Below are 57,671 nucleotides of genomic sequence, written 5' to 3' on the forward strand. Positions count from 1 at the left end.
ACGGGCCGCAACTACCTGGCGTTCGTGCACGTGGTATCGACGCTGTTGCTACTCGCCTAAATGTCAACGCGGCCTAGTCGGCTCGTTGCGATCCAGAGGGTGCCTGGATGACGGGGTGACTCGTAGATGTGGCGAATGTCAGTCGGACGACCCTCCGTAAGAGAAAAAGCATCGAGTTGGTTGGTTGTCCGGTCCCAACGGTAGAGCGAGGTGCTGCGTCCGCCGATCCACAGGTGCCCGCGTCCGTCCTCGTGCAGAGTAAAGATTAGGTTGGGGAGTCCTTCAATGTCGGCAGAGCGGCGGCGCTGGGTGACACGGTCGTAGACATGCAGTCCGTCGCGAGCAAGACTCAACAGGATCACGTCCGGGTTCGATGTAGGCTCGTGAAGCGTAAGCACGGCAGGGGCACGCTCTCTCAGCATCGCATCGCTTGGGTCTGGAGCGAAGCGCGGAGGCACAAGCCGCGCCTTGTTTAAGCCCAGCACCGTTCCCACCCACAACAAGCCCTCTCCATCCTCGTGGACAGCGAGAACGTCGTTGTGGGTGAGCGTGCTGCTGTACGTGCTCACATCGCCAGTTTTGGTGTCGAGCGCAATCACGCCACCCCGTCGGGTACCTGCCCAGAGGACATGGGGCCAGAGCGAGGACGCGGACAGCGAGGAGATCGCGCCCCTACGACCGTCGATGTCAGGGTGCTCAAACTGTCGAAGGCGTCCCGTCTCTGGATCAGCGCTGAAGAGGGTTCCGTTGCGAGTGGCAATCCAGATCTGTCCGGCAACCTCAGTGATGGCAGAAATCGCTGTGCGATAGACGAGAGAGGAGCGGTCTTCGCTCAGGGCTACCGTTTCGCCCGTGCGAGCGTCAAGCAAGGCTAGCCCTTGGTTGGTTCCCACCCAAAGGAGGTCGGGCCATGCACTACCGAGCGCGAGAGCAGTAACGTGACGGGCAGGCAAGGCAGCCGATACTGAGTCGAAGCGATTCGCATCGGGCCGAAGCCGACTCAGGCCAGCGCTGCGCGTCCCGACCCAGAGCGTGCCGGAGGCATCGGAAAGCAGTGCCGTCACGGTATCCGACGCGAGGCCATGTGAGGCATGCGTGTACGGACTGAGTTGGCGCGTGTCCGGCGCATAGCGCCGCAGCCCCTGGCTTGCCGTAGCCACCCACACCCCGCCTAGTACTGCTGTATCTAGCACAACCTCGCGGGCTGTCATGGCACGAGGTTCTCCCTCTACGGAGAGGGAAAACGAGTGGAAGCGCGCCCCGTCAAAGCGGTTGAGGCCCTTCTGCGTGCCGACCCATAGGAAACCCCGTGCGTCACGAGCCGCGCTGTAGACGATGTAGTCGTCCAGCCCGGCATCAAGGGCAAAGTGCTCGAAGATGAGTGGCTCCCTAGGCTGTCCCTGGGTCGCCGAGGCTCCAAGCACCAGCAGGCCGACAGCAATGGCTGCTGCGGCCTGCACGCGCGCGAGGTAAATGCGATTTGCCCCCTTCAAGCGGTGTGTGGCTTGTCTGACCTTGGGTCGAATTAGTCAGTATCGAAGCCGCCCTCAGGATAGCAGGTCATCATTGGTTTGACTATGCCCTGAGCGGAGACAGTACCCTGAGGCGACGAAGCTTTGGAAGGAATGGTCCCGACATTCAACGTATAAACGCATTCGTCTCCTGTCGCTTTGCTGTCGTACGATAGGTGTGTCCAATTCGACCCTTTGCCCTTGTTTGGGACTATGCAAAGCTTCCTTGGAAGCTTGAAGTCTGATATGCCGAGATTGTCTTTCGCATAGGTTTCAATCAGGGCTTTTAGGGCATCTGATGTGGTCGCTTCTAGAAAAGCCTTTCTTTTATTACCTACATTATATACGACAATATGGTCTACAGATGTAAGAAGAGTGTCGATAGGAATAGCGCCATCGGGAACACGAGATGATGTCGTTAGGTCAAGCCTATCGCTGAGTTTGGATAAACCGGGTCCTCTTAGCTTATGGGAGAGCCCTTCTGGAACAAAAAGGGTGTCTTTTGAGACAAAAGACTCGCCCCTTGCAAATGGCTTCCCGTGTCCTGACTCTTTGTAGGTGCAAATTTTTAGGCTCCATTCTTTATCCCACTTGTGCCTCTTTTTAGGTTTCTTCCTGTCAAGCTCCTCAGTGGCGCGAACAATTAGCTTTATGAGAACATCAGAGTCCTTGTACAGGGCGTTCTTTACCTTGTTGGCGACATCGGCAATCTCGGCTTTGTTCTTGAGAGCTTGTCCTTTGCCTGAAGGCTTTGTTATGTATTGAATAAACTTATTGTGAGGCTTGGTACGTAATGCTACAGAACCTGGAGGGCAAGGAACACCTTTGCCAAAGAGTGCGGCCATATCGCCGAAGTAGAACCATTCATAATCCCAGGATTGTGCCATCGTGTTGCCTCATGAGGTTGGGTGAGTAGGACGAGGCACCGATGTGCCCCGCTAACTACCTGGCAACATAGGAGTGAGGCCCCATACGCCGTCTCACGTAATCACACCATTTTTCAGCGCGTAACGCAGCGGTCCTGCGCTCACTCGTACCGCAGCGCCTTGATTGGGTCGGCGGCGGCGGTGCGGTAGGCCTGCGTCGCGACGGTGACGAGCGCGAGCGTGAGCGCGGCGGCTCCGGCCCCCAGAAAGACCAGCGGGCCCAACTCGATGCGGTAGGCGAACTCGGCGAGCCAGCGCTGCATGAGCCACCACGCGACGGGGGCAGCAACGGCGAACGCGACGGCGACGAGTACCACGAAGTCGCGGCTGAGGAGCGCCACTAGGCCGGGCACGCTCGCGCCGAGCACCTTGCGTACGCCGATCTCCTTCGTCCGCTGCGCCGATGCATAGGCCGACAGCCCGAGCAGTCCCAGGCATGCCACGAAGATGGCCAGCCCCGCAAACACGGCGAAGAGTGTCCCGAGCCGGGCCTCGTCGGCGTAGTGCCGCCCGAAGTCGTCGTCGAGGAAGACGTAGTCGAACTCATAGCCGGGGGCGAACGCGGCCCAGGTGTCGGCGAGGTGGTCCATCGCCCCAGTGACATCGCCCGGAGCGAGGCGGAAGGCAATGGCCTGGTACCAGTCCGGCGACAGGTTGATCACGACCGGCTCGATGGCGTGGTGCAGCGAGGCGTAGTGGAAGTCCTCCACAACGCCCACGACGGTGCCCGGCTCGCGGTCCCAGGCGCGGAACATCGTCCCGACGGGCGATTCGCCCGCGTCTAGGTCATAGCCCATGACGCGCGCCGCGGCCTCGTTGAGGATGTAGGCGTCCGTCTCGTCCGAGGCAATGTCTGCGGAGAAGTCGCGGCCGTCGGTGAGTGTGAGGCCGAACGTCTCCAGGTAGGTCGGGTCGCCGAAGATGGTCGACATCGCGTCGCCGACGAGTTCGTCCGGGGTCGAGCCCTGCCAGCGGTAGCCGCGCGAGGTGCCTACGCGCCCCGGCAGCCCTCCGGCGCGCGTCATCGTCTGCACCCGTTGGTCGGCGAGGATGGCCTGCTCGAACGCCTCGTATTGCGTCCACACGGTCTGGGCGCCCGACGCGAAGACGACCTGTTCCTGGTCGAACCCGAGCGACTGGTTCTGGAGGTAGTCGAGCTGCATCCACACCGTCCCCGTCGCGACGAGGAGGAACACCGTCACGGCGAACTGGGCCACGATGAGCGACTTGCGCAGCGCCGTCGCCGAGCGCCCCCGGGCGACTTCGCCCTTGAGCACGCGCGCCGGGCGGAACGCCGAGAGGTAGAACGCGGGGTAGCTGCCCGCGAGGATGCCCGTCAGGAGCCCGATGCCCACGAGGAGCGCCACGATGTTCGGCGAAAACGTGAGGTCGATGTCGCCGCCGACGAGGTTGGCGAAGTGCGGGCGCGCGATGCTCGCGAGCACCAGCGCGAGCGCGAGCGCGAGCGCGCTCTGCACGATGGACTCGCCGAGGAACTGGCCGATGAGCTGCCCGCGTCCGGCCCCAATCGACTTGCGCACGCCGACTTCCTTGGCGCGCTTCGTGGCGCGCGCCGTGGCAAGGTTCATGAAGTTGATGCACGCGATGAGCAGAATCAGCCCCGCGATGATCGAGAACGCCCACACGTAGCGCTGGTCGCGGACGGGCGCGCGGCCGTAGGTCTTCGTCTCGAAGTGAATCGAGGTGACCGGCTCGAGGTCGGCGAGGTAGCCGCTGTCCTCTTCCCCGTCGTAGGTGAACTGCTCATCGAACACGACCTGCATGCGGGCTTCGGCGTCGGCCTCGGTCACGCCCTCGGCGAGCACGACGTACGACTGGTAGTTCCAGTTCGTGAGGTCGTCCATCATGTCGGGCCGGAACAGCACGAAGGTGATCGGGACGAGGTAGTCGAAGCGGAGGTGCTGGTTGGTGGGCAGGTCGCGCAGCACGCCTGTCACCGTCAGGTCGGCCTGGTCGTCGTAGCGGATCGTCCGCCCAACCGGGTTCTCGTCGCCAAACCAGGACGCGGCGGCCGTCTCGGTGAGGAGCACGCTCTGCGGGTCGTCCAGCGCCGTGGCGGGGTCGCCGTGGATGAGCGGGAGGTCGAACGTGGTGAGGATTGCGGCGTCGGCCGTCGCAAAGCCGTTGACGCTGCGGCTCTGGCCGTCCACGGTGAGGTAGGGCGACCGGAAGTCGAGCCGGATGTAGTCGGCGATGTCAGCGGGCATCGCGTCCATGAGGAGCGTCTTGACCCCCGCGGCGATGTTGGCCGAGCGCGTCTCGGGGTCGTCCCCGAGCCAACTCTCTTGTTCTGTCACCCCGTAGGTGACGCGGTAGGTCTGGTCTGCGAGCGGGTGCTGCTGGTCGAACGATAGCTCGTGCTGCACGAAGAGCACGAGGAGGAAGCACGCCGCGAGGCCGATCGCGAGGCCGCCGACGTTGAGCGCCGTAGTGCCGCCCTGGCGGCTCAGGCTGCGGACGGCGACGAGAACGTAGTTCTTGATCATGGGTCCGTTGTCATGGGTCGGTCGTGGGTGGAAGCCCGGGGCTGTTGCCACATGTGGAGCTGATCTCCAGCCGATGACAAGGGACTAAGGACACCGCAACGCGGTCGAAAAAAGCTGCGCACCGACGGTGTGCGGCACTGCACGAGCCCCAGGGCAGGCCGCGCACCGCCAGCGCGCAAAGGGTGTGAGGGGAGCGCTACTGCTCCGCCGTCCAGACGGAGAGGAAGCCGCGTTCCACCGCGTGGGTGGTCCCGTGGAGCTGCCCGTCGACAAGGCGGGCCGCGTGGAGGTAGCGCGTCGAGTTGTCGCGTGTCACGAAGGCGACGTGGAGCACGTCCCAGTCGGCGTTGTAGCGCGCGACCTGGACGGGCGCGCCGTAGAAGAGCGCGTCAAAGGTGCCGTCATCGTGTACGGCGGTTACCCGGAAGGGCTGGGTGTAGGCTGGCGCGTCGGGCGTCGGGCGGAGGTCGACGGTCCACGTGCCGACGAGCGCCGACGGGTCGACGGGGGCGGGACCAGGAGCGCTGCCGAGCCAGAGAGGAAGGGCGAAGAGAAGGGCAGTAGCACGAAGCGTCGAAGCGAAGCGCATGACAGGGCAAGGTAGAGGTGAAGGGGCAGGGCGACAGCCGGGGCCGCCCCGCCCGAGACAGGGAAGGCGCTAGCGCGGGAGCGCGTACTCCTTCTGGATGAAGTTCTCCGAGACCACCTGGCCGTCGAAGAGGTAGATCACGCGGTGGGCATACTCCGCGTCCGAGGGCGAGTGGGTCACCATCACGATGGTCGCGCCCGCCTCGTTCATCTCGCTGAGCAGCTTCATCACCTCGTCGCCGTTGGTCGAGTCGAGGTTACCCGTGGGCTCGTCCGCGAGGATGAGCTTGGGGTTGGCGACGACGGCGCGCGAAATCGCGACGCGCTGCTGCTGGCCGCCCGAGAGCTGCTGCGGGAAGTGGTTGCGCCGGTGCGCCATCGCCACGCGGTCGAGCGCGGCCTCGGTGCGCTCCTTGCGCTCCTTGCTGTCCAGCCCGAGGTAGAGCAGCGGCAGCTCGACGTTTTCGAAGACCGTCAGCTCGTCGATCAGGTTGAAGCTCTGGAAGACGAAGCCGAGGGTGCCCTTGCGCAGTTCGGCGCGCTGGCGCTCCGAATAGCCCGAGACGTCCTCGCCGTCGAACACGTAGTGCCCGCCTGACGGCGTGTCGAGCATGCCGAGGATGTTGAGGAGCGTCGACTTGCCGCAGCCGGACGGCCCCATGATGGCGATGAACTCGCCACGCTGGATCTCGACGCTGATGGAGTTGAGCGCCGTCGTCTCGACCTCGTCGGTCGTGTAGACTTTGCTCATGTCTTGGGTGCGAATCATGGTGTTGGGTGGGGCTGTGTTTCAGTGAAGAGTGGGGCGGTGAGGCTGTGTTGCGGTGAGGCGGTAGGGCAGTGACCACTGCTGCACCGCGACACCACTGCACGGCGTCACTCCAAGTTGAGCTTCTCGGCTTCGCCGAAGGTATCGTAGCCAGAGGTGACCACGCGGTCGCCGGGCTGGAGGCCGTCGAGGACCTCGAAGAACTGCGGGTTCTGGCGGCCGAGGCGGATCGTGCGCTTCTCGGCGATGCCGCCGTCCTCGGAGACGGCGAAGATCCAGTTGCCGCCGGTCGTCTGGTAGAAGCCGCCGCGCGGGACGAGCAGTGCCTCCTCCGAGTCGCCGAGTTCGAGGCGGATGCGGAGGCTCTGGCCGCGCCGGATGCGCGGCGTCTCGCCGACGAAGAGCATGTCCACCTCGAAGCGGCCGTTGGAGACCTCCGGATAGACCCGGTTCACGTCGAGGGTGTACGTCTCGCCGCTCACGTCCACCGTGCCGCGCTGGCCGCGCGCGACCCGCGCGATCCAGAACTCGTCGATGGGCACGCGCACTTTGTAGCCGTCGAGTTGGTCCACCTGTCCGATGCGGGATCCCTGGTTCATGAGTTCGCCTATTTCGACATCCATCGCGGAAAGTTGCCCCGTGATGGGTGCGCGGACCGTGAGGTTCTCGGCGTTGCGGCGCACGAGCGCGAGGTTGGCGCGCAGGCGGCCCAGCGATTCCTGGATCTGGCCGAGCTGGATGGCCCGCGCCAGCGAGTCCTGGCGGTAGCTCTCGCGGGTGAGCTCCTGCAGCCGGCGCTGGTAGTCGAGTTCGTCGCGGATGCGCTCGTACTCCTGCCGCGCGATGGCCTGCCGGTCGAACAGCTCTTCGTTACGGCCGTGCTCGCGCTGGAGCCGCGTGATCTGGTAGTTTGTCTCAACGAGCTGCTGCTGCAGCCGCAGCGCGTTCTGGTCGAGGGCAAGGCGCGTGTTGCGGAAGTTGTTGACCTGCTCTTCGAGCGCGGCCTCGGAGTTAGCCATGTTCAACTCCATCTGGTCGTTCGAGAGGCGCAGCAGCGGCTGGCCGGCCGTCACCATCGCGCCCTCCTCGACGTAGCGCTCCTCGACCTGCCCACCGACGACGGCGTCGAGATAGACCGTCTTGATCGGCTGGGCGGCGCCGGTCACGGAGACATACTCCTGGAACGTGCCGCGGTCGATGGTGGCGACGGTGATCTTGTCGCGCTCAACGTTGAGGGTACGGCGGGTGTCCTGGAAAAAGAGCCCCCAGACGACGAGGGCGAGGAGCGCGAGGCCGCCGACGACCATCGCAATGCGTTTGGGGGTAAGGCGGCGCTTCTTCGCGCGGCGGTCCATCCCTTCGCCGCCGCCAGAGCTTCCACTCTGGATGGGCCGCGTCAGGACGCTGGTTGGGTTGCTTGGGGCTTCCATGGGGCTGGGGCTGGGCTCGTTCGACCCGAGCGGCGGTGCTCGCGCCGTGCCGTTTCCCATGTCAACCGATGTGCCAGCGTGCCAAACCCCGCAAAGCGCGCGGAAATCGCCGAAACGAACCGGCCAGACTGTGCGTTTCCGCACACCGCGCCGGGCGACCGCGCACATTGCCTGGCCGCTCCCCCCGTTTTGGTTGACAGTCGCTATGCTCCCATGTCAACCAAAACTGTCCCCCTCAGACATGAGGGGGACAGCTTGACCGCCGTCGCAGGCGTGTCAAGCGGGGGGAGCCGCCCCACTTCATACTCGCCCAGTCTCGAACTCTCACTCCTGCATGGAACCCACCGCCCGCACCGGCAGCGTCCTCGTCGTGGACGACAACGAAGACGTGCTCACCGCCATCCGGCTGCTCCTTAAGCCGCACGTTGAGACGATCCACACGGCCACGCGGCCCGATGCGCTGCCGACGCTGCTCCGTGAGGAGCGCTACGACGTGGTGCTGCTCGACATGAACTTTACCAAGGACGCCTCCTCGGGGAAGGAAGGGCTGACCTGGCTCGGGCACGTCCAGAAGCTCGACCCCGAGGCCGTCGTCATCCTCATCACGGCCTACGGCGACGTGAGCCTAGCCGTCGAGGCGATGAAGGGCGGCGCGACCGACTTCGTGACGAAGCCCTGGCAAAACGAGAAGCTCGTCGCGACGGTCAAGAACGGCATCCAGCTGCGCCGCACGAAGGCGGAAGTCGCCACGCTGCGCGACCGGCAGGTCCACCTCACGCGCGACCTCGACCGGCCCTACCAGGACATCGTCGGCGAGAGCGACCCCATGCAGGCCGTCTTCGCGACCATCGACAAGGTGGCGGCGACGGACGCGAACGTGCTCATCCTCGGCGAGAACGGGACGGGCAAGGAACTCGTCGCGCGGGCCATCCACCGCCGCTCCCGCCGTGCCGACGAGATCTTCGTGGCCGTCGACCTCGGCGCGCTCACGGAGAGCCTCTTCGAGAGCGAACTGTTTGGCTATACGAAGGGCGCCTTCACGGGGGCCAACGCCGACCGTGCAGGCCGCTTCGAGGTGGCCTCGGGCGGGACGCTCTTCCTCGACGAGATCGGCAACATCGGCGCGGCACAGCAGGCGAAGCTGCTCACCGTGCTCCAGCGCCGCGAGGTGACGCGCGTCGGGGCGCCCACGCCCGTCGCGGTGGACGTGCGCCTCGTCTCGGCGACGAACGCGCCGCTCTACGAACGGGTCAGCGAAGGCGCGTTCCGGCAGGACCTCCTCTACCGCATCAACACGGTCGAGATCGTGCTCCCGCCGCTGCGCGAGCGCGGGGACGACATCGACCTCCTCGCCGAGCACTTCCTCAAGCTCTACGCGCAGAAGTACGACAAGCCCGTGCGCGACATCGCGGCCAGCGCCCGCAACAAGCTGCGCGGCTACCGCTGGCCCGGCAACGTCCGCGAACTCCAGCACACGATGGAGCGCGCCGTCATCCTTGCCGACGGCTCCACCGTCAAGCCCGACGTGCTCGACTTCACCGCGCCGCCCGACCTGAGCAAGGACCGCCTCGCGCTCGACAGCCTGGACCTCGAAGAGATCGAGCGCACGGTGATCCGCAAGGCGCTCTCAAAGCACGGTGGCAACATCTCCCGCGCCGCCGACGACCTAGGGTTGACCAGGAAATCCTTGTATCGTCGAATCGAGAAGTACGGACTGTAACCGTACGGGCACGGCGGCACCCCAACATCAACCAGGGCTCCCGCGCCGCCGCCGGTCTCGGCCTCACCCGCAGATCACTCTACCGGCGGATCGAGAAGTATGGGCTCTAAGGACTAGTCCTTGGCCTTCTTCCCGAGTTCGTCGGTAATGACATGAAGCCCTCCAGCGAGACCTCCAGCCATTCCCAACACAAGAGCGTCTAGTAACCAGGTAGCTCGCGTCCAATACCAGAGGGCCAAGCCTCCAGCCAGAAAGGCTATGTTGGCAGCCACGATTGCTACTACTTGACTCCGCTCGGTTCGGAAGAGAGGACCGGGCGGACGCGGCACCCACTTGTTGACGAGCGTGAACGAGGCAATAGTCGCAACCACTGTCCCGAAGAGAAACCGTACGCCATACGCCAGTGATTCGGCATTCGCTTGTGTGCCTTCTATCGCTGCTATGATCTGCACAGTGCTTAGAACCGTACCAATCAGTAGCAGCCCAGCCGTCCCGAGTAGCAGCAGCCTACGAGGACGTAGTCGGCCGGTCTCCGTGTGATTGCGGTGCCTCCAAGCCAGCAGTGCAACCACGAGGGCGCCAAGACCTGGTGCCAGGAAACCGTAGGGCTGTGCGATGAAGTCTAGAATCAAAATCAGAGGGGGGCCGTGGACGATGCTTGTCAAGCTAACCCTGACCTTGCAACCTTGTCATCCTGGTTGCGGGGCCTGAAAGGCGAGGTAGGGAGAGCGTGCTAGCGCATCGGCTCCCCCCGTTTTGGTTGACAGTCGCTCTGCTCCCATGTCAACCAAAACTGTCCCCCTCACGCGTGAGGGGGACAGCTTGACCGCCGTTTCAGGCGCGTCAAGCGGGGGGAGCCGACCGAAGCGCTGTGGGAAGCGGCTTGGCTCTCCATCATCTGGTTGCCTCAGCGCATCAGGACCATGCGCTTGGTGGCGCGGAAGGAGCCGGCCTGCAGGCGGTAGAGGTAGACGCCGCTCGCGAACGCCCGCGCGTCCCAGCGGACCTCGTGGAAGCCCGGGGCCTGCTCGCCGTCGAAGAGGACGGCCACGCGGCGACCGGCGATGTCGTAGACCTCCAGCGTGACATGCTCCGTTGTGGGCAGGTCGTAGCGGATGGTCGTGGTCGGGTTGAACGGGTTGGGATAGTTGCCCCCGAGCGCGAACTCGGTGGGCAGCGTCGGGTCGCCCTCGGCGGACACGTCGGAGACGACCGTCGTGACGGCGTCCGGCTCGGTGGGCGCGGCCTCGCGGTTGCCCGCGGGATCCTGTGCGACGGCGAAGAACGCGTACGTGCTGCCGACCTCGCCGGTGTAGGACGCGCCTACGGCGTCAGTCCGCAGCCACACGTCGTACGGCCCGCCGTCGACCGAGACGAAGACGGTATAGGACTGCACGCCCGCCGCGTCGTCGGCGCCCGTCCACGAGACGGGGAACGTCGCCCGCGTCTGCTCATCGGCGAGGTCTTCCACGGTGCTCGTCGGGGCCTGCGAGTCGAGCGTGTTCGACCACAGCGGCGTATCGATGGGCTCGTTGAGGTCGAAGAAGATGCGCGCCTCGTTGGTAACCACGCTGCCGGACGGGAGGTCGTCCTTCGTCGCGACACGGAAGAAGACGCCGCCGTCGCCCTCAGGCGGCGTGTTGTTGGGCGGCAGGAAGCCCGCGAAGGGGTCCTCGGGCAGCGCGCCCGTCGCCGGGTCGAGGCCCGTGAACCGCCAGGTCGCGATGCCGGTCGCGCGGTCGAGCACGGCGTCGACCTGCACGAGCAGGCTGTTGGCCGGGCGCAGGTCAAGCGTCGTCGTGAACGCCGAGAGGCCCGGCGGCGGCGTGTAGCTCCATTCCCCGAAGTAGACCGTGCCCATCGTGAACGTGTCGAGGTCGAAGCGCGACGTATCGAGGGTGTCCACAACGATCACTTCGAGCGCGGGGGCGGTCGCCTCGGGCTTGTTCTCGAAGCGGATCTGATAATTGAACGGGTCGCGGCCGTTCACATAGCGCGCGTCGCCGGCGCCGGACGGCCCCAGCTTGTCGTTCGGGTCAATGGACGCTACGATTCGCGCGTCGTGACTGACGCCGAAGAAGCGGTCCATCACAGGCCCGCAGTTGGCTGCGACCGACGCGACGCCGGCACCGCCCGTGAGCAGCACCTTCATCGTCTTGAGGATCGCCTTGCCCGCCTTGAGCGCCGGGATAAATTCGGCCCCGCAATCGAGGAGGAGCCCGCCGATCGATACCAGCAGCTGCGACATGTAGGCCAGGCGCTGGTCCTCCGTGGACGCCATCGCGCCGCTGATGCTGTCCAAGAAGATCTTGCCGAGGAAGACTTCCGCGCTGCGAATGCACCCGACGCCGGGGATGAAGTCGAGGACGATGTCGGCCGCCGAGCTGAGGATTGCGTAGACGCAGTTGACCGTGTCCGACGTGCCACCGCTTTGGAGCGCGGACGCGAAAGCCTGCGCATACTCCGGCGCGAGGCGTGCGGCGGCGGCTTCGCTCGGGAAGCTGAGTAGCATCGGGTCGGCCGTCCACGCGCTCAGTTGCGGCGTGATCGCGAGGAAGTCGAGCGTGACCGTCTCGCCCGGCGGCACGAGCGGCAGGACGAGCGGATAAATCAGCTGGTCGAGCGTGTCGAGCACGGTCTCGTACTCCTCCCACGAGCCGAAGTCGGTGAAGCCCGGCGGCGCGTTGAGGTCGCCGAGGTCGAAGAGCGGTTCGAGCGCGGCGTCGATGCGCGGGTCCTTCTGGAGCGAGATGTAGAGCGGGACCAGCACGGCGTCGGCGTTGCCGCGGTTGGTGACGCTCACGCTGTAGCGCGCCAGCCGCCCCGGCCGCACCGCAGGCGGGCCGCCCACGTCCACCCACAGGTCGGGCGCGACGGCGTCTTCGATGGTGAACGCCGCCGCGAGCGTTTCGGACGGCCCGCTGCCGCTCGTCACGACCACATCCCACGTGCCTGTCGGCGCGCCGGTGAGGTCGAACGACCCCGCTACCTGATCGGCACCGGTCTCGACGTACTGCGGCGCGAGCACGGTGCCGCCGTTGCGCAGTTCGATGGACGCGCCCTCGGCGAAGCCCTGGCCTACGGCGCGGACGAACGCCGTGCCCTCGCTGCCCGCCGTGGTCGGGGTGACGTAGAACACGTCGAAGGCGTCGGACGGCGAGCCGTCGGCGATGGTGACGGTGCCGCGCGAGGTCGATCCTAGCGTGTAGGAGGCGTCGGGCAGGAGGGTGACGATGACCGTCTCGCCGTCGTCGGCGTTGGCGTCGTTGCGCGGGAAGATCAGGAGGTCGACGGAGCGCGCGCCAGCCGGGATCGTGACCGTGGAGCGGGTCGTGCTCGTGACGTAGTCGGCGAACGGCGTTGCGGTGCCGCCCAGCGAGAACGGGACGACGACCGGCGTGGCGAGCGCGAAGTTGGTGCGGAGCGTGACGACGCCTGGCACGCGGCCGTCCTCGGCAGCCTCTGGCGTGGTCACGTCGAGCGCGATCGTGAGCGGCCCGGGCGCGATGGTGAGCGGGCCGCCCGTGGCGCGTCCGCCGCGGGGGTCTTCGGCTACGACGTCGTAGGTGCCGAGTTGGCCGCCCGCGCTGAGGTCGGCGACGACCTCGACGAGGTCGGGGCCCATGCTGCGGATGCCGAGCGGAATCTCCGGCGCACCCACCGGGTCTGCGCAGCCGTTGCAGACAAGTCGGAACGTCGCGTCGGGCGCGAATCCGCTGCCGGAGAGCGTCAGCGTGCGCGGAGCGCCGGTCTCCACGACGGGCGTTTCGAGCGTGAGCGATGGCCCGAGCGTCGGGACGCCCATCACGGTCGTGAGCAGGAAGCCCTGATCGAAGTCGCCGACGCTGGGGTAGAGCGTGACGCCGTTCTCCGGAGCCACGAGGCCGTCGAACTGGGCGAAGGTGCCCTCGATCTGGCCGAGGATCGGCGTGAACGTGTCGCCCGGCTGCGGGGCGAAGCCGTCGATGAACGCCACGTTGAGCGTGCCGTCGAGCGAGGCGGTGGCGGTGCCGAGCACGTCATACTCCGTCTGCGCGGTCGTCCCGCCGAGTTCGATCGCGAGCGTGCCGTCGCCGTTGGGATAGGTCCCCGCTACCTGGAGCCGCCCCGGCGACAGGCCCGGCGCGACCGTGCCCGCGTTCTCGAACGTGCCGTTGAACAGGCTCAGCGTCCCCACGCCGCGCAGCGTGCCTGCCTCGGTGTTCTCGAATACGTCCGTGATGGTCAGCGAGCCGTCCTCGATATCGAAGGGGCCTTCGTTCACGAACGGGACCGCGAGTTCGAAGAAGAAGCGGCTCGTCTTGCGCGCATCGCTGCGGTTGACCACGCGGCCGGTACCGTTGATGGCGCGCGTCGAGGCGCTTAGGATCAGCGTGCCGTCGTTGACGATCTCGGCGTTCTGCAACGTGAGGCCCTCGGTGACATCGACCGTGCCCGTGTTCGCCAGCGTCCACCCGTCGAGGGTGCTTCGCAGTTCTACAAAGCCGCCCTCCGCGACGGACAGCATGCCGGTGCCTGTGAGCGTCGTCTGAAAGCCTGTTTCCAGCGTGCCGTGCACGGTGAGCGCGTCGCCTCCGTTGAACGTAGCGCCGCTGCTGAGTTCGAAGGTGAGCCCGGCCGGAATCTCCAAGTCGGGCGCGTCGAGCGTGGTGGTGCCGTTGACCTCGATGGTGCCGGTACCGCCGAGCGTGACGGTGGTGAACGTGTGGGTCGCGCCGTTCTGGAAGCGCAGCAGCTTGTCATCGGCGACGGTGAGCGTCGCGCCCGTGTGTGTGCTTGGCGCTTCGATGAGGATGTTGTCCTCCTCGACGACGAGCGCCCCCGTGTTGGTTAGCGGAACCTGGATCGGGACGCTGCCGCGGTTGACCTTGCGGAGCGTGCCGCTGTTACGCAGTTCGCCATCGCCCGCGATGCTGCGTCCGCCACCGCCGCCCTCGTGGATCAACTCCCCGCGGTTGTCGAGGACGGTGCCGTCTTCGATCGTGAGCCGCTCCGTGATACGCAGCAGACCGTTGTTTAGCACAGTCGGCGCGGCGAGGGTGCCCTGCACGCTCAGCTCGCCTGCCGCTGCGACCTCAACGGGGCCGTCGCTGCGGAAGACGGTGGCCGTCGCCGAGCCCATGCGCAGCAAGCCGCCATTGACGCTGACGCTGCCGCTGACGTCGAGGAGGTAGGAGAAGTCGAAGCGCCCGCCGGTCTGCACGCGGAGGTCGCCGCTGAGCGTAAGGTTGACGTTGCCGCCGCTGGTGCGCAGCCGCTGCTCGCCGTCCATGCTGCCCGAGCCGACCGTGAGTTCACCGGCCTCCGCCGAGGCGTTCAGCGTGACGATGTAGGTGCCTGGCGTCGTGATGCAGACCTGGTCGCCGATGCCCGGCACGCGGGCCGGGGCCCAGTTGGTGGCGTCGGACCAGACGCCGTTGTCGGGCTCGGCCCACGAGATCGAGCACTGGGCGAACGAGACCGCAGGAGAAAGCGCGGCGGCAAAAAGGAATGCGGGGAAGAGGACGGCGAGCGCGAGGCGTAGGAAGCGTTGCATGACCGGCACAGATTGCGAGGAGGGACGCGATACAGGGAGGGACGAAGGGGGTGCGTAGTAGCCTCCGTGCGATTCGCTCGCGAAAGTGATCACCCGCTCGCCACTTTTCCGGGATCGGCTGAGGCGCGCTCAGGGCAACCACGCACGAAGTAAGCCGAGCGAAGCGAAACACGGGCGTCCGGCGAACCGTGCAGGGGACACGACTCCGCGAAGTAATCCTCCTGCGCCGGTGCCTGCCCGCTACGTCTTCCTGCTCCTGACCGCGGTCCTGAATCCTGCTGCCCTCGCGCAGCCCGTGAAGATCGCCGTGACGGACGAGGTGGTGCGGACGATCCCGGCGGACTACTACGGCATCCAGTACCACCGCAACACCTACAGCGCGCCCGTTGCGCTCGCCAAGCTGGAGCAGCTGCCCTTCACGAGCGTGCGCATCTGGGCCTACCCTCGGCTCTTCAGCCCCGAACCTGGCGTCTGGGACTGGAGCGACCTCGACCGGGAAATCAGCGAGGTCGTCGCGGCGGGCTACGTGCCCATCGTATGCCTCTTCCAGGGCGAGGACTGGCGCACCAGCACCGCCGATGACCCGTGGTGGAACGACGCCACGCAGCACGCCGCCTGGACCGAGGCCGCGCGCGCCCTTGCCACACGCTACGCCGACGACGTGGACACCTGGATCGTCTACGACGAGATCAACTACCTCAGCGCCGAGCGGCCGTACTACTTCCCCCTCAACCTCTCGGCGACGCTCTACCTCGACGCCGCGCGCGCCATCCGCGACGCCGATCCCGGCTCCGCGATCGGCGGGCCGTCGGGCTTCTCGGGGTGGGAGAACGGCTACTGGGCCGCGCGCGTCCTGTCGCGTCCCGACGGCCCCGCGTTGCTCGACGTCGTCTCGTCGAACCTCTTCCTCTCGTGGAACGCCGACGACACCGACGCCACGATCATGGGCCGCACGATCTGGTACGAGGAGGCCCCGCTCAAAATCCGCACGCAGACGGCCGGGCACCCTGACCTCCGGTTGATGCTCGACGCCTACAACGTGTCCGCGCTCTGGACGCGCGACGGCACGCCGACCGGCGAACTCTGGACCGACCCGCGCAACGTGGACACCTTCGGCGGAGTCGTGCAGACAGCGGCGCTGCTGCACGCGGCGCAGGGCGGCTTCGACATCGCGCTGCGGTGGGAGACGCTCGGCGGCTTCGGCGTGCTGCGGTGGTACCCGGCCTTCGAGGAGCGCGCGCCGTACTACGCCTGGCAACTCCTCGCCGGGCCCGGCCGCCTGATGCCCGGCAGCACGCTCCTGCGCACCGCCACGACGGCTGCGCCGCTGCCCGACCTCCCGCACCACTCGGGGATGAACGTCCACGGCTACGACGTGCAGCCCTTCGCCGTGCGCGACGAGACCGGTGTGAGTGTCGTCCTCCTGAACAAGACCCCCGAGGCGCAGACTGTCATGGTCGCCCGCCCTGCGGGCATGGCTGGGCACACGCTGTATCGCTTCGAAGACGGTCGCCACGCTGAGGCGCTGACCCCGCTCGACGAGAGCGAAGCTGGGACGCTCGACCTCACGCTCCCCGGCACGAGCGTCACCGTCGTGCACTATGCCGCCGCAACCGGCACGGCTACCGAGACGACGCCCGGGCGCACCCGCCCGAGCCTCGCCGTCGCGCCCAACCCGAGCATAGGACCTGTGACGCTCCATCTCACGCTGCCCGAACCCGCCTCCGTCCGCCTCGATGTGCGTTCGGCACTCGGACGACGCATCGCCACGCTGGCCGACGAGGTGCGCGGAGCTGGGACGCACACGCTCCCCCTCGACATGCAGGGCTGGGCCGCAGGCGTCTACTGGGCGCAGCTCTGCGCCGGTTCTGAGTGCACGGTCCGCGCGTTCACGGTGGCGCGCTGAAGTCAGCGGCTCGCTACACGCTCCGGCCTTTCCAGGCCACACCGCCTGTCCCGTGGCTCACAGCCGAGTCCAATTGGAGCACGTTGGCGAGCACGAAGACGAGCGGCGCGACGACGGGGAGCCACAGTGGGAGCCGCCGCGCGAGGTCGCAGCCGCCTTTGAGCACGACGGCGCTGGCGAGCAGCCATGGAACGCCGCCCGCAAGCGCCAGCCACGGCCCGACGACGAACAGCGCCGCGTAGAGCAGCCACAGCGGCACGAACGTCGAGGGCCGCCCGCCTGCGAGGAGGTAGGCGTTCTTGCGGAAGCCACGCCATGCCTCGCCGAGCGTGCCATACATCCGCACCGAGACGCAATCGCCAAGCTCGACGAAGTGGAGCCGCATGCCCTCGCGCTTCAGCGTCCGGCCGATCTGCACGTCTTCGAGGATGTCGTCGCGGTGCGTGGCGTGTGGCTCGTGCTGGCGGTAGGCCTCGCTGCGGATCGTCCAGACCTGCCCGTTGAGCGCCCCGACCGATGGGGCACGGGTGCGCGGGACGAGCGGCAGCGGCAGCGCGCTTAGGATCGAGAAGGGGACGAGGCTCGTCAGCAGCGCGGCCCCGCCCCGGTCACGGTAGAGCGGCAGCCCCGACAGCACGGTGGCGTCTGGTCCTGATGCCGTCTCACACGAGACGAATCGCTCGACGAGGCGCCGGAGCGCGTCGGGGCCGAGCAGCCCGGTGTCGGCGTCGAGGAAGACGAACATGCCGCCGGTGGCGTGGCGCGTGGCTTGGTAGAGCGCGTGCGGCTTGCCGAGCCAGCCCGCCGGTGGCCCATCGCCGCGCAGAGGACGAAGCGTGTGCCCCGCCGTCTCGAACGCCGAGGCATGCTCGTGCAGCACGTCCCAGGTCGCGTCGTCGGAGGCGTCGTCGACTACGATGACCTCGACGTGCGGGTAGGTCTGCGCCGCGAGCGAGGGCAGGAGGTGGCGCAGGTTGTCCTCCTCGTTGCGTGCCGGGACGAGCACCGATAGCGCCGGTAGCGCCTCGTCCGGAGTAGGATGCGGCGTGCGCGTCCGGCGCAGGTATGCCAGGTTCACGAGCAGCACGAGTGCCATCCCCGCGTGCATCACGCCGAGTACGGCGATGGCTATCTCCGTCCAGTCGAAAGGAAGGCTCACGGCGGGTCCGTGAGGAACTGCCGGAAGAGCACCGGGGGCTGCTCGGCGAGCAACTGTTCGCGGAGGCCGTCAGCGGCGTCGTGGCCGAGCTTGTGCATCGCATACCACGCCCACACGTCGGCTTCCACGCGGGGGATGCCCGTGTGCGGGTGCTGCGGGAGGACGCGCCGGAGGTGCCGGAACCGCACCAGCGCCGCGTTCACGTCGCCGCCGAAGATCGAGGGCTTGTAGAGTAGTGCCTGGCCGTCCACGAGGAGGACGTAGGGGTCGTCGTCGTCGAGCGCTTTGGCGCGGTCGAGGAGGGCCTCCGAGCGGCGGCCGTAGGTCGGCACCTTCCACGGCGGGGCGTTGGCGACGCGGTAGGCCCAGAGCGCCGAGAGCAGCGCCAACTCGCGGGCCGACTCCGCCTCGTCGGCGTCGGGGAGGTCATCGAGGTAGGTGCCGTCCTGCGTGATCGGGAAGAGCCGGTAGCGGGCGAGGAGCCGCTGCTCGACCGTCGCGGCGTCCTGGTAGAGCCGCTTCATCGCGGTCACGTCGCGCGAACCGTAGAACGTCGCGAGCGAGTCCGAATAGGTGGCGAAGGAGAGCACGGCGGGCGGGGCGGGCGCGTCGCCGTCGGCACAGCACGCAGGGGGCGTCGGCGAGAGCATCGTCAGCAGGAGCACCAGCAGCGTCGGCATGGGCGGCGGGAGGCGTGCGAGGCAAGCGGGAGCGGATACACTACCCGCCACGCAAGTTTAGGGCGCAGGAGGCGGTTCGCGAATTGCCCCCTGCCGAAGAACTCGTGAGGGTGGCGCGGTGCGTGCTCAGCGGAGCGGCCTAGCTGAAGCGCTGGAGCAGCGGCCCGAGGACCGTCAGGTTCCAGCGTTCGCCCGGAGCGCGCTTGCCGTCGAGCAACACCCGCGAAGCCGCCGGTACTCCGTCGATCGTCACGCCGTCGCCAACTGGACGGACCGCGCGGAGCCGGTTAAGGAGCGCATCGAGGCGAGGGCGTTCGTCACCGTCAGGTGCGTCGTGCGGCGTATCGCCAGTTAGAAGAGCGATAGGGCGGTCGGCGTCCCACCACGTCAGCCGCAGCGCGACGGGCCACCACGCTGCGTCGGGCACCAGCCGCGCGACGCGCGCCAAGTCAGCTGTCTCGAACGGGCCGATGCCTGCGTCCGGCGGTCGCTGCTCGCCCTCGGGAAATAGAAACAGCGTGGTCTCGGGCACCGCGCGCATCCGGCGCGCGGTCTCGCGGAGCGTCTGGGCGCGCCGGCGGGCATCGTCCTCGGGAAACGGCAACGTGCCGAGGGGGCCGAAGAGCGGGATCTGGTCGTGCTCGCGCATCCACACGAGCGGCGGGCGGTCGAGGTGCTGCGTGAGGAGCCACCAGAGCAGGTAGCCGTCGAAGAAGCTGTGGTGGTTGGCGTAGAGGACAACGGGCTGGCCCTCGGGCAACAGCGGCCACGCCCCGACCCAGCGCACCGACCGGAAGCTCGACCGCAGCGACGACCGGATCAGCCCGGCTACCGTCCGGCGCACGCCGCGCGCCACGAGCGACTGGTTCGACGAGGTCGTGAGGATGCGCACGTCAGAACCTGTTTGGTGAGGGAGGATCAGGGCGAAAGCGAGCGAGACGGCCGTCTTCGAGGCGCGTGAAGCAGGCGATGCGCACGCATCGGCGATGCAGCGCAACGCGGAAGGCGGGGGGTCGCAGCCGCTTGCAGCCCATCAGTGCTCTTGCCAGATAGGTTCTCAAAAGTCCTGCTGGCGGAGGGCAGTGCTGGCCGTGTTGAGCCGTACGATCACGGAGTCGTAGACCTGCCGCAGCCGCTCCGGCTCTGCGGTGAGCGCGTCGAGCGCCGCCTCGAAGGCGGTCGTGTCGAGGCCGTGCTGGGCGAGTGCGGTGACCCGCAGCGAGTCGAGCGCGAGGGGCCGTCCGGCCGTGCTGTCGCCGAACGTCTCGCGGCGGGCGTCCAGCAGGTGGAGGTCGGTCAGGGCGGCCACCATCGTGCTGTCGGGCACATCGGCTCCCGGCGCACCGCCACAGCCGGAACTGAGCGGTACGACCAAGAGGACACCGAGCAGCGCCCCGAGCAGCCCTACGACCTGCGCCCTTCGAGCCACGTCCTACCCCTCGGCTCCTACGAGGTCCACCTCCATCTTCAGCAGGTGGGCCGCGTAGGTCTTGCCCTGCGCGTCGAGCTTGAGCGAGACCGTGCCGCCGCCGCCGAGCGCGCCGTGGAGCAGGAAGTTGAGCGCGTGCAGGTTGGGCAGTTCGAAGCGCTCGACCTCGCCGGTCACCATCGGCCCGAAGTGCGCCTTCACGCGCTCCGGCGTGAGCAGCGCCTGGAGCGTGGCGTAGTGCTCTGGCTCGCGTGCGATGATGCCGACGTTGACGGCGTCGCCCTTGTCGCCCGAGCGGGCATGGGCGATGTCGAGGAGTTTCATGGGACGCTTCTGTTGGTCGCTGTGGAAAAGCAGATCACAAGATACTGGGCATTGGCCTCTACACTTTGCAGGGCTCCCCCCGTCCTGCGTCGCCTCCGCGCTCACGCGCTCCGCTCCTCGGACTGTCCCCCTCACGGGTGAGGGGGACAGTTTCACGACCCTTCATGGGGAGTGAAACGGGGGGAGTCAAGAGGCGTGCCTCGCGCTCATTCGGAGCCGGTGCAACGCGGCGTGACCGTCCCTCAGGCCGTAGGCTGTCCTACGGAATGATCTTGTCGATCGGGTACTCGATCAGCCCCTCTGCGCCAAGGCGCTTCAGTTCGGGGATGATCGTCCGGACCTCACGCTCGGCGATCACCGTCTCGATGGCGACCCAGCCCTCGGTGAAGAGCGGGGAGATCGTCGGGTTGCGCAGCGCGGGGAGCTGCTTCACGATCTCCGGCACGGCGGCGCGCGGCGCGTTGAGCTTGAGACCGACCTTGCCCTCGGCGCGGATCGCGCCCTGCATCAGCATCGCAAGGTTCTCGATCTTCTTCCGCTTCCACGGGTTCTCCCACGCGGCTTTGTTGGCAATGAGCTGCGTGTTCGATTCCAGCAGCACCTCGGCGATGCGGAGGTTGTTGGCGCGCAGCGAACTGCCGGTCTCGGTGACCTCCACGATGGCGTCCACGAGGTCGGGGGCCTTGACCTCGGTCGCGCCCCAGGAAAACTCCACGTCGGCCTCGACGCCGTTGCTCTCAAGCCATGTGCGGGTCAGGTTGACGACTTCCGTCGCAATGCGCCTGCCCTGAAGGTCTTGGACGCCCTGGATCGGCGAGTCGTTGGGCACGGCGAGCACCCAGCGGACAGGCCGCATCGAGGCCTTTGAGTAGACGAGGTTTTCGACGACCTGGACGTCGGCGCCGGTCTCGGCGATCCAGTCGAGGCCGGTGATCCCGGCATCGAAGACGCCGTCCTCGACGTACTTCGCCATCTCCTGCGCGCGGACGAGCATCGCGGTCAGCTCGTCGTCGTCGATCGAGGGGAAGTAGGAGCGGCTGCGAACCGAGAAGGAGAAGCCCGCCTTGTCGAGCAGGTCGAACGTCGAATCCTGGAGGCTGCCTTTTGGCAGGCCGAGCTTGAGGAGGCGACTCTCGTCGGCCCCGTTCTTGGCAAGGCGCGAGATGGTTTTTGTTTGGGTAGACATGGGGTAGAGGTGCGTGGTTCTCGCTAGATAGGACGGGGACCAATACCCCGCAGCGAGAACCTACAACGCGAGCATCGATCCCATGATTCAGCCGGGCTCGTGATGAGCCGCGTCGAAATGCTGCGTAGGATGATGCGTGGCCACCTCGGCTGCACCTACGTTCATGTCGGTGATGCTAGCCCATAGGTTGTCACCCTGAGCGAGCACAGCGAGTCGAAGGGTCTCCGTCTCGTCACCGCATTCCAGTTGGGACACGACGCCGATCCTAGGATCTCCCGCCTGCGCGGGGGCAAGACTCTTCGACTGGGATCCTGCGGATCTCCGCTCAGGATGACATAGAACGGGAATCGATGCGCGGCCAGCGGATTCACGGAGGCCAAGTGCGGCGACCTCCGCCGGACCGGCCGCTGCGTCGGCAATGCGGAACGTGCGCGCCATCGCCTCGAGCTGGCGCACGAACTCGCGCTTGTCCTTGCCGGGAGCGAGGACAAAGCCATACATCAGGTAGAGCCGTTCCTGCGTCGGCTCGTGGAAGGCGTAGGCGATGAACGGGCCGCCCTGCACAAACAGGTTCATGCGCCACAGCCCGCGCACTTCGAGCGCCTCGTTGCCGCCGATGGTCGTCGTGTCGAGGTCGACCGAGATGCGCGGCTCGGTGAAGACGTAGGCGCTGTCGTTCTGCGCGCCACGCAAGAACTGGCTCGTCACGCGGTCGAAGCGACGGACGATCAGACTCGGTTCCAGCAGGGCTTCAGCCTCGTCGGCGGAGACGCCGTCTACGTAGTAGACGAGAAGGTTGCGCTGGATCTCGACGAGCGTGCGCCGCAGCCACACCACGTGCGCCTCGGTGCCGACGTCGAACGGCGGGGCAGGTGCGAAGCTGGTGTCGGTGGCGATGAAGTAGTCGTGCTGGATGCCGACCGCGAAGTCGTGGTCTTGCATCAGCGTGTCTTCGAGCAGGATCTGGCGGCCCTTGTCGTACATCTCCGTGGTCGTCCCGGCGAGTTGGACGGCGTTGAAGTTGCGCCGCATCTCCGAGCCCTTGGCGCGGATCGCGTCAGCGAGGCGCTCTGGCGTGGTGTCCGTGGCGAAGTAGATCATCTGCCCCCGCGCCCAGAGGTCGGGCCGCTCGATCACGCCGCCGCCAGGGTCGGCCGTGGCGATGGCCGCGCGCGTGTCCTCGCCGAAGCGTGCCTGGAGGAAGCGCGCCGTGTTGGTCGAGTCGCTGAGCGGGGCCACGAAGACGACCGACCGCTGCAGCTTGATGTTGTTTAGGAACTGCGGCGCGAGGCCCTGCCGCCGGACGCTGAACGCAGGCTCGCCGCCGACCGGGTTGAGCGTGGTCACGTTGCTCGCGAGCTCTTCGCGCAGGGCGTCGCCGACCGGCCCGGCCGACGTCTCGGAGTCGGTCACCTCGAGCACCTCGCCCAGCAGCCCGCGCTCCTGCGGCACATACGGCTCGCCAGACCCGCACCCAACGAAGGGCACTAGGAGAGTCAGGAGCAGAACGAAGCGGAGGAGCATAGAGCGTGTTGCGTGTTTCGTATTGGGCAGCGGGTGAGACAACACGCAATACGAAACAGGATCAGCCGTATTTCAGCCGCCGTGCGAAGTCGGCAATCTGCGTGAGGCGGTCGGCGTCCGAGAGCGACGGGTCGTCCCAGAGGCGCTCGGCCTCGCGGATGAGCGCGCTCCCGACAATGAAGCCGTCGGTGTGAGCGGTGAGCCGAACCGCGTCGTCGTTCGACTTGATCCCGAAGCCGACGAGCAGCGGGTTGGCTTCGACGAGGCTTCGCGCGCGGGCCAGGTAGGCGTCCGTGCGGTCGGCGTCGCCCAGTCCCGTGCCAGTGAGGCCGGTGATGGAGACGGCGTAGACGAAGGCGCTGGCGCGGACATCGACAAGTCGGACGCGGTCGTCCGTGGTGTTGGGCGCGATGAGAAAGACGAGTGGCAGCCCCGCGGCCTGGGCCTCGACCTCGATGAGGTCGGCCTCTTCCGGCGGGAGGTCAGGCAGGATCAGTCCGTCCACGCCCGCAGACACGGCATCGCGGCAGAAGTTGCCCGCGCCGTAGCGCAGCACCGGGTTGGTGTAGCCCATGAGCAGGAGCGGCGTCTCGCTCTCCGCGCGGAAGGCCCGCGCCGTCTCGAAGGCGTCGGCCATCGTGACGCCGTGCGACAGCGCGCGCTCCGAGGCCTCTTGGATGGGCAGCCCCTCGGCGAGCGGGTCGCTGAACGGCATCCCAAGCTCGATGAAGTCAGCCCCGGCGTCGTCGATGGCGCGCAGGATGGGCAGCGTGGCGGCCGGGTCGGGGAAGCCGTTGGTGAGAAAGAGCCCCATGGCCTTCTCGCCGCGTTCGGTCGTGGCGGCAAGGGTATCACGGAGGCGGTCGGTGGGTCTCGGGTCTTGGGGCACGGGTCGCAGGTCGAAAGTCAGGGGGCGAACCTACGACGTGGTAAGCGAGGCGTCAGCGAAGGTGCTGTGCGAACGACTTGGAGCGTGCTAGAACCCCATCTGGTAGATCCGCTCCAGTTGGACCGAGACGCCTGCCTCGACGATGCCAACGAAGCGCGTCCGGTTCACGCCCTCGACGTTGTTCTCGTTGCCGACGAGGTTAACGCCGAAGTCGGCGCGGATCCAGGCGTTGGGGATCGGCTGGTAGCGTACGCGCGTCGCGAGGCGGAGCGTGCGTTCGAGGGTCCCGTCCAGGAACGTCGGCGCTTCCTCGTCGGTGGGGTAGGGCTGGCGCGGGTCGCGGATGCCCTGTAGGAGCACCTCGGCGCGCGGCTGCACCATGAGGCCTGGCACGAAGGCGTCGGCGTAGGCTTCGCCCCAGACGGCGAAGCGGAGGTAGTCGGAGAACTGCGTGCCGAGGCCCCGCTGCGCAAATAGGTAGCGGCCCTCTGGCTGCGTGGTGTTGTAGGCGCGCCCCGAGACAGCGTCGGCCTCCAGCCCTAGGTCGAGCCACGGCCGTACGCCCGCCAGCGTGGCCGTGCCCGCGAGCGCCACCGAGGCAGGCTCCGAAGCGTTCAGCACGTCGAGGTCGTCGAGCAATAGCTGGCCCTGGAGCGTGAGCTTGCCGATCTGCCCCCAGATGAGGCCCGCTGCAAACCCGTTGTTCTCGTCGTTCTTGGGCGTGTTGTCGACGAGGAGGAGGAAGAGCGAGGCCGGGTTGAAAAACTTGGGCGAAAGCGACGCATTGGGTCCCGAGTAGACCACGGCCTCCATGAACGCCAGCCCGAAGTGCTTCGTCGGCCGCCAGTCGAAGCGGTGCGCGGCGAGGTAGCGCCGGACGCCGGTATCGCCCAGGAAGCGCTCGCCGACGCGCCCGGTGAAGCGCCCGTCGTCGGTCACGCTGTCGAGTTCGCCGATGGTGCTGTGCAGGCTGAAGCGCTCGCCGCCGAGGCGCAGCCCGATCTGGTCGAACGTGCGCGGGTTGTCCGAGAGCAGGAGCGCCGTCTGCCCCGGGATGCCCCAATGCTGTGCGTAGCGCCCGACGTAGAGCCCGGCGCGTTTGCCGCCATAGCCGACGTAGCTGTCCTCGACGCGCGAGACGCGGCGCAGCACCACGTCGAGCCCGTCGGGGTCCTCGTTGAGCACCGAATTGGCCTGCCCGCCCGCCTGTGCGATGAAGTCCCCGTACGCCATCCAGGCATTTAGGTGGAGGCTGTAGTGAAACCGAAACGGACCGGCTTGGACGCCGGGGTCGATGAGGCGTGCGAGGTCTCGCGCTGCGCGTTCGTCGCCCGGCAGCGCGTCTACGTCGAGGGGTTCCCCTTCGGGGAGCGGCGCCGGCTCGGGCAGGGCGCTTACGTCGAGGAAGCGCAGCGGGTCGAGGCGGTCGTTGGTGGTCGAGAGGCCGCCCGCGCCCGCGTGCAGGCCGAGCTGCACCGCACCAGAGTCGTGGCGTTCGCCGTCGGGCCGCGCGCCGTCGTAGCGGACGCGGAGCAGGTCCACCCAGCCCTGCTCGGTCGGCGACAAGTTCTTGGGATCGAGCGCGTGGAGCGCGTCGCGCAGGTCAGCCTCGCGGTAGGGAAGCAGGGTCGGGTTTAGCTCCAGCAGGTGGCCGCGCCGCTGCAGGCGCTCGATGTAGTGCGCCGCCCAGTCGTCGGGCGTGACGAGGCGGGCCGGTTGGGCCAGCACGGTGGGGGCGAGCAGCAGGAGCAGGAGGACGGGCAGGCGCACGGACCGGAGAGGCTTAGTGAACAGGGCACCCTAAGATGCGAACAGCACCGGCCACTGTGCGAGGCCCTCGTGGTATCGCTTAGGACTCTAGGGCTAGGTAGGCGGAGCGATCAGGGTGTCGGTCATGCGCGTAGGTGTCGGAACGCATGAACAATGCCGCGAGCCTCTGGTAGGCCCTGGGCGCTTCCCTTCATCGCCCCGAATAGATGGCCTTCCGACTTCGCCTGATCTCGCTTCTCTTCCTGCTCGTCGCGCTGGCGGCACTGCCACAAGCCGTCGCACAGCAGCAGCCGGTGGGGCAGGGGAGCTACGCCACCACGCAGCCGGGCGGCACGGTGGGGCCACAGAACGCAGCGGGGCGCAACGTCTTCCCGCTCGTCGCCGAGGGCTTCGACCAGCCGGTCCAGACGAACGACTTCTGGAGCAGCCTGCTCTTCCCGTTCTTCGAGAACCCGTTCTCGGGGCCGCTCCTCGCGCACCCGCTCTCGGCCCGCGCGCTCTCTGAGGGCCTGCAAATGGGCTACGAGCCCAACGCCGTCCTCGCCGCCACCGACTACTTCTTCCCCTACACTCCGCAACTCATCGTCGGCGTGGAAGGCCTTGCAGCGAGCGAGACCGCGGTGAAGGGCTACGGCGACTGGACCGTCACCGCACGCTGGGAAGACGGCACGAACACGCTGGAGGCCACGCTCGGGCACGGGCTGCCGTTCGTCTTCTTCGAGCGCACCGGCGGCGACGCACGCATCGCCTTCGCAGGCACGCCGACCGTCTGGCTGGACGACGGCAACGTGCTCGGCGTCACCGTGGACGGCCGCCACTACGGCATCTTCGGCCCGACCGGCTCCGACTGGACCGGGACGAGCGTCGTCACGTCGGACCTGAACGGCGCCGACTACTTCTCCGTCGCCCTGCTGCCCGACACAACGCCGGGCACGTTCGCGCGCTTCCGCGTCCGCGCCTACGCCTTTGTCACCGACACCCGCGTGGAGTGGGTCTACGACGAGGCCACGGCCCGCCTGCGGACGACCTACACCGCCACCACCGAGCCGAAGGAGAGCAACCCCGGTCTGCGCAACGAGACGCTCACGGCGCTCTACCGTCACCAGTGGCTCCACACCGAGACGCCGACCACCGGCCTCACCTACGAATCGCCGCGCGGCACGATGCGCCTGCTCGAAGGCAACACCTTCGTCACCGACCTCCCGTTCGATGGCGTGCTGCCCTCGCTGCCGGACCGCGGGGCCTACGACCGCGCCACGCTGCGCGGCTTCGTCGAGCAGACCGCCCGCGAGACGCTGCCGATCATCGACACCTATTTCGGCGGCAAGGCGCTGGGCCGCTTCGCCCGCCTCGTCCACATCGCCGACCAACTCGGCATGGCGACCGAGCGCGACTATTTCCTCGCCCAGATCAAGACGCGGCTGCAGGACTGGCTCACGGCGGGCGGAGCGCAGCAGTACTTCTACAACGCGACGTGGGACGTGCTCACGGGCTACCCGGCGAGCTTCGGGTCCGACACGCAGATCAACGACCACCACTTCCACTGGGGCTACTCGATCATGGCCGCCGCGACGGTCGCGCAGTACGACCCCGCGTGGGCGGCTCAGGAGAACTGGGGCGGAATGGTCAACCTGCTCATCCGCGACGCCGCCAACTGGGACCGCAGCGACACGCAGTTTCCGTTCCTCCGCTCGTTCGACGCCTACGCCGGCCACGGCTGGGCGTCCGGCCACGGCGACTTCCCCGACGGCAACAACCAGGAGTCGAGCTCCGAGTCGATGCAGTTCGCCGCGGCGACGGTGCTGTGGGGCGCGCTCACCGGTCAACAAGATATCCGCGACCTCGGCATCTACCTATTCGCCACCGAAGCGTCGGCCATCGAGGAGTACTGGTTCGACGTCAACGACGAGGTCTTCCCCGAAGCCTACTCGCGTGTGGCGCTCGGCATCGTGTGGGGCGGCAAGGGCGCGCACACGACGTTCTTCGGCACCGAGCCCGAGTTCATCCACGGCATCAACATCCTGCCGCTCACGGGCGGCTCGCTCTACCTCGGCCGCCACCCGGACTTCGTCACGCGCAACTACGACGCCGTGGTGGCGGCGCGCGGCGGCCAGCCCGTGATCTGGAAGGACATCCTCTGGGAATACCTCGCCTTCAGCGAGCCCGACCGCGCGCTCGACTTCTACCTCGCCGACCCGACCTACGAGCCCGAGGGCGGCGAGTCCCGCGCGCACACGCTGCACTGGCTCTACAACCTCGACGCGCTGGGCCTCGTCGACACGACCGTCACCGCCGACGCGCCCACCGCCGCCGTCTTCCGCGACGACGAGGGCACGCCCACCTACGTCGCCTTCAACCCTAACGGCAAGCCCACGACCGTCGCCTTCTCCGACGGCTTCACGCTCGACGTGCCCGCCCGTGAACTCGTCTCCGAGCGCGGTACGGGCGTTGCCACCGAGGAGCCCGCGGGCGTCCCGGCGCAGTTTGCCGTGCGGCCCAATGCGCCCAATCCGTTCTCGTCGCGCACGACGATCCGCTACACGCTTCCCACGCCGAGCACTGTGACGCTGCGGGTCTACGATCTCCTCGGTCGCATTGTCTACGAGACGACACGGGCGGGCACCCCGGCAGGAACGCACGCCATCGAGGTCGACGCGCGGGGATGGCCGAGCGGAGTCTACATCGCACAGGTCGAGACAGAGCGCGCACAGCAGACGATCCAGATGACGCTCGTGCGGTGAACAAGGCTCACGTCCACGGATCGGGCTTGAGCACGGCCATGAAGCGCTCGGGGAAGGGCACGCGCTCGAAGCCGACTTGCTCGTAGAACGCATGCGCGTCCTGCGTGGTGAGGAGCCAGCGGCTCACGTGCTGGAGGCCGGGGTGGTCGAGGATGCAGCGCATGAGCCACTGCCCGAGGCCGCGCCCGCGGTAGGCGGTGAGGACGTACACGTCGGCGAGGTAGGCGAACGTCGCGGTGTCGGTCACGCAGCGCGCGCCGCCGATCTGAACGCCGCCGCCGTTCTCGTCGAACAGGCCGAAGCAGAGCGAGCCGTCGGCAGCGCGCTGCACGATGTCGAGCGGGACGCCGGGCTTCCAGTAGGACTCCGCCGCCAGAAACGCCTGCATCGCGGCCACGTCGAAGCGCGCGCGGTCGGTGGTGACGGTGAAGCCGTCGCGGTGCCACGTGGCGGGGGGCAGGGCGTCAGGCATGAGGAACGTGGCTACTCGGGGCGCGGATGCGCAGGCTGCTGGGCGAGCACGATGCGGTCGCGCCTGGCGAGGTCCTGGCGTAGCGCGGCGTGTCCGAAGCCTTCTTCGCTGGCGTAGAGGTCGCGCACAGCCCGGCCGTAGTCGGCGTGCGTCTCCACGACGAGCCAGCCGCCGGGCTTGAGCAACTCGGCCCCGACCACGGCGAGCGCGCGGTAGAAGCGTAGCGGATCGCCGCCGGTGACGAGCGCGCCTTCCGGCTCAAAGTCGCGCACCTCCGGCTGGAGCGTGTCGAGTTCTTCGTCAGGGACGTAGGGCGGGTTTGAGAGCACGAGGTCGAAGCGGTTCTCGACGCGCTCGGTGAAGCGCGGGTCGAAGAGGTCGGCGTGCACGAACGCCACGTCGAGGTCGAGCCGCTGCGCGTTGCGCATCGCCACGTCGAGCGCCTCGGCGGACACGTCGACGGCGAACACCTCGGCGTCGGGCCGCTCGTGCTTCACCGCCAGCGCGATGGCCCCGCTGCCCGTCCCGATGTCGAGCACCCACGGCGCGTCGGCGTCGGCGATGGTTGCCAGCGCGGCCTCCACGACCTCCTCGGTCTCCGGGCGCGGGATGAGCACGGCGGGCTCGACGCGCAGCGCGAGGCCGTAGAAGTGCGCCTCGCCGGTGACGTACTGCAGCGGCTCGCGGGCCAGCCGCCGGGCCACGAGCGCCTCGTACTGCGCCGCCTCGTCGGCCGAGAGCAGCGCCTCGGGGTAGGCCAGCAGGTGCGCTCGTCCCACGCCGATGACGTGCGAGAGCAACCATTCGGCATTGCGTTCGGGTGCCTCGACGCTCGCCAGGCGCAGGCGGGTGATGGCGTCATTGAGCAGGGCGCGGCGCGAGAGGTCGGGCATCGGGGCGGCGGCGGTGGGGAAGAGCATGCAGTCTAGCAGTGCCGCCCGGTGACGAGCAAGCGATGGGACGAGGGTAAACGCCCGCAGACGCCGCACGCGCTCCGTGTGGCATCCAAAGAATGAACGAGATCGGAGCGGTACCGTTGACGCCTGGCGCGCCCTCGCTGCACCTTTCGACCCTCGACCCTCGACCCTCGACCCTCGACCCTCGACCCTCGACCCTCGACCCACCCCGCCATGAATTCGTACTACGGCCAGACCGTCCTCGTCACCGGCGCATCGAGCGGGATCGGAGAGGCGATGGCCCGCCAACTCGCCTTCCAGCAAGCTCGGCTGCTGCTCACCGCGCGCAGTGAGGACAAGCTCAATGCGCTCGCCGACGAGTTCCGCCGCGCCGGGGCCGAGGTCGACGTCCTCGCTCACGACCTTGGCGAGGCGGGGGCCACCCAGACGCTCTACGACCGGATCACCGAAGCGGGGCACGAGGTCGACGTGCTCATCAACAACGCGGGGTTCGGCTACGTCGGTGCCTTCGCCCAGCAAGACGCGGCCAGCGTGGAGGGCATGGCGACGCTCAACATGACCAACCTCACGGTCTTGACGCGGCTCTTTCTCCCGGCGATGCTCGCGCGCGGACGCGGCGGCGTGCTCAACGTCGCCTCGACGGCCTCCTACCAGCCGATCCCGCTCATGAGCGTCTACGCGGCGACGAAGGCCTACGTGCGCAGCTTCTCAGAGGCACTCGCTGCCGAGGTGGGCGGCACAGGCGTCGCCGTGACCTGCCTCTGCCCCGGCCCCACAGCCACGGCCTTCGCCGACGAGGCGGGCATGAACGAGAAGTTCTTCCGCGTCGCCGAGACGCCTGAGAAGGTCGCCGCCGTCGGCCTCGACGCGCTGCTGCGGGGCAAGCGCACCATCGTGAGCGGGCTGCCCAACAAGGTCGGCGCCGTGGCCTCGCGCTTCATCCCCACCGGCCCGGCGCTCGCCGTCACCCGCCGCATCATCGAGACGCAGGCTATGGACCATTGATGATGTATGATTGAGGATGGGGAGTAGACGATAGGCAATGGGCTAATTCAGGGCTTGCACGACCACATGGAACATCAAACATCGACCCTCGACCATTCGCCGGTGCTGGTGGCGCTGCCCGAGGACCGCGGCTACCCGATCTATTTCGGTGACCTCGGCGACCTCCCGATGCGGATGCGGGTGCGCGGGCTGACGCCGGGCGCGTGCTTCGTGGTGACCGACGAGCATGTCGCATCGCATTACCTCGGGCCGCTCCTGCACACACTCCGGCAGCGCCACTGGCGGCCCGAAGCGCTCGTGCTCCCGGCGGGCGAAGGCACCAAGTCGATGGTGCACCTCGCGCGCATCCAGACGTGGGCGCTGGAGAACGGCATCGACCGGCGGCGGCCGATGATTGCGCTGGGCGGCGGCGTCGTGGGCGACCTCACGGGCTTCGCCGCCGCGACGACGCTGCGCGGCGTGCCGCTCGTCCAGGTGCCGACCTCACTCGTGGCGCAGGTCGACTCGGCCATCGGCGGCAAGACGGGCATCAACCACCGGATGGGCAAGAACCTCATCGGCGCGTTCTACCAGCCGCGCTTCGTGCAGGTCGACCAGGCCGTCCTCGCCACGCTCCCCGAGCGCGAGTGGACGAGCGGGCTCGCCGAGGTGGTGAAGTATGCCTACATCGCCGACGCCGCGTTCTTCGAGTTCCTCGACGCACACTGGGACGCGCTCCTCGCGCGCGAGCGGGACGCCGTCGCGCACGTGCTCCGCCGCTCCGCCGAGGTCAAGGCCGATGTTGTCAGCCGCGACGAGCGCGAGGGCGGACGCCGGGCGCTGCTCAACTTCGGGCACACGTTCGCGCACGCCATCGAGAAGGCGGCAGGCTACGGGACGTTCACCCACGGCGAGGCCGTCGCGGTTGGGATGCGCGCCGCGCTGCACCTGTCCCACACGCTGCGGCAGGCCTTCCCGCTGGAGCGCGCCGACGCGCTGGCCGCCCGGCTCCCCGTTCCCGGCTCGCTCGACGCCTTCACCAACGCCGACCTGATCGCGGCGATGCAGTCCGACAAGAAGCGCCAGGCCGGGCGGCTCCGCTTCATCGTCCTCGACGAGATCGGCGCGGCGCGCGTCACCGACAACGTCGCCCTGGAAGCCGTCGAGGCGGCCTGGGACTACGCGCGCCAGGTCAGCCGGTAGGCGCGTTGCCTACCGGCTGGATGTTGGTCAGCGGACGTGGGTGATGCGGCCTGTCTCGCGGAGGCGTTCGGACTCGGTCTCGAAGCGCACCTCGTAGAGGTAGAGGCCGCTCGCGAGGCGGTCGAACTGGAGTTTGTGGTGGTGCACGCCGGGCGTCTGCTGCGGTTGCGCCCAGACCTGCACCCGGCGCCCCAGCAGGTCATAGATCACGATCTCGATGTCGCCCACTTCGGGGGTCGCGTACTGGATCGTGGCGTTCGAGCGGAACGGGTTCGGGTAGGCGCCCTGCACCTCGAAGACGCTCGGGAGCGCGGCCTCGCCGTCGTCCTCGTTGGCCACGACCACGCCGCCGTCGGGCTCCGACTTCATCGGCTCGGTGTTGCCCGCGAGGTCCGTGGCGAGCGTAAAGAACTCGTACGCTGTCCCGAAGGTGCCTTCGAAGACGTAGGTCGAGTCCGTGGTGCCCGTGATGATGGGCGCGAACTCAGTCGTCGTGGCGAAGGGCGGCGGTGCGGCGCTGCTGCCCGAGCGTGCGGCCCCAGCGTCGACGCGGCGGCCGTAGAGCGCGAAGCCTGCCAGGCCCGCCCCAGTGTCCGAGCCCGTCCACGCGAGCTGCACGCTCGTCGAGTCGAGGACGACAGTGGAACCGGTGCGGAGGCGGCTCACCGGGGCCGAGGCGTCGAGCGTATTGAAGATCGGCGGCGTCTCGATGGGCGCGTTGTTGTCGAAGATGATGCTGGCCTGCGCGTTGATGCGGGCGGCGTCGGGGGCGTCCTCGCGTGGCGTGATGCGGTAGGCGAAGAAGCCGTCGCCCTCCGGCGGCACGTCGTTCGGTGGGAGCAGCCCCGAGAGCGGGTCGCGGGTCACGTCGCCCGTCTGCGGGTCGATGGCGCGCAGCGCGAGCGTGATCTCGCGGGTCTGCGCGTCGAGCGTGGTGGAGACGTCCACGAACACCCCGAGCGAGTCGCGAAGGTCGAGGCGGTCGGCGTAGAACGCGCGGCCCTCGCCAGGCAGGTCGAACGCATACGGCCCGAAGCCGAAGCGCTCCACGCGGAAGGTCCGCAGGTCGAGGTCCTCGTCGAGGGTCTGCGTGATGACGACCTCCTTGGCGGGCGCGTTCGCCGTCTCCGGGTTGTTCTCGAAGCGGATGCGGTAGGCCATCGGCTCGTCACGCGGCACCCACCTCGCATCGCCGTAGCCGTCGGGCCCGAGGATGTCGTTGGGGTCGTCCGAGCCGAAGAAGGGCCTACAGAGCAGCGTGGACGTGCACGGTCGGCCGGTTGAGTTGCGGTAGAGCGTGACGCCCAGCATGATCACGCCGAGGACGAGGGCCGCGGCCACGATCCCTGGTGCGCAGAGGAGGCCCAGCAGGACGCAGCCCGACCCGAAGACGCCGGCCAGCGTCGCGAAGCCATAGGCCGTCGCGACAAACCGACCGATGGCTTCGAGCGTGCAGGTCAGCGTCCGGCACCCTTCGCGGCTGAAGGCCTGGCTCGCCGCGTTCGGGAACACGAGGAGGTTGGCCGCCTGCGAACCGCCGCCCGAAACGGGCGGGGCGTCTACGTCGCGCGGCATGTAGAGCAGCGGCAGCGAAATGCCCGTCAGCGGCCCATCGCCAAAAAGACCCACGGACTCGAAGTAGGCGACGAAGTCCGCTTCCGAGAGCCCGGCGTCCAGTTCAGCCGTGAGCACGTCCACCCAGGCTTGCGCCTCGGGCGGCAGCGTCGAGCGGTCGACCTCGGCCATCGTCTGCGCAAGCTCCTGGGCCGCCAGGGCCGCGACTTCGGCGAACTCGTCCTGCGAGAACCCGAGCGCGTCCACGTAGACGGGGAACGGCTCGCCCGGCGTGCCGAGCACCGACGGCACGACGATGCGCGCGGTCCGCGTCTCTCCGACGCGCACGTTCTTGGCAAACACCGTGAGGACGCCCCACTCGCCTAGGTCCGCCGCCTCGTCCCCGCCGATGCGCATCTGGATGCCTGCGTTGGGCAGGACGAGGTCCGGACTGTTGGCGACGGCATCAGCCGGGAGCATGGCTCCCACGAAGTCCTCGGTCTCCAACGCATACATCTGGTCGAAGGGGAGGGCGACGGCCAAGACCACGAGGTCCTGGTCGGTGTTGCCGTCGTTGCGAAGCACGACCTCGTAGGCCGTCGCGTCGTTGATAAGCACGCCCGTGGGAGCGACAACGCCCGTGCGGATGCCAGCCACGCTCGGTACCTGCACCTCGAAGCCGTCGTCCAGGCGGGCGGTGCTGCCACCCTGCGCGGCGACAAGGTCATACTGCCCGAGGGGCTGCCCACGCAGGTCGAAGCGCACCTCGGCCTCCATCGAACTGAGCAGGCGCACGAGCGCGCCGTCGATGCGGGTGCCGCCTCGTTCCAGGCGGAACGCGGTGCCCTCGGTGAGCTGCGCGCCGCGGATCGTGGCGACGACCCGGCCCTGGTTGCCGCCGGCCTCCGGCGTGGTGCTGAAGAGGCTAAAGGTGAATGCCTCGGCAGTCAACGACACGTCCGCGCGGTCGTTGCTGAACGCGAGGAGGTAGGGGTTGCGAACGAGCACGTAGTAGGTTCCAGCTTGCGAGGTCGGCACGAGCACCTCGGGCGCGCCGAGTGCGCTCTCGGCAAAGAACGCCTCGTCGAAGTCGCCGGGCGAGGGCACGCGGTCGTAGGCGACGAACACCTCGAACTCCTCGTCGCGGAAGGTCGTCGGGTTGTCGAGCGTGAAGCGGAGGTCGCGCCCGGCGGGCACGTCGAGCTTGAAGTAGCGGCTCTGGCCGGGGAGCAGCGTCAGCGGCTGGGCCTGCCCGAGCGTGAGCGACGGGAGGTCGACGCCAACGGCGCTGCTGGACGCCGTGCGGTTGTTGTCGTTGTCGGTCTCGCGGACGCCGCCGCGCACGTCGGTCCAGACGATCGCGCGGTACTGCCCCGGCACGAGGTTTGGCACGGTGCCGTCGGCGTCGACGTTCTCGGGCGGCTGGTTCGGCGACCCACCGCGCAGCGCGGCGACGGCGTTCGGCGCGGCCCCGAGCGGGACCTCGCCCAGGCGCTGTGAGGCGTCACTCCCCGAGGCGTTCTGGACGTGGATCGGTGCACCTGGTTCGGGTAGCCGCACGGTCATCGTCATCGTGCGGCGCACGCCCGGCGCGATGCTGAGCGAGCGGCGCTCGAAGGCGAGGCGCGGGTCCTCGATGTCGAAGCGTGTGTCGAGCGACAAGTGAACGGCGTCGAAGAACAGCCCTGCAAAGGTGTTCTGCCCGCGGTTGACGAGGTCATAGGTGATCGTCACCTCGTCGCCGGGCTCGGCTCCGGCGGGCACCACGACGTTCTCCACGACGAGGTCCACCGGCGGCGGCAGCACGATGTCGAGCACGCGCGCGTCGGTGTTGTTGGCGACCTGCCCGGCCTCGGTCACGCGGCGGTCGCGGTTGACCGTGGTGGTGAGGAGGTGGCTCCCGGCGGCGTACTCGGGGAGGAAGAGGTCGACGGTGTGGGTGTAGGTCGCGCCTGGTGCGAGCGGGCCTTGCACGGTCTGCGTGAGCAGCGTCACCGTCTCGCCGCTGGTTTCGGTGCCGGGCGAGAGCGTCCAGGCGTCGGTCCATGACGTCCGCGCTGGGACCGCCGCGCCGTCGTTGGCGACGGTGACGACGGCGCGCACCGGCTGCCCGGCTTGCGGGGTGCCCGTGATCGTCACCGAGGCGATGCGGAGATCTGCGGGGGCGGCGAGGCCGAGGTCGGTCGTCGTGGTGGGGAGCGCCGCGTTGTTCTCGCGGGCGAGTTCGTCCACGGATCGGTCGTTGTCGGCGTCCACCAGGAGCGTGTAGGTGCCGGTCAGGTCGGCGGGCAGCGTCACCTCGGCGGAGGCCTCGTAGCTCGCCCCCGGCGCGAGCGTGCCGACGCGCACGACGGCGTCGAGCCGGATATCGTCGCCCGAGGGAGCCGCGTCTGTGGAGAGCAGGACGGCGTCCGTCCAACTCGTCGCGACGGTGGCGAGGGGGCCGACGTTTTCGACGCGCCAGCGCAGCGTGACCACGTCGCCGCCGGAGGCCGTCGCGGGCGGCTGATTGAGGAGCGTCGCCGCGAGGTTGGGGCGCGGTCGCGCCGTGACGGCGATCTCGTCGCTGCGCAGGACGTTGTTCGTCTCGTCGGCCTCGAAGCGGATGCTGTCGGCGTCGGCGACGAGGTAGAGGTAGTAGGTCCCTGTCGTGAGGTCGCGCGGGAGCGTCACCGCGCGGTCGCGTTGGTAGGACGCCCCGCCACCGAGCGGGTCGCGCTCGTCGATGCGGGCGAGGCGCTGCGCTGCGCCGAAGCCGGGCCACGTGTCCTGGCCGGAGAGGTAGAGCCCGTCGCGGCGGAAGGCCGGGGCCGGGAGCGACCCGCCCACATTGCGCACGGCATAGTCCACGAGCACCGACGTGCCAGCTGCGGCCGTCGCCGGGGCGTTGAGCCGAGCGGGCACGAGGTCCGCGTAGGCGGCCAGTGTCACCGCCACGTCTGCCTGCGCGCGGTTGTTCTCGACGTAGTAGATGTCGTTCACAAACTCATTCAGCGCCTCGCGCTCGTCGAGGACGACGAAGACGGTGAAGGTGCCGGTCTCGCCGTCGGGGAGGCGGACGCGCTCGGTCACGCGCGCCGTCTCGTCGGGTTGGAGCGTGCCGTTCGAGAGGTTGTCGTAGTACCCCCGCAGGAGCACGCGGTCGGCGTCCTCGCTGTCAAGAAGGGGGTCGCCCTCGCGGTCGAGCACGTCGTCCTCGGAGAGGTAGATGGCGTAGTCGATCACGGCACGCGGCACGCCCGACGGGCCGATGTTGCGGATCGTGAAGGCGACGGTCAGGCTGTCGCTACTCCGGGCGGTCGCCGGGACGGCGAGGCCCTGGATCGCCACGTCCGAGGGCGGCACGTTGCGCCGGACCGTGCGCTCGGGCGCGCGGAACAGGTTGTTGTCGGCGGCTGCGCCCTCGAAGGCGTTCTGGTCGACGTTGGCGAGCACGAAGTAGAACCCGCTGTCGGGCAACGCTACTTCGTTGGCGATGGCCTGCGAGATCGGGTCAATGAGGCCCGCGACGGCCGTGTAGGGAGCGCCGGGGTCCGTCTCGCCGACGAGCCCGAAGCCGAGGAAGACCGCGTCGCTGGCGTTGAACACGGAGTCCCGCTGGAAGAAGAGCCCGTCGCGGAAGTTGGTGGCGGGGCCGTCGCCCTCGTTGACGCCCTGCCAGGTGTATTGGTAGAGCACCGGGCGCATGTTGACGAGGCGGTCGCCCATCTCGCCCGGGCACGGCCGATAGATCCCGCCGGAGCCGGCTGCGCCGCCGCTGCTCGCCACGGCGATCGGGTAGAAGCAATAGGGGACGGGGTTGTCGATCTGCGTCACGCGCAGGTCGGGTAGGTTGGGCAGCGCGATGTCGATGGGGCCGCCAACGCCGAGGTTGTTTGCCTCGTCGGCCTCGGTCTCGCGCGGTCGCGTGCCGCCGTCGGCGCGGACAAGGATCTGGTAGCGGCCTTCGACCACGTCCTCCTCGCGCACGTCGATGACGCGGCCTTCGCGCTGGATGCGCACGGGGATGGTCACGCGCGCGGTCTGGCGGTAGCGGTCGCCGGGGCCGAGCGCGGTCGGGTTGGCGAAGCGGCCGAGGAGCGCGTCGTCGGCGCTGATGCTGTCGTCGCGGGAGAGGTAGACGGCGTCCTCCCACTGCGGGCTGCGCGTGCCTGCATTGCCGGTGTTCGTGACCGTCCAGGCGACCTCGATCTCGCTACGCCCGACAGCCGTCGCCGGCGCAGCGATGGCCGTCGCGGCGAGGTCAGCAGCGTCGCCGGTCGTGAACGTCCAGACGGGGCCGTCGGTGGTGCCGTTGGGGTTGCGGGCCACGACCTGCCAGTTGAACGTCTCGCCCAGCGTCAGGCCCGAGCGTAGCGTGACGCCTGGCGCGTCGGCGGTCTCCGTGGGCGAGCCGGGGCGGGGCGAGCCTTGCGGCCAAACGTAGACATCGTAGTCGAGCGCAAACTGGGCAGCGGCCCACTCCAGGCGCGGGCGCTCAGGGACGCCAAACGCACCAGAAGCCGGGTTCGGTCCGGCGACGAGGCCCGGCGGGAGGTCGGTCATCGGGTTGCGATCGCTCACCGAGCCGAGCGTCCACTGCCCACGCAGGTCGGTCGTGGTGACGGAGAGCGTCTGGGCGGTGAGGTCCTGCGCGCCGTCGACGACGGTCCACGGGGCCCCCGCCGAGGGGCGGCGCAGCAGGCGGAGGTCCTCCGGTGCGTAGATGTCGGCGACGGTGCTGTAGTCGAACGTGACGCGGACGCGGGCACCTTCGGCGGGCAGCGCGTCGAGCTGCCAGAAGGTGTTGCCGGAGACGAGCGCGATGCCTGCGGGCGGTGCCCCTCCGGGGCCGCGCCGGTAGAGGCCGCCCGCGACGAGCACGCGCTGCGTGAGGGTCTCGAAGTCGAGCGTCACGCCGCTGTTGCGCACCAGCTCGATGGGCGCGAGGTCCATCGTGCGGAAGAGGCGGCGGTCGTAGACAGCCGCGCCGGTCGGCGTGGGGACAGAGGCCGCGTCGCTGAGTTGCTCGATGGGCAGCGCCGTCGGCGTGGCGGCAGCGACGCTGCGTCCGGAGCGCTCACCGCGCTCAAACGCCCAGGTTGTCGACGTGCTCAGGTCCTCGTCGCGCAGGATGCGGCGTGGGTCGAAGGCGGTGTCGAGGTCGACGCCGTAGCCATAGCGGATGCGCTCGTTGCGCGGCACGAGGATGCGCGCCACGAGCGTCGAGTCCGACGGGTCAGCCCCGTTGGAAGTCAATGCATAGAGGCCGGCCGCCGCGCCGCCCTCGATGGCGACGAAGGGTACGTCGACATCGCCATAGCGCCCGCGCCGGTCGTAGTACGACGCGATCTGGCTCTGCTCGGCCCGCCGCGCGTCGAGGCGGAAGTCGACCACCACGCCGTCGAACGGCGCCGGGTCCCACCGCGCCACCTGGACGCTCACCCGCCCCCCCGCGAGCGAGAAGCCGCCCGCGGCCCAGAGCGACCCGTCGGCCTCGGCGAAGTCGGCCGCGCCGGTCGGGCCGAAGACATACGGGAGGGTGATGCCGCTGCCTAAGCCGCTCCATGCGGCACGGGCAGGGTCGTAGGCCGCCACGCCGCGCAAGGGCAGCGCTACCGCCCCGGTCGGCTCGATCGCCTCGAAGCTGCCGCCGATGATCACCTTGCCGTCGTACACCGTGAGCGCGAACGGGTCGTTGCCCAGGAAGCGGGCGAGGCGCGTCCACGTTCCCGTCGCCAAGTCACCGTCGAGCCGCCAGAAGCCCTGGCCGTCGGAGTCGTCCTGTTCCACGATCGCGTAGAGCGCCCCGTCCGGTCCGTATACGAGGTCAAACACGTTGTAGTCGAAGTTGGCGTTGCCCACGCGGCTCCAGGTGCTGCTATCCCAGCGCGCAATGTTGCCGACGTTGACCGTGGTTCCGTCGGCGTTGACCATGCCACGAAACATGTCGCCGCTGACCAAGAGGTCGCCCGAGTTCGGGTCGAGCGTCATCGCGTCGACCACGGCAAAGCGGTCGCCGCTCACGCCCTGCCCGAGCGGCTGCCAGCGGCTCCCGTCCCAGGCGATGATCTTGTTGGACGCCACGAAGCTGCCGTTGGCGTTGGTGCCCCCGGAGAAGCCGGTGCTGTTGTCACGCCCGCCGACGTAGAGCGTGCTGGTCGCGTCGTCATAGAGCAGGCTGTTGACCGCGCCTTCCAATCCCTGACCGAGCGGAGAAAACGCGGAGCCGTCCCAGCGGGCGATGTAGTTGACCTCAGTGCCTCGAAGAGCCGTGAATGAGCCGCCGAGGTAGAGGTCGCCGTTGGGCGCGAACGCGAGCGCGTAGACGCGGTCGTTGGTGTCGGCACCCAGGTCGATGGGGTCCCAGACGGTGCCCGTCCAGCGGAGCAGCCCGCTGAAGCCGCCGATGTAGCGGCCAGCCACATACACGTCGCCGGTGGTCGGGTGCACGGCCACCGCGTGCAGATCGATGCCAGGGAGGCCGTTGAGGCCGGGGGCCACGCTGCCGTTGGTGCCGAACTCGTCGGACCAGGCACCGACCTCGGAGGGGGGCAGGGTCTGAGCGCGGAGGGGAACCGCCAGAAAGAGGCCCAGCAGGGGAAGCAGCGAGGCGGCAACGACGATGCGGGCGCGGTTCAGGGACGTATCGAACACGGTGTCAAGGGTGCGCGAGGAGGGGGCGTCACCTTCCACCACGGAGTCGGGCCGCAGAGTGGATCACGGCGGTGCCACAATTGTCTGGGGCCGAGGGGTCGGATTTCCTCCGGGCCTTCACGCTTTGCCCTTTCGCCGCCCCGGGTGCAGTCCGAGCTTTCAGGCCGCTTGCGTTTCCCACCCACCACTCCGACGAACCCGTGATCCGCTACCTCACCGCCGGCGAGTCCCATGGCGAAGCGCTCCTCGGCATCGTCGAAGGGTGCCCGGCTGGGCTACCGCTTCTGCCCGCCGACCTCGACGAGCACCTCGCCCGGCGCTGGCTCGGCTTCGGGCGCGGCGGGCGCGCCAAGATCGAGACGGACCGCGCGCACGTCTACTCCGGCGTCCGCCACGGCGCGACAATGGGGAGCCCCATTGCCCTCAAGCTTGTCAACGCGAGCTATCACAAGGACAAGGCGCGCTGGCCCGAGGTGATGGCCGTCGAGCCGGTGGACGAGGATGTCGAGAAGGTGACGCTGCCGCGGCCGGGGCACGCCGACCTCGTCGGGACGCAGAAGTACGGCTTCGACGATATTCGCCCCGTGATCGACCGGAGTTCGGCGCGTGAGACGGCGATGCGCGTGGCGTGCTGCTCGGTCGCGCGACACCTGCTGCGCGTGCTCGGCATCGAAGTGGGCAGCCACGTCGTCCGCATCGGGGCGGTCGGCTACGAAGACAAAGCCGACTGGATCGAACGCCGCGATGCGCTCCTCGGCGATCATGCAGGAAATGGGGGCGGCGCGCGGGCGCTCTACGAGGCCGCCGACCAGTCCGAGACGCGCATGCTCGACGCCGACCTCACCGCCGCAACCATCGCCCACATCAAGGCGATGAAGAAGGCCGGCGACTCGCTCGGCGGCGTCTACGAGGTCGTCGTCACGGGCGTCCCGCCGGGGCTGGGCTCCTACGTCCAGTGGGACCGCAAGCTCGACGGGCAACTCGCGCAGGCGATTCTCTCGATTCAGGCACAGAAGGCCGTCGAAGTTGGTGACGGCATCGACGGGGGCACGCTGCCGGGCTCGGCGTTCCATGACCCGATTACGCGTGAAAATGGCACGTTCGCTCGCAGCAGCAACCACGCGGGCGGCATCGAAGGCGGGATGTCCAACGGCATGCCGATCATCGTGCGTGGCGTGATGAAGCCGATCCCGACGCTCATCAAGCCGCTCGGCACGGTGGACATCGCCACCGGCGAGGCGCAGCCGACGCGCTACGAGCGCTCTGACGTGACGAGCGTACCCGCCGCGAGCACCGTCGCCGAGGCGACCGTTGCGCTCGTCATCGCCAACGCGCTTCTGGAAAAGCTCGGCGGGGACAGCCTCGATGAGATCCGCCCCCGCCTGGATGCGCTACGCAGGTAATTCAGCGCTTGCAACCTCAGCGGGGGGCGAAGCGAATCTGACGTTCAGTCACCACTACGAACCGGTCCTCCAACTGCTCCGCGTGATGCTTCAGCACCCGGGAGAGTAGCGCGGTCTTGAGTCGCGTTGGCAGGCCTCCAGGGCGTAGAAGAACGATACCGTGATGCGCCCTCTTCTCGCGGTAGACCATCTCGCCAAAATCCTTGTCGTTGGTGATGAGGATGCGCCGCTCCCGTACGGCACGAGCCAGGACTGCATCGTCGGAGATACCTGGACATGCATCGTAGATTGAGATGACATCGTGGCCCTGTTTCGCCAGCCAGCGAGCTACTCCAGGTCCGGTGCACTCGTCTACAAGAAGCCGGAGTACCATCGCTTAGGCAGCGAGTGGAACAAAGCTCGCGTCGGCTAGCGTGCGCTGAGCGAATAAGAGGCACGCTTGGATGTCTTCTCGTTCGAGCCTTGCATACTCGTCAAGCACGTCTTCCACCCTAGCTCCGTGAGCGAGGAGGCCGATCACAAAGTCAACGGTGAGCCGGGTGCCACGGATGACAGGCTTGCCGACCATCACGTTGGGGTCGGTGTGGATGCGGTCGAGAAGCGCGTCGCTCATGGGAATAGTGGCTATGATACTTCGCGTGAACGACGCGCCGCTCGCTCTGTTCGCCTAGATCAGCCGTAGCGTGAACGGGTAGCGGTAGGTCTCGCCGTCACGCGCGCGGAGACCCGCCACGATGGGCAGGATGACCATCGCGAGGCCGATCACGATGAACGCCGGGATGGCGACGATGAGGCCGATGATGGTGATCGCGAGCACCGTCGCCACGGCGAGCGCGATCAGCGCCGTGATCTGGAAGTTGAGCGCCTCGCGGGCGTTCTCCTTGACGAAGGGGTGGCTGTCCCGCTTGACGAGGTAGACGATGAGCGGGCCTACGAAGAAGCCGATGCCCGAAAGCAGGCCGAGGAGCGCGGAGAGGTGCGCGAGCATGCCCCAGGAGCGGGCTTCATCCGAGGTCGTGGTGACAGACATGGTCGGTGGATGGTCAGTGAGTGGGACTCGCGGCGGTGTACGGAAGGGGTCCTGCAGAGTTACCAGAATCAATTGGTGTGAACGTTTTGGACGAATCGAATCAGGACGGCTCGGAACGGAGTGGACAGGGTGCCGTACCTTCGCTCGCCCCTCTCCCGTCGCCTTTCTTCTGCCTCTCCCGCTATGAGCTGGCTCACCCGCATGGCGCACCGCGCCGACGCGCGCCTCAACACCTCCACGTCCCCACTCCCGATCACGCCCGAGTCGCCGCATGCCGTCGTCATCGGCGCAGGCTTCGGGGGGCTCGCCGCGGCCATCCGCCTGCGTGCGCGCGGCTACCGCGTCACCGTCGTGGACCGTCTCGATCAGCCAGGCGGACGCGCGCGCGTCTTCAAGGAGCAAGGCTATACCTTCGACGCCGGGCCGACGCTCATCACCGCGCCCTTCCTCTTCGACGAGCTCTGGAGCCTCGCCGGGATGCGTCGCGAGGACGACGTCGAGTTCGTAGACATCGACCCGTTCTATCGGATTCGCTTCGAGGACGGCCGCGTCTTCAACTACAACGGCGACGCGGGCGAGATGCGCCGCGAGATCGCGAAGTTCAACCCTGCCGACGTGCGCGGCTACGAGCGCTTCCTCCAGAAGTCCGAGGGCATCTTCGAGGTCGGCTTCACCGAACTCGGCCACGTGCCGTTCTCGAAGGTGTCGGACATGGCGAAGATTGTCCCGGCGATGATGGCGCTGCGCAGCCATGAGACGGTCTACCAGTTCGTCTCGCGCTTCATCAAGGACGAGCAACTGCGGCAGGTCTTCAGCTTCCACCCGCTGCTCGTCGGCGGCAACCCGTTCGCCACGACCTCGATCTACACGCTGATCGCGTTCCTGGAGCGCAAGTGGGGCGTGTGGTACGCGATGGGCGGCACGGGCGCCGTCGTGCGCGGCCTCGCCACCGTGATCGAGCGCCTCGACGGGCAGTTCCGCTTCAACGAGACAGTCGAGGAGATCACGGTCGAGAACGGGCGCGCGACGGGCGTGCAACTAGAGAGCGGCGAGCACATCCCGGCCGACATCGTCGTCTCGAACGCGGACGCGGGGTGGACCTACCGCCACCTCATCCGCCCCGAGCACCGCAAGCGCTGGACCGACCAGCGCGTCGAGAAGGCCAGGTTCTCGATGAGCCTCTTCGTGTGGTACTTCGGCACCGACAAGAAGTACGAGGACATCGCCCACCACACGATCCTCCTTGGGCCGCGCTACCGCGAGCTGCTCGACGACATCTTCTCGCACAAGTACCTCGCGAAGGACTTCTCGCTCTACCTCCACCGCCCCTCGGCCACCGACCCGACGATGGCGCCGCCAGGGCACGACTGCTACTACGTGCTCTCGCCCGTCCCGCACCTGGAGAGCGGCACCGACTGGAGCACGCAGGTCGAGAAGTACCGCCAGGCCGTCCAGGACTACCTCGAAGCGACCGTCATGCCCGGCCTCAGCGATCACCTGACGACCAGTATCACGCTCGACCCGCAGGGCTTCCGCGACGACTACCTCTCGTACAAAGGCGCGGCGTTCTCGCTGGAACCGACGCTGCTGCAGAGCGCCTACTTCCGCCCGCACAACAAGTCGGAGGACGTGGACGGGCTGTTCCTCGTCGGCGGCGGGACGCATCCTGGGGCCGGCATGCCTGGCGTGCTCTCCTCGGCGCGCGTGCTCGACAGCGTCGTGCCCGATGCGTCGGCGCTCGACCGTACGCTGGGACGCGTGACGCGGCCCGAGGCCGTGCCTGCGTAGTCCTCGGGCGATCTACGTCCGCTGGAGCGCCGCGACGGGCTCCAGCTTTGCGGCGCGCGACGACGGCCACACCCCCGCCAGCACGGCGACCCCAACAGCAACAGCGATGCAGCCGAGCACGAGCCACGGCGAGGTGTAGAACACGTCGATGGGGGGCACCGACTGGCTTTCGAGCAGACGCTGCACGCCATAGCTGAGCAGCCTCACGAACGCGAAGCCGATCACCACGCCTGCCACACCGCCGACCACGCCGAGCACGGCGCTCTCGACCAGGAACTGCCGCCGGATGTCGCGCTGCCGCCCGCCGACTGCTTTCATCACGCCGATCTCGCCCGTCCGCTCCAGCACGCTCATCGCCATCGTGTTGGCGATGCCGAGCGTGGCCACGAGCAGCCCGATGATGCCGACGATAGCGAGCGAGAGGTCCATCACCCGGAAGAGCCGCTCGACCTGGGCGAATTGCTCGCGGAAGCCCGTCGCGAAGACGCCCGTTGCCTCGATGGCAGCTTTTACTTGGTCATAGCTGCCCTCTTCGGCGATCTGCACGCGCGCGGCCCCATAGCCCGCTGTGTTCGAATCGCGTAGGATCAGGTCGAGGCTGGAGAAGAACGTGATCTTCGGGAGAGACGCCGCGAAGTCGAGGGGCAGCACGAGGCGCGAGAAGCCCGTGAGCTGCTGGTTCTCCTCGGGGAGGACGCCCGCGATGCGGATGGGCACCCGCTCTGACCGGATCGGGATCGACTGGAGACCGAAGCTGATGAGCAGCATCGAGCGCCGCAGTTCGTCCATATCGAGCGTTGGCACGAGGAGCGTGACGGTCTTGCCCAGGGCGTCCTCGGGCGCGCCTAGGCCGAGGCGGTCCAGCATCGAGACGGAGACGAATGCGGCCGAGTCGCCTGCGGTCTCGAAGAAGGCGCCCTGCTCGGGGCGGTAGCCCGGCACCATGCCCATCGCCAGCGGGACCCCGTCCGCCACCACGTCGATTTCTTTGTCGTCCCACCGCACCTGCGCGGGAAACGTGATCTCTGGATATGCCGCTACGACGCCCGGCACGGCATTGAGGACGGCCAGGATGCTGTCGGTGAGCGCCACCTCGTCGACGCGCGAGCTAGAGTCGGCCGTGCGCACGGTGAGGTCGCCGAAGCCCGAGATCGGCGTGGGCGTCGACGTGACGCGCAGCGTGTTGTAGAGCGCGAGCGCGTCGAACTCGGCGCGAGCAATGCGCTGCAGTCCGGCGCCGTAGCTGAGCAGCGCCAGCAGCGCCGCCACGCCGACGGCGACCCCGGCGAGGGTCATCAGGCTGCGGGTGCGGTTGGAGCGGAGCCCATCGAGCGCGATGAGCAGGAGGTCGGCGAGGCGCATGCCGCGGGCAGCAAGAGCGGAGAAGAGGAAAGGGCCGAGGTGGACGAGCAACCACGGTGCGCCGATCCCGACCGCGTGCCGCTCTGCTCGATCTATGCCGAGAATGCACCGGGCTGCGCTCTATGCTGAGAATGAGCCGGCCTGTGCAGCGGGAGGCTCGGCGAACGGATGCGGCGGCGGAAGCGGCACGCGCAGCCAGAATGTCGCTCCTTTGCCCGCCTCGGAGTCGACGCCTACCTCGCCACCGTGCGCCTCCACGAGTTGCTTGACGATGTAGAGGCCGAGGCCGGTCGAGTGCTCGCCGCCGGTCGGCTGGGCGGAGAGGCGCTGGAGCTTGCCGAACACCCTAGCGCGGTCGTCCTCGGTGAGGCCTGGGCCTTCGTCTTCCACGGCGATGTGCGCCGAGGCGGACCCGTCGCCAGAGGCGGCTTCGACGGAGACGACCAGCCGCACGCGGGAGCCTGGCGGGCTGTACTTGACCGCGTTCGAGACGTAGTTGTCCACCGCGCGCTGCAGCGCCGAGGCGTCGGCATGGGCCGGGAGCGAGGCGGGCATGCGGCTCACGAGCTGGATGCGCTTCGCCTCGGCTTGAGCCTGGTTCCAGCGCAGCACGGCCCGCGCAATGTCGGCGAGGTCCACGGGGCGCCGGCGCAGTCGCGGCCCTTCCGCGCCGGCCCGCGCGTCGTCCAGCAGCGACTCGATGAGCTTGATCGCACGCATGGCCTCGGAGCGGATGAGTACGAGGTTGTCGCGCAGCTCGTCGTCGGTGAGGTCGCTCGCGCCACTGGCGAGGAAGTCCGCCATCCCCGCGATGCCGCCGATCGGGTTTTTGAGATCGTGCGCGGCGATGCCGAGGAATTCCTTGTTCTGCTCCAACGCGTCGCGCAGTTCCACCGTCGTCGCTTCGAGGAAATGGTTGAGCTCGTGCAGTTCGACATTCGCGCGCTCCGCGGCGGTGTGTTGCTGAGCGACGTCGGGCCCGTGCCCCGGGACGGGTGCACCGAGAGCCACATCACGGAGGGCCAGTCGTCGGCCCTGGCGACGGCCGTATGCCCAGGCAACGCCGCTGGCGACGCCGAGCGCGCAGCACAACCAGAGCAGCAGCGCCCACCAGGTGCGGTACCATGGCAGCAGCATGCCGGGCGCGGGCTCCTCACCCTGGCCAACGACATCCAGCGGCCAGCGGTCCTCGCTGCGGACGAAGGGGGCAGACAGGTCGGCGGCGTAGATCACGTCACCAGCGTCGCGCGTCAGCTTCCAGTGTTGGCGGGTGAGGCCATGCGCGGTCGGGCCGCCGTCGCGAAGCGATGCCCGTCCTTGATCTGCTTCGTTCTGGGCAAGGCCTGTCGTGGAAATGGCCGAGTTGAGGCCTAGGGCAAGCCCTCCAAGGCTGAGGAGGGCTGCCCACGCACCAAAGCACAGCAGAGCCCAGTACGCTCGCCGCGGCCCTTCGCGGAGCGGCTCTGAGCCACGAGGCCCGGAGCGACAGGGGACACAGTGGGGCAGTACGTTCACGTCAAGACGTAGACGAATTGGCGGGGGAGGACCGCGAGCATACGGTGACGGCACCGCGGACAAATAGGGCTAACGCAATGCCTAGGTGGTGCGAGGCCAGGCCTTAAAGGTCGCACAATCGATCGGATCTGGGCAGCCCAGAAGGAGAGCGCAGAGCTGCCGCTGGGAAATTCACAACGGCTTGGGGCACCTCCGCGACCGACACGTCTATCTTGCCGGCCTCAACTTTCTATTTCGATTGCCGACCTCGCGCTGCGATGCTTCTGTTCTACTTCATGATCTTCTTGATCTTGCTCGTCGCCATTGTGCTCACGGGCGTGGTGCTGCTCCAGAGCGGCAAGGGCGGCGGCCTTGCGGGCATCGCGGCAGGCGGGCAGACGCAGCAGATCCTCGGCGCGCGCCAAGCCCCGGACTTCCTCGAAAAGTCGACGTGGGTGCTGGGCGTCGCCCTGATGGTGCTCTGCGTCATCACCACGATGTTCACCGGCACGGACGACCAGACGACGATCATCACGGACGAGGGCGTCGAAGTCGCGCCCGCTCCGCTCGACGCTACCCCGGGCGATGCGCTCCCGCTAGAGCCCGCCCCCGCCGAGGAATAGGCGCCCCCAGCCCCAACCTTTGAACGCCCGCGCAGGATCAGCCCCGCGCGGGCGTTTTTTCGTGAAGGGCGCAGCGGCTAGGCGGAGAGGAAGCACGTGCGCACAAGAAATCCGAACAGGCGAAATCCGAACGGGCACCAATGGGTGCACGCGCTGTCCAACGGGTAGCCTTTCTACCCGCACAGGCCCATGCGTCTCCATGCACGGCCGCAGCGGACGCCACTCCCGCCTTGCCGCTCGCCCCATGCCTGTCCTGTCTCGCTGGCGCTCCGTCGCCCTGCTCGCTGTCCTAGCAATATCCACCGCACAGGCGCAGCCCGGAGCGCTTGATCCCACGTTCGGCGTCGACGGTACGCTCCCGGTGGAACTCGCGGGTGCTGACCTCCTGAACGTCGTGCCAGCCCCAGACGGTGGACTGTTTGTGCTGGGGCAGCGTGGGCCGGACGCTGTGGTGGTGCGGGTGCTGCCGGAGGGCCAGGGGCTCGATCCCGGCTTCGGTGTCGACGGCATTGCCAGTGTCGACTTTGGGGACGGCCAGGAGTTCGTGGTCGACGGAGCCGTGACTGCGGACGGGGGGCTGGTGGTGGTCGGCATCAGCGCGCCACCGATCGGTGCGCCGAGGACGGCCGCGCTCGCAAAGCTCGACGCGACGGGCGCGCTCGCCGTCGACTTTGCCGACGGGGGCACCTTCAGACTCACCGGCTACGTCAGCTCGAACCTGGCAGCGGTGCGTGTGCTAGACGGCGGGGCCATACGCGCCATCGGTGCCGCCGTCGGCTTCGACGGGGTCGACGGGACGCTGGCCTTGCAGCTGACATCCGACGGGTTGCTCGATGCCACGTTTGGGACCGCAGGCCTTGCATTCTCGCCCGTAAACCGTGACCTCAACGTGATTGCCGCACACGTCCGCCGCGACGGCTCCGCGGTCCTCGGCGGGGCGGTGGCGAGCTTCATCGACGGCGTGCCCGACTTCGACGCGGCCGTCATGCGGCTGCAACCCAGTGGGCTCCTCGACACGGCCTTTGCTAGCGATGGGCTGCGCATCCTGACCACGCCGCTCCCCTCGTCGTCCATCAACGACATCGCGCTCGATGGGGCCGGGCGCATTGTGGGGGCTGGCATCTCGATCAGCGGAGCGACCGGAGCGCGTACGGTGCTCGTCACGCGGCTGCTGTCCAACGGCGACCTCGACCGCACCTTCGGAGGCGATGGCCTGGTGACGGCCCGTGGTGGAGCTACCCGCGCCGACGCAAACGGGGTCGCGGTGCAGGACGACCGCTCGGTCGTAGTCGTGGGCAGCACGGAGACGGCTGGCCGGTTGGACCTCGCGGTGTTCAAATTTGACGAGGGCGGCACGCTGGACGCCACCTTCGCCGAGCAGGGAGTGGCGGTGTTACCTCGCGAAGCCAATGAAGCGTCACGCTCGGGCCTCCTCCAGCCCGATGGAAAGGTCGTGGCGCTCAGCACCGTGTTCGATGCGACCTTTGTGACCACCGGCTTTCTGCTCGCCCGGTTCGAGAACGATGGCAGGCCGGTGAGCCAACAGGGCGAGGCTGTGCCAGACACAGACGTGACGTTGACCCTCGACGGCCCCAACCCGTTTCGTGCCGCGACCTACGTGCGCGTCGTGCTCAGTGAAGCGCAAGCCGCGCGTGTGGTGGTCTACGATCTCACAGGGCGGCGCGTGGCCGTGTTGCACCAGGGTATGCTTCCGGCTGGCGCGACCAGGCTGCGGCTTTCGGCAGCGGGGTTGGCGTCTGGACCCTACATCGTGCAGCTACAGTCTGCAGCCGGGCTACGCCGCGTGAGCGCCGTTCGGCCGTAGCGGCATCGCGGAATGCAGGGGCACGCCAACGGGGGGCGTGGTAGGCAAGAGCAACGAACGAGCGAGTTGTGCATCCTGTCGGGTGTGCCGCCGTAGGGCAGCCATTCGCCACCCCACCTCGCTTACCCTGATTCGCTCCATGCGCCGTCTCGCTCTCCTCCTCGCCCTGGTTCTCGCAGTGCCAGCCTTCGCACAGCCTGCCGCGCCCCCGGCCGACCTCGCCGAGCGCCTCGACGGGGCGCTCAGCCACGTCCACGATATCGGCCTGTTCAACGGCACCGTCCTCGTCGCTCAGGGCGACGACGTGCTCTATGCCGAGGGCTTCGGCCACGCCGACATGACGTGGGACGTGCCCAACGCGCCCGACACGCGCTTCTGGCTGGCCTCGGTCACCAAGCAGTTCACCGCCGCGCTCACCCTCCTGCTCGTCGAAGAGGGCGCCTTCGGCCTCGACGACCCGATCACGGCCATCCTGCCCGACTACCCCGCCGCCCAGGGCGACGTCGTCACCGTGCGGATGCTGCTCAACCACACCTCCGGCATCCCGAGCATGACCGGCATGGACGACTTCATGCAGACCCGCTCCAACGACGCCTTCACCGTGGATGAGATGCTGGCCGTCTTCAACGAGGAAGCCTTCGACTTCGAGCCAGGCTCGCAGTACGCCTACAACAACTCTGGCTATTTCCTCCTCGGCGCGCTCATCGAGGCGGCAACGGGCATGACCTACGCTGAGGCCCTCCAGGCCAAGCTCTTCGACCCGCTGGGCCTCGACGACACTGGCTACGCGGACGGGACCGTCGCCGAGCGCATGGCGACGGGGTACACCCGTAGCGGCATGAGCTACGCGCACGCCCGCTACGTCCACCCGTCGGTGCCCTACGCTGCCGGCATGCTCTACTCGACCGCGCCCGACCTGCACCGCTGGAACCGCGCGCTCTACGGCGGGGAGGTATTCGCCGATGCCGCTACGCTCGCCGCTATGACGACGCCTGAGGGGGCCGCGGCCGACGCGCAGTACGCCTTCGGGATCGGCTCCGGCATGCAGGAGATCGGCGGCCAGGAGCGCCAGGTCTACCAGCACAGCGGTGGCATCTTCGGCTTCTCCACGCAACTGGCCTACGTGCCCGGCGACGAGCTCACGGTCGTCGTGCTGGACAATGCCGAGGGCAGCTCCGGCCAGGTCCTCATGGCGCTCGCCCGCACCTTCTACGGCGAGGAGGCCGACCTCCCGAAGCAACCCATCGCCCAGGTGCTCATGGCGACCATCGAAGGGGCTGCCACCATGGAAGCAGGCGTCGAGGCCGCGCTGACGCAGCACGAGACGCTCATGGCGGACGACCCCGACGGCTACGACTTCGGCGAGGGCCAGCTCAACATGCTCGGCTACCTGGTCATGGGCGAGGGCCGCCCCGACCTCGCCATCCCGATCTTCCAGCGCAACGTCGAGCAGTTTCCGGAGGCGTCGAACCCGTACGACAGCCTTGGGGAGGCCTACATGGAGGACGGCCAGAACGACCTGGCGATCGAGAACTACCAGAAGTCGATCAAGCTCAACCCTGGCAACCAGAATGGCCGCGACATGCTCGAACGGCTCGGTGTGACGCCTGAGGACGCTACGGTCGAGGTGTCCGAGGAGGTTCTGCAAGGCTACGTCGGCACCTACCGCCTCGCGCCGGGCTTCGACCTCGCCGTGACGCGCGAGGGCACGCAGCTCTTCGCGCAGGCGACGGGCCAGCCCCGATTCGAAGTCTACCCGTCGTCGGAGACCGAGTTCTACCTCACCGTCGTGGAGGCCCAACTCACCTTCGAAGTCGAGGACGGCGCGGCTACGGGTGTGGTGCTTCACCAGGGCGGCCGCTCGATGCCAGCCCCGCGCGTGGAGGAATAGGAAGTGCGAGGTGGGAAGTGCGAAGTTAGAAGTGCGCCGAATGACTCCGAGGCGAGGGAACTACCACTTCGAACTTCCCACTTCCTACTTCCAACCTCATGAAGAAGCTCTTCGGCGAGTTCAAGACGTTCCTGATGCGCGGCAACCTCGTGGACCTCGCCATCGGGTTCACCGTCGGCGCTGCGTTCTCGACCGTCGCCAAGTCGCTCGTGGACGACCTCATCATGCCGCCGCTGGGGCTGCTGCTGGGGCAGACCGATTTCTCGGACGCGTTCCTCGTGCTCAGGGCAGGCGAGGGAGCCCCGCCCCCCTACGTGTCGCTGGAGGCGGCTGCCGAGGCCGGTGCGACAACGCTCAACTACGGCGCGTTCCTGACGAACGTCTTCACGCTGCTCATCATCGCGCTGGCGATGTTCATCGTGATCCGCTCGGTCAATAAGCTCAGCGAGGAGATCCAGGACGAGTTCGGCGGTGACGAGAAAGAGCAGTCCTCGCAGCCGGAGCAGCCGACCGAGAAGAAGTGCGCCTATTGCCGACAAGTCGTCCCCTACAGGGCCAGCCGGTGCTACCACTGCACCTCGTTTCTGGGCACCGAAGGCGGTCCGCTTGCGCCTGACGGGAAGATCACACCGGGAGGTGGGTAGCACTCCGAGGCATCAGGCCGGCAGGTAGAATAGTCAGCGCAGGGGTAGGAAATGGGAGCAGTGGGAGTCCAAGAGCCTCGTGTGTCCTGCCACGTACACAGGGCTGTTGCATCGCGTAAGTGCGGCCGGAGGGTGCAAGGCTCAGACAAAGGAGGCAATCAAAGCGCTGCAGCGAAAGGGTAACCGGGCTAGGCTGCACCCGAGGTCTGGTTTGGCATGGGGCTTGACCCTGGCCAATTCGCTCAACAGCGAGCACAGCAGAGTCGTCCGGTGGGACAGTGACCTCGGCTGACCCTCAACCCCAACCGTCTACCCTCCAATGGGACAGCAACAACTCCTCCTCTTGGTGCTCGGCATCGTGATTGTCGGCCTTAGCGTCGTCGTCGGTATCGAAGCGTTTGAAGAGAACAACCGCAAGTCATCCTTCGACCGGATAGCCGGTCAGGCTATCGACTACGCGGGCAAGATGCTTGAGTGGAAAATGAAGCCCCGTGCTCAGGGAGGAGGGCAAGAGGCCTCACAGATGAGCGGCTTCTCGTTCAACAACATTGGATTGGTGGGCGGAGGCCCCATCGACTACCACGGCACAAACGGGGGAGACTGGGTGCAGACAGGCCCTACGTACGTGGGCTTGTTTTCCATGGACGGATCCGGTGGCTACGCGCCTCACGTGGCGGTCTACGACCCGAACCAAGACCTCATGATTGCCATCTTCGTGTTTGGCAACTCCCCCGACTGTTTGGTGCAGCGAATGTCTTACATGCAAGACGGGAGCGCTGTGTACCTGCCAGCCGCTGCGCCAGCGAACCCCGACGCGACGAACTGCTCGCTCTAGCAGCCGGGCTCGCTTCAGCAGCGACGTTTCACAGCACAGAAGGGGCGCATCCGCTAGCTTGGTTGCGCCCCTTCTGCCTGTCTCATCGTTGCGCTCCCCGCTCGTCCTGTGAACCGCCACCTGCTCCTCATCCTCGACGGCTATGGGATCGCCGAGGACCCGTCCGTCTCCGCCATCGACGCCGCCGCGAAGCCGTTTCTCGACTACCTCTTCGCCACCGCGCCACACTCGACGTTGGAGGCATCAGGGCGGGCCGTTGGCCTGCCTGCTGGGCTGATGGGCAACTCGGAGGTCGGCCACACCAACCTCGGCGCGGGGCGCGTGGTCTACCAGGAGATCAGCCGCATCGACAAGGCCATTGAGGACGGCACCTTCTTCGAGAACGACGTGCTCACGGGCGCGGCGCGGCACGCGAAGGCCAACGGTACCACGCTCCACCTGCTCGGCCTCGTCTCCGACGGTGGCGTCCACAGCCACCTCGACCACCTCGTGGCGCTGCTCGACCTCGCAAAGCGCGAGGGGCTCACCGGCGACCAGGTCGTCGTGCACGCCTTCACGGACGGCCGCGACACCGCGCCCGAGGGCGGCGTGGGGTACCTCCGCAGCGTGCAGGCCGCGATGGACCGCCTCGGCGTGGGCGTCGTCGGCAGCGTCGTCGGGCGCTACTGGGCGATGGACCGCGACCGCCGCTGGCCGCGCATCCGCAAGGCCTACGACCTCCTCACGAGGGGCGAGGTCGGCGACGATGGCACCACCACGGACGATGTCGTCGGTGCGCTGGAGGCGCAGTATGCCGCCGGGACGACCGACGAGTTTGCCGCGCCGGTCCTCGCCGAGGGCACGCCGCGCATCACAAGCGGCGACGCCGTGCTGGTCTACAACTTCCGCGCGGACCGCGCCCGCCAACTCACGAGCGCGTTCACGGGCACGCTGCTCCCCGACTACGACGCGCTGACCGACGAAATCCCCGTGGCGGGCGACCTCGACCTGCACTACGCTACGTTCACGCCCTACCACAAGGCGTTCGACGTCCCTGTTGCCTTCCCGAAGCAGGATCTCACGGACACGCTCGGCGAGACCGTGGCAAAGGCCGGCGGCACGCAGCTCCGCGCAGCAGAGACCGAGAAGTATCCCCACGTCACGTTCTTCTTCAACGGCGGCAAGGAAGTCGAATTCGAGGGCGAGGCGCGCATCCTCGTCAACTCGCCCAAGGTGGCGACCTACGACCTCCAGCCGGAGATGAGCGCGCCGGAGCTCGCCGAGAAGGTCAGCGCCCACCTGCGCGACGCGACGCCGGACCTCGTGGTGCTCAACTTCGCCAACCCGGACATGGTCGGCCACACGGGCGTCTTCGAGGCGGCGGTGAAGGCGGTCGAGGCCGTCGATGGGTGCGCGAAGCAGGTCGTGGAGACGGCGCGCGAACTCGGCTACACGGTCCAGGTCATCGCCGACCATGGCAACGCCGACCGCATGCGCAACCCCGATGGCTCGGCGCACACGGCGCACACGACCGTCCTCGTCCCGCACCTGCTGCTCCGCACCGACCCGGCGACGGGCGAGCTATGGCAGGGGGCCCTCCGCCCCGGCAAGCTTGGCGACATCGCCCCGACCATCCTCACGCTCATGGGCCTCGCCATCCCAGCAGCAATGACCGGCGAGGTGCTCGTGGACGTGTAGCACCGGCGTGTGGCGCCTCAAACGTAGCATGGGGCACTGGAAATAGCGATGGATAGAAGCAGGCCGTGCTGTATGTTGAGGCCGCTCCTCTGGGGCTCCTATCTCAATGCCCTTCTACCTTTGGTCCTATGCTCCGCCTCGCTACGGCTCTCGTCCTCGTCGCCCTCGTCGTCTTCACGATGCCCGACGAGGCGGCCACCTTCTCGTCGGGTGCACCGGCGAACCGCTCTGGCGCCCCCGGCGAATCGACCTGTGCCACGGCCGGATGCCACAGCAGCTTCGGCCTCAACAGCGGCACGGGCAGCGTCACGATCGACGCGCCCGATGGCTTCGTGCCAGGTGAGGCTCTTACCTTCACGGTCTCGGTCGACAACACGACGCCCGCAGCTCCCCAGCGTAGAAACGGCTTCCAGACATCGGTGAAGGACGACGCCGGCAACGACGTGGGCACGCTCGAACTCGTAGACCCGTCGGTGACGCGCTTCTCGGGCACGGATCACGTCACCCATACGTCGTCGGGCACCTCGGTCTCGTCGTGGCAGGTGCGTTGGGTCGCGCCCGCTGAGTCGCCAGGGCAGGTGACGATCTACGCAGCGGGCAACGCGGCTAACGGCAACGGCGCGTCCAGCGGCGATTTCATCTACACGACCTCGCAGACCCTTGGCCTCGCCACCAACGTCGAGGACGGCGTGCCGGACGTGGTGGTGCTCGACGCGGTGTGGCCCAACCCAACGCGCGGGGCGGCGACGCTCTCGTTCGCGCTCGCCGCGCCGACCGACGTGACGGTGACGCTCGTCGACGGCCTCGGGCGCACGGTGGTGGAGGCGCAGCGGGGAGCGCTCGGCGCGGGTGCGCAGACGGTGGCGCTCGACGCGTCGGGGCTGGTGCCGGGGGTGTACTTCGCGGCGGTGACGGTCGGTGGGGGGACGACGCCGGAGAGCCGTCGCGTGCTGCCGCTCACCGTGGCCCGCTGACGAACACACGCGCCTGCAGCCGTGTATGCTGACGAGGCAGAGACGCTGACCCACGTGTGCGTAGTGACCGACGAGCGCAACGTTGGTACAGGGCTAGGCATTGCGGCGAGCGCGCGGGTCTAGTATTCTCCCGCCGACCCATCACAGCCTGCCTTCCCGATTTGATGCTTCGTCTGCTCCTGGTTCTCGTCGTCGCCGTGCTCATCGTTCTGTTTGATGCGCCGAGGGATGCCCACTCACGCTCGTCGGGCGCGTCAGCAGGCGTGTCTGGAGCACCAGGCGATCGGACGTGCGCCTCAGCCGGGTGTCACGGCGATTTCGAACTCAACAGCGGCACCGGCAGCGTCACCATTGAGGGGCCGAGTGAGGGCTATGTCGCTGGGGCAGCCTACGAGTTCGAGGTGCGCGTGGACAACACGACGCCGGGCAGCCCCGCGCCCAACCAGGGCTTTCTCGTGACGGCCCGTGACGAGGCCGGGGACCCCGTCGGCGAATTCGAACTCGTCGATGCAGCGCTCACCAAGTTTGCGGCGGGTGGGGGGACACGCTACGTCACCCACACGAGTGCAGGCATCAGCGTTTCAGCGTGGCGGGTGCGCTGGCTTGCCCCAAACGATGCGCCCGCGCGGGTCACGTTCTACGCAGCGGGCAACGCGGCCAACGGCAACGGCTGGTTCGACGGAGACTACATCTACACGACCGCCACCGAGGTCGCGCGCAGCGGCGTGAGCGCCGACGAGCAGGTGCCAGAGGTGATGGTGCTCGACGCAGTATGGCCGAACCCGACGCGCGGGGCGGCGACGCTCTCGTTCGCGCTCGCCGCGCCGACCGACGTGACGGTGACGCTCGTCGACGGCCTCGGGCGTACGGTGGTGGAGGCGCAGCGGGGAGCGCTCGGCGCGGGGGCGCAGACGGTGGCGCTCGACGCGTCGGGGCTGGTGCCGGGGGTGTACTTCGCGGCGGTGACGGTCGGTGGGGGGACGACGCCGGAGAGCCGTCGCGTGCTGCCGCTCACCGTGGCCCGCTGACGCAGCGCCTATCGCTCGACCTGCGCGCGAGGTACAATCCGCCCGTCGGGAAGAATGATCTCGTCCGGGCCCGGCGGCGAAGTTGGGAAGTCCGAGAGCGACACGTCCGGGTCGTCGAGAAGGTTGTTCTCAGGAAGGAAATGCGAGTGGTCGCCGTGGAAGATTTCCACATAGCCCGTCTCGCCGAACGGGTCGAGGGCTTGCCGAAACGCGAACGTAAGCACGATAGCAGCGATGCCAACGAGGATCCACCGGCGTGGCGTGCGCCACGGGTTCGGAGCGAGCGCCTCCGTAGCGGAGGCATCCAGGGCAGAAGTGGTGGGCTGGTCGTTCATGGCAGGCAGGCGAGACGGCACAAGTGCCCGTAGCACGCCGGTCGCTCCGCCGCGATCCGCGTGCATGCGGAGCGGCTCAGTTTTTCACCAGGCCGCCGTCGACCACGAGATTCTGGCCCGTCACGGCGCGTGCCCATGGAGAGGCAAAGAAAAGCACGGCATCGGCCATTTCTTCCGGCGAGATCACACGGCGTAGCGGCGTCGTCGCCTCGATGATGCCGAACACTTCGTCGCTCGTCGCTGCGCTGGCGTCGGTGGTGCGGAGCAGGCCGCCCGAGACGAGGTTGACCGTGATGCCCTGCGGCCCGAGGTCCTGCGCGAGGTTGCGCACAGCGCCGAGCATGGCCGCCTTGCCGGTCGTGTAGTCGTGATAGGGCACGACCGGGTTCTGGACGAGGTTT

At 67.9% G+C, this 57,671-nt stretch carries 41 protein-coding genes (1 of these 41 running past the window's edge); 15 read left to right on the top strand and 26 right to left on the bottom strand.

From position 1 onward, the window contains the following. Positions 1–56: 56 nt before the first annotated feature. The 6 genes from AAFU51_14575 to AAFU51_14600 all read right to left on the bottom strand — a co-directional run bounded on the left by AAFU51_14575 (position 57) and on the right by AAFU51_14600 (position 7,731). On the bottom strand, positions 57–1,460 hold the full coding sequence (locus tag AAFU51_14575; GenBank protein ID MEO1572477.1) for a two-component regulator propeller domain-containing protein: 1,404 nt from the start codon (positions 1,458–1,460) through the stop codon (positions 57–59). Between the two features lie 65 nt (positions 1,461–1,525). After that, positions 1,526–2,356 (bottom strand): hypothetical protein, encoded by an 831-nt coding sequence (locus tag AAFU51_14580; GenBank protein MEO1572478.1) that lies wholly within the window; start codon positions 2,354–2,356, stop codon positions 1,526–1,528. 182 nt (positions 2,357–2,538) lie between these two features. Continuing rightward, positions 2,539–4,944, bottom strand: coding sequence for an ABC transporter permease (locus tag AAFU51_14585; protein MEO1572479.1), 2,406 nt, complete (start codon positions 4,942–4,944; stop codon positions 2,539–2,541). A gap of 196 nt (positions 4,945–5,140) precedes the next feature. Then, entirely contained in the window at positions 5,141–5,533 is a 393-nt protein-coding gene (locus tag AAFU51_14590; protein ID MEO1572480.1) for a hypothetical protein, read from the bottom strand. A 69-nt stretch (positions 5,534–5,602) separates the two neighbouring features. Then, positions 5,603–6,301, bottom strand: coding sequence for an ABC transporter ATP-binding protein (locus AAFU51_14595; protein MEO1572481.1), 699 nt, complete (start codon positions 6,299–6,301; stop codon positions 5,603–5,605). A 107-nt stretch (positions 6,302–6,408) separates the two neighbouring features. Then, positions 6,409–7,731, bottom strand: coding sequence for an efflux RND transporter periplasmic adaptor subunit (locus tag AAFU51_14600; protein ID MEO1572482.1), 1,323 nt, complete (start codon positions 7,729–7,731; stop codon positions 6,409–6,411). Positions 7,732–8,065: 334 nt separating this feature from the next. Between AAFU51_14600 and AAFU51_14605 the strand changes: the two genes are divergently transcribed. Continuing rightward, positions 8,066–9,451, top strand: coding sequence for a sigma-54 dependent transcriptional regulator (locus AAFU51_14605; protein ID MEO1572483.1), 1,386 nt, complete (start codon positions 8,066–8,068; stop codon positions 9,449–9,451). Between the two features lie 907 nt (positions 9,452–10,358). On the opposite strand, the gene AAFU51_14610 is transcribed toward AAFU51_14605, so the two are convergent. Continuing rightward, complete coding sequence (locus tag AAFU51_14610) at positions 10,359–14,987, bottom strand: T9SS type A sorting domain-containing protein (GenBank protein MEO1572484.1); 4,629 nt, start codon at positions 14,985–14,987, stop codon at positions 10,359–10,361. Between the two features lie 229 nt (positions 14,988–15,216). On the opposite strand from AAFU51_14610, the gene AAFU51_14615 reads away from it, so the two are divergent. Then, positions 15,217–16,893 (top strand): hypothetical protein, encoded by a 1,677-nt coding sequence (locus AAFU51_14615; GenBank protein MEO1572485.1) that lies wholly within the window; start codon positions 15,217–15,219, stop codon positions 16,891–16,893. 13 nt (positions 16,894–16,906) lie between these two features. Here the strand turns inward: AAFU51_14615 and AAFU51_14620 are convergent, their stop codons facing one another. The 9 genes from AAFU51_14620 to AAFU51_14660 form a co-directional block, all read right to left on the bottom strand. Next, positions 16,907–18,052, bottom strand: a complete 1,146-nt coding sequence (locus AAFU51_14620) for a glycosyltransferase (GenBank protein MEO1572486.1) — start codon at positions 18,050–18,052, stop codon at positions 16,907–16,909. Then, complete coding sequence (locus AAFU51_14625) at positions 18,049–18,732, bottom strand: hypothetical protein (GenBank protein MEO1572487.1); 684 nt, start codon at positions 18,730–18,732, stop codon at positions 18,049–18,051. The genes AAFU51_14620 and AAFU51_14625 overlap by 4 nt, the downstream gene beginning before the upstream one ends. 139 nt (positions 18,733–18,871) lie before the next feature. Beyond that, positions 18,872–19,624 (bottom strand): 1-acyl-sn-glycerol-3-phosphate acyltransferase, encoded by a 753-nt coding sequence (locus AAFU51_14630; GenBank protein MEO1572488.1) that lies wholly within the window; start codon positions 19,622–19,624, stop codon positions 18,872–18,874. 165 nt (positions 19,625–19,789) lie between these two features. After that, positions 19,790–20,161: a DUF4296 domain-containing protein gene (locus AAFU51_14635; GenBank protein MEO1572489.1), complete on the bottom strand. Its 372-nt coding sequence runs from the start codon at positions 20,159–20,161 to the stop codon at positions 19,790–19,792. Between the two features lie 3 nt (positions 20,162–20,164). Beyond that, entirely contained in the window at positions 20,165–20,485 is a 321-nt protein-coding gene (locus AAFU51_14640) for a hypothetical protein (GenBank protein MEO1572490.1), read from the bottom strand. 259 nt (positions 20,486–20,744) lie between these two features. Continuing rightward, the gene (hisG, locus tag AAFU51_14645; GenBank protein MEO1572491.1) at positions 20,745–21,671 is read right to left on the bottom strand and encodes an ATP phosphoribosyltransferase; all 927 of its coding nucleotides are present in this window, start codon (positions 21,669–21,671) and stop codon (positions 20,745–20,747) included. An 87-nt stretch (positions 21,672–21,758) separates the two neighbouring features. Next, the gene (locus AAFU51_14650) at positions 21,759–23,195 is read right to left on the bottom strand and encodes a DUF4837 family protein (GenBank protein ID MEO1572492.1); all 1,437 of its coding nucleotides are present in this window, start codon (positions 23,193–23,195) and stop codon (positions 21,759–21,761) included. 61 nt (positions 23,196–23,256) lie between these two features. Continuing rightward, positions 23,257–24,084, bottom strand: coding sequence for a tryptophan synthase subunit alpha (trpA, locus tag AAFU51_14655; protein ID MEO1572493.1), 828 nt, complete (start codon positions 24,082–24,084; stop codon positions 23,257–23,259). Between the two features lie 87 nt (positions 24,085–24,171). After that, positions 24,172–25,854 carry a capsule assembly Wzi family protein gene (locus AAFU51_14660; GenBank protein ID MEO1572494.1) on the bottom strand — a complete coding sequence of 561 codons (1,683 nt, stop codon included), beginning with the start codon at positions 25,852–25,854 and terminating at the stop codon, positions 24,172–24,174. 206 nt (positions 25,855–26,060) lie between these two features. Here AAFU51_14660 and AAFU51_14665 point away from each other — a divergent pair, with 206 nt between their 5' ends. Continuing rightward, on the top strand, positions 26,061–28,595 hold the full coding sequence (locus tag AAFU51_14665; protein ID MEO1572495.1) for a glycosyl hydrolase: 2,535 nt from the start codon (positions 26,061–26,063) through the stop codon (positions 28,593–28,595). A 7-nt stretch (positions 28,596–28,602) separates the two neighbouring features. Here AAFU51_14665 and AAFU51_14670 read toward each other — a convergent pair whose 3' ends face one another. Then, positions 28,603–29,067: a GNAT family N-acetyltransferase gene (locus AAFU51_14670; GenBank protein MEO1572496.1), complete on the bottom strand. Its 465-nt coding sequence runs from the start codon at positions 29,065–29,067 to the stop codon at positions 28,603–28,605. Positions 29,068–29,078: 11 nt separating this feature from the next. Beyond that, positions 29,079–29,987: a peptide chain release factor N(5)-glutamine methyltransferase gene (gene prmC, locus AAFU51_14675; protein MEO1572497.1), complete on the bottom strand. Its 909-nt coding sequence runs from the start codon at positions 29,985–29,987 to the stop codon at positions 29,079–29,081. 210 nt (positions 29,988–30,197) lie between these two features. Here prmC and AAFU51_14680 point away from each other — a divergent pair, with 210 nt between their 5' ends. Together AAFU51_14680 and aroB are read left to right on the top strand one after the other, a co-directional pair. After that, positions 30,198–30,989 (top strand): SDR family oxidoreductase, encoded by a 792-nt coding sequence (locus AAFU51_14680; protein ID MEO1572498.1) that lies wholly within the window; start codon positions 30,198–30,200, stop codon positions 30,987–30,989. A 66-nt stretch (positions 30,990–31,055) separates the two neighbouring features. Next, the gene (gene aroB, locus AAFU51_14685) at positions 31,056–32,171 is read left to right on the top strand and encodes a 3-dehydroquinate synthase (GenBank protein ID MEO1572499.1); all 1,116 of its coding nucleotides are present in this window, start codon (positions 31,056–31,058) and stop codon (positions 32,169–32,171) included. Positions 32,172–32,198: 27 nt separating this feature from the next. On the opposite strand, the gene AAFU51_14690 is transcribed toward aroB, so the two are convergent. Further along, a complete protein-coding gene (locus AAFU51_14690; protein MEO1572500.1) occupies positions 32,199–40,361 on the bottom strand; it encodes a CARDB domain-containing protein in 8,163 nt (2,720 codons plus the stop codon). A gap of 200 nt (positions 40,362–40,561) precedes the next feature. Here AAFU51_14690 and aroC point away from each other — a divergent pair, with 200 nt between their 5' ends. Further along, complete coding sequence (gene aroC, locus AAFU51_14695; protein MEO1572501.1) at positions 40,562–41,764, top strand: chorismate synthase; 1,203 nt, start codon at positions 40,562–40,564, stop codon at positions 41,762–41,764. Between the two features lie 16 nt (positions 41,765–41,780). Here aroC and AAFU51_14700 read toward each other — a convergent pair whose 3' ends face one another. From AAFU51_14700 to AAFU51_14710, 3 genes are read right to left on the bottom strand one after another with little or no spacing between them, the layout of a single operon-like run. Then, positions 41,781–42,137, bottom strand: a complete 357-nt coding sequence (locus AAFU51_14700; protein ID MEO1572502.1) for a DUF5615 family PIN-like protein — start codon at positions 42,135–42,137, stop codon at positions 41,781–41,783. Between the two features lie 3 nt (positions 42,138–42,140). After that, on the bottom strand, positions 42,141–42,377 hold the full coding sequence (locus AAFU51_14705; protein ID MEO1572503.1) for a DUF433 domain-containing protein: 237 nt from the start codon (positions 42,375–42,377) through the stop codon (positions 42,141–42,143). Between the two features lie 54 nt (positions 42,378–42,431). Continuing rightward, positions 42,432–42,794 carry a DUF4870 domain-containing protein gene (locus AAFU51_14710; GenBank protein MEO1572504.1) on the bottom strand — a complete coding sequence of 121 codons (363 nt, stop codon included), beginning with the start codon at positions 42,792–42,794 and terminating at the stop codon, positions 42,432–42,434. Positions 42,795–42,977: 183 nt separating this feature from the next. On the opposite strand from AAFU51_14710, the gene AAFU51_14715 reads away from it, so the two are divergent. After that, a complete protein-coding gene (locus AAFU51_14715; protein ID MEO1572505.1) occupies positions 42,978–44,582 on the top strand; it encodes a phytoene desaturase in 1,605 nt (534 codons plus the stop codon). 12 nt (positions 44,583–44,594) lie between these two features. Here AAFU51_14715 and AAFU51_14720 read toward each other — a convergent pair whose 3' ends face one another. Together AAFU51_14720 and AAFU51_14725 are read right to left on the bottom strand one after the other, a co-directional pair. Further along, complete coding sequence (locus tag AAFU51_14720; protein ID MEO1572506.1) at positions 44,595–45,944, bottom strand: ABC transporter permease; 1,350 nt, start codon at positions 45,942–45,944, stop codon at positions 44,595–44,597. Positions 45,945–46,064: 120 nt separating this feature from the next. Further along, positions 46,065–47,177 carry a HAMP domain-containing sensor histidine kinase gene (locus AAFU51_14725; GenBank protein ID MEO1572507.1) on the bottom strand — a complete coding sequence of 371 codons (1,113 nt, stop codon included), beginning with the start codon at positions 47,175–47,177 and terminating at the stop codon, positions 46,065–46,067. A 539-nt stretch (positions 47,178–47,716) separates the two neighbouring features. Between AAFU51_14725 and secG the strand changes: the two genes are divergently transcribed. The 8 genes from secG to AAFU51_14765 all read left to right on the top strand — a co-directional run bounded on the left by secG (position 47,717) and on the right by AAFU51_14765 (position 56,935). After that, entirely contained in the window at positions 47,717–48,061 is a 345-nt protein-coding gene (secG, locus tag AAFU51_14730; protein ID MEO1572508.1) for a preprotein translocase subunit SecG, read from the top strand. A 244-nt stretch (positions 48,062–48,305) separates the two neighbouring features. Then, on the top strand, positions 48,306–49,886 hold the full coding sequence (locus AAFU51_14735; protein MEO1572509.1) for a T9SS type A sorting domain-containing protein: 1,581 nt from the start codon (positions 48,306–48,308) through the stop codon (positions 49,884–49,886). A gap of 139 nt (positions 49,887–50,025) precedes the next feature. Beyond that, positions 50,026–51,777, top strand: coding sequence for a serine hydrolase (locus AAFU51_14740; GenBank protein MEO1572510.1), 1,752 nt, complete (start codon positions 50,026–50,028; stop codon positions 51,775–51,777). 98 nt (positions 51,778–51,875) lie between these two features. Then, positions 51,876–52,421, top strand: coding sequence for a large conductance mechanosensitive channel protein MscL (gene mscL / locus AAFU51_14745; protein ID MEO1572511.1), 546 nt, complete (start codon positions 51,876–51,878; stop codon positions 52,419–52,421). A 319-nt stretch (positions 52,422–52,740) separates the two neighbouring features. Next, the gene (locus AAFU51_14750; protein MEO1572512.1) at positions 52,741–53,256 is read left to right on the top strand and encodes a hypothetical protein; all 516 of its coding nucleotides are present in this window, start codon (positions 52,741–52,743) and stop codon (positions 53,254–53,256) included. A gap of 108 nt (positions 53,257–53,364) precedes the next feature. Beyond that, positions 53,365–54,933: a 2,3-bisphosphoglycerate-independent phosphoglycerate mutase gene (gene gpmI, locus AAFU51_14755; protein ID MEO1572513.1), complete on the top strand. Its 1,569-nt coding sequence runs from the start codon at positions 53,365–53,367 to the stop codon at positions 54,931–54,933. A gap of 128 nt (positions 54,934–55,061) precedes the next feature. Next, complete coding sequence (locus tag AAFU51_14760) at positions 55,062–55,907, top strand: choice-of-anchor V domain-containing protein (protein ID MEO1572514.1); 846 nt, start codon at positions 55,062–55,064, stop codon at positions 55,905–55,907. A 164-nt stretch (positions 55,908–56,071) separates the two neighbouring features. Beyond that, positions 56,072–56,935 carry a choice-of-anchor V domain-containing protein gene (locus AAFU51_14765; GenBank protein MEO1572515.1) on the top strand — a complete coding sequence of 288 codons (864 nt, stop codon included), beginning with the start codon at positions 56,072–56,074 and terminating at the stop codon, positions 56,933–56,935. An 8-nt stretch (positions 56,936–56,943) separates the two neighbouring features. Here AAFU51_14765 and AAFU51_14770 read toward each other — a convergent pair whose 3' ends face one another. Together AAFU51_14770 and AAFU51_14775 are read right to left on the bottom strand one after the other, a co-directional pair. Further along, the gene (locus AAFU51_14770) at positions 56,944–57,270 is read right to left on the bottom strand and encodes a hypothetical protein (protein ID MEO1572516.1); all 327 of its coding nucleotides are present in this window, start codon (positions 57,268–57,270) and stop codon (positions 56,944–56,946) included. Positions 57,271–57,346: 76 nt separating this feature from the next. Then, positions 57,347–57,671: the end of a 3-oxoacyl-ACP reductase gene (locus AAFU51_14775; protein ID MEO1572517.1), read on the bottom strand. The gene runs 446 nt beyond the window's last position; the window shows 325 of its 771 coding nt (coding positions 447–771); its start codon lies off the right edge, out of view; the stop codon is at positions 57,347–57,349.

This window comes from Bacteroidota bacterium (assembly GCA_039821555.1).
Classification (GTDB): Bacteria; Bacteroidota; Rhodothermia; order Rhodothermales; family Rubricoccaceae; genus JBCBEX01.

Excerpts from the sequence above, each read along its gene's own strand:
- AAFU51_14585 (MEO1572479.1), bottom strand. The coding sequence starts at position 4,944 with ATGATCAAGAACTACGTTCTCGTCGCCGTCCGCAGCCTGAGCCGCCAG.
- mscL (MEO1572511.1), top strand. The coding sequence starts at position 51,876 with ATGAAGAAGCTCTTCGGCGAGTTCAAGACGTTCCTGATGCGCGGCAAC.
- AAFU51_14590 (MEO1572480.1), bottom strand. The coding sequence starts at position 5,533 with ATGCGCTTCGCTTCGACGCTTCGTGCTACTGCCCTTCTCTTCGCCCTT.
- AAFU51_14760 (MEO1572514.1), top strand. The coding sequence starts at position 55,062 with ATGCTCCGCCTCGCTACGGCTCTCGTCCTCGTCGCCCTCGTCGTCTTC.
- AAFU51_14680 (MEO1572498.1), top strand. The coding sequence starts at position 30,198 with ATGAATTCGTACTACGGCCAGACCGTCCTCGTCACCGGCGCATCGAGC.
- prmC (MEO1572497.1), bottom strand. The coding sequence starts at position 29,987 with ATGCTCTTCCCCACCGCCGCCGCCCCGATGCCCGACCTCTCGCGCCGC.
- AAFU51_14740 (MEO1572510.1), top strand. The coding sequence starts at position 50,026 with ATGCGCCGTCTCGCTCTCCTCCTCGCCCTGGTTCTCGCAGTGCCAGCC.
- AAFU51_14750 (MEO1572512.1), top strand. The coding sequence starts at position 52,741 with ATGGGACAGCAACAACTCCTCCTCTTGGTGCTCGGCATCGTGATTGTC.
- AAFU51_14770 (MEO1572516.1), bottom strand. The coding sequence starts at position 57,270 with ATGAACGACCAGCCCACCACTTCTGCCCTGGATGCCTCCGCTACGGAG.
- AAFU51_14710 (MEO1572504.1), bottom strand. The coding sequence starts at position 42,794 with ATGTCTGTCACCACGACCTCGGATGAAGCCCGCTCCTGGGGCATGCTC.
- AAFU51_14650 (MEO1572492.1), bottom strand. The coding sequence starts at position 23,195 with ATGCTCCTCCGCTTCGTTCTGCTCCTGACTCTCCTAGTGCCCTTCGTT.
- AAFU51_14715 (MEO1572505.1), top strand. The coding sequence starts at position 42,978 with ATGAGCTGGCTCACCCGCATGGCGCACCGCGCCGACGCGCGCCTCAAC.
- hisG (MEO1572491.1), bottom strand. The coding sequence starts at position 21,671 with ATGTCTACCCAAACAAAAACCATCTCGCGCCTTGCCAAGAACGGGGCC.
- AAFU51_14605 (MEO1572483.1), top strand. The coding sequence starts at position 8,066 with ATGGAACCCACCGCCCGCACCGGCAGCGTCCTCGTCGTGGACGACAAC.
- AAFU51_14735 (MEO1572509.1), top strand. The coding sequence starts at position 48,306 with ATGCCTGTCCTGTCTCGCTGGCGCTCCGTCGCCCTGCTCGCTGTCCTA.
- AAFU51_14610 (MEO1572484.1), bottom strand. The coding sequence starts at position 14,987 with ATGCAACGCTTCCTACGCCTCGCGCTCGCCGTCCTCTTCCCCGCATTC.
- AAFU51_14625 (MEO1572487.1), bottom strand. The coding sequence starts at position 18,732 with ATGCCGACGCTGCTGGTGCTCCTGCTGACGATGCTCTCGCCGACGCCC.
- aroB (MEO1572499.1), top strand. The coding sequence starts at position 31,056 with ATGGAACATCAAACATCGACCCTCGACCATTCGCCGGTGCTGGTGGCG.
- AAFU51_14600 (MEO1572482.1), bottom strand. The coding sequence starts at position 7,731 with ATGGAAGCCCCAAGCAACCCAACCAGCGTCCTGACGCGGCCCATCCAG.
- AAFU51_14705 (MEO1572503.1), bottom strand. The coding sequence starts at position 42,377 with ATGAGCGACGCGCTTCTCGACCGCATCCACACCGACCCCAACGTGATG.
- AAFU51_14765 (MEO1572515.1), top strand. The coding sequence starts at position 56,072 with ATGCTTCGTCTGCTCCTGGTTCTCGTCGTCGCCGTGCTCATCGTTCTG.
- AAFU51_14640 (MEO1572490.1), bottom strand. The coding sequence starts at position 20,485 with ATGAAACTCCTCGACATCGCCCATGCCCGCTCGGGCGACAAGGGCGAC.
- AAFU51_14665 (MEO1572495.1), top strand. The coding sequence starts at position 26,061 with ATGGCCTTCCGACTTCGCCTGATCTCGCTTCTCTTCCTGCTCGTCGCG.
- AAFU51_14595 (MEO1572481.1), bottom strand. The coding sequence starts at position 6,301 with ATGATTCGCACCCAAGACATGAGCAAAGTCTACACGACCGACGAGGTC.
- AAFU51_14700 (MEO1572502.1), bottom strand. The coding sequence starts at position 42,137 with ATGGTACTCCGGCTTCTTGTAGACGAGTGCACCGGACCTGGAGTAGCT.
- AAFU51_14720 (MEO1572506.1), bottom strand. The coding sequence starts at position 45,944 with ATGCGCCTCGCCGACCTCCTGCTCATCGCGCTCGATGGGCTCCGCTCC.
- AAFU51_14670 (MEO1572496.1), bottom strand. The coding sequence starts at position 29,067 with ATGCCTGACGCCCTGCCCCCCGCCACGTGGCACCGCGACGGCTTCACC.
- AAFU51_14580 (MEO1572478.1), bottom strand. The coding sequence starts at position 2,356 with ATGGCCGCACTCTTTGGCAAAGGTGTTCCTTGCCCTCCAGGTTCTGTA.
- secG (MEO1572508.1), top strand. The coding sequence starts at position 47,717 with ATGCTTCTGTTCTACTTCATGATCTTCTTGATCTTGCTCGTCGCCATT.